Annotated in this window: 56 protein-coding genes, 2 pseudogenes and 1 riboswitch (1 of these 59 running past the window's edge); of the genes and pseudogenes, 52 read left to right on the forward strand and 6 right to left on the reverse strand. The window is 38.7% G+C overall.

What is annotated here, in order from left to right; genetic code table 11:
• The 20 genes and pseudogenes from WYK_RS24985 to WYK_RS16390 all read left to right on the forward strand — a co-directional run.
• Positions 1–1,137 (forward strand): annotated as a pseudogene (locus tag WYK_RS24985) (hypothetical protein); the annotation flags it as partial.
• A complete protein-coding gene (locus tag WYK_RS26370) occupies positions 1,077–1,295 on the forward strand; it encodes a helix-turn-helix domain-containing protein (protein ID WP_081704921.1) in 219 nt (72 codons plus the stop codon). The pseudogene WYK_RS24985 and the gene WYK_RS26370, both read left to right, overlap by 61 nt.
• Before the next feature lie 314 nt (positions 1,296–1,609).
• Positions 1,610–3,790: an acetate--CoA ligase family protein gene (locus WYK_RS16310; RefSeq protein WP_040375539.1), complete on the forward strand. Its 2,181-nt coding sequence runs from the start codon at positions 1,610–1,612 to the stop codon at positions 3,788–3,790.
• 10 nt (positions 3,791–3,800) lie between these two features.
• Entirely contained in the window at positions 3,801–4,268 is a 468-nt protein-coding gene (locus WYK_RS16315) for a MaoC family dehydratase N-terminal domain-containing protein (RefSeq protein ID WP_040375540.1), read from the forward strand.
• A gap of 65 nt (positions 4,269–4,333) precedes the next feature.
• Positions 4,334–4,750, forward strand: coding sequence for a MaoC/PaaZ C-terminal domain-containing protein (locus WYK_RS16320; protein ID WP_040375541.1), 417 nt, complete (start codon positions 4,334–4,336; stop codon positions 4,748–4,750).
• A 29-nt stretch (positions 4,751–4,779) separates the two neighbouring features.
• Positions 4,780–5,943 (forward strand): thiolase C-terminal domain-containing protein, encoded by a 1,164-nt coding sequence (locus WYK_RS16325; protein WP_040375542.1) that lies wholly within the window; start codon positions 4,780–4,782, stop codon positions 5,941–5,943.
• A gap of 11 nt (positions 5,944–5,954) precedes the next feature.
• The gene (locus tag WYK_RS16330; RefSeq protein WP_040375543.1) at positions 5,955–6,371 is read left to right on the forward strand and encodes a Zn-ribbon domain-containing OB-fold protein; all 417 of its coding nucleotides are present in this window, start codon (positions 5,955–5,957) and stop codon (positions 6,369–6,371) included.
• A gap of 41 nt (positions 6,372–6,412) precedes the next feature.
• Positions 6,413–7,609: an acyl-CoA dehydrogenase family protein gene (locus tag WYK_RS16335; RefSeq protein WP_040375544.1), complete on the forward strand. Its 1,197-nt coding sequence runs from the start codon at positions 6,413–6,415 to the stop codon at positions 7,607–7,609.
• Between the two features lie 20 nt (positions 7,610–7,629).
• Positions 7,630–8,796, forward strand: a complete 1,167-nt coding sequence (locus WYK_RS16340) for an acyl-CoA dehydrogenase family protein (protein WP_040375545.1) — start codon at positions 7,630–7,632, stop codon at positions 8,794–8,796.
• 33 nt (positions 8,797–8,829) lie between these two features.
• Positions 8,830–10,305 (forward strand): aldehyde dehydrogenase family protein, encoded by a 1,476-nt coding sequence (locus WYK_RS16345; RefSeq protein WP_040375546.1) that lies wholly within the window; start codon positions 8,830–8,832, stop codon positions 10,303–10,305.
• A 435-nt stretch (positions 10,306–10,740) separates the two neighbouring features.
• Complete coding sequence (gene map / locus WYK_RS16350) at positions 10,741–11,490, forward strand: type I methionyl aminopeptidase (RefSeq protein ID WP_040375547.1); 750 nt, start codon at positions 10,741–10,743, stop codon at positions 11,488–11,490.
• Positions 11,491–11,943: 453 nt separating this feature from the next.
• Positions 11,944–12,717, forward strand: coding sequence for a helix-turn-helix transcriptional regulator (locus tag WYK_RS16355; protein ID WP_040375548.1), 774 nt, complete (start codon positions 11,944–11,946; stop codon positions 12,715–12,717).
• Positions 12,718–12,720: 3 nt separating this feature from the next.
• The gene (locus WYK_RS16360; RefSeq protein ID WP_040375549.1) at positions 12,721–13,638 is read left to right on the forward strand and encodes an MBL fold metallo-hydrolase; all 918 of its coding nucleotides are present in this window, start codon (positions 12,721–12,723) and stop codon (positions 13,636–13,638) included.
• A 59-nt stretch (positions 13,639–13,697) separates the two neighbouring features.
• Positions 13,698–14,138 carry a GTPase gene (locus WYK_RS16365; protein WP_040375550.1) on the forward strand — a complete coding sequence of 147 codons (441 nt, stop codon included), beginning with the start codon at positions 13,698–13,700 and terminating at the stop codon, positions 14,136–14,138.
• A 107-nt stretch (positions 14,139–14,245) separates the two neighbouring features.
• Complete coding sequence (locus WYK_RS16370) at positions 14,246–14,959, forward strand: hypothetical protein (protein ID WP_040375551.1); 714 nt, start codon at positions 14,246–14,248, stop codon at positions 14,957–14,959.
• 118 nt (positions 14,960–15,077) lie between these two features.
• Positions 15,078–16,226 carry an acyl-CoA dehydrogenase family protein gene (locus WYK_RS16375; protein WP_040375603.1) on the forward strand — a complete coding sequence of 383 codons (1,149 nt, stop codon included), beginning with the start codon at positions 15,078–15,080 and terminating at the stop codon, positions 16,224–16,226.
• A 1,304-nt stretch (positions 16,227–17,530) separates the two neighbouring features.
• Positions 17,531–17,704, forward strand: coding sequence for a MarR family transcriptional regulator (locus tag WYK_RS24090; RefSeq protein WP_235782538.1), 174 nt, complete (start codon positions 17,531–17,533; stop codon positions 17,702–17,704).
• A 188-nt stretch (positions 17,705–17,892) separates the two neighbouring features.
• Positions 17,893–18,876, forward strand: coding sequence for a ring-cleaving dioxygenase (locus tag WYK_RS16380; protein ID WP_040375552.1), 984 nt, complete (start codon positions 17,893–17,895; stop codon positions 18,874–18,876).
• A gap of 16 nt (positions 18,877–18,892) precedes the next feature.
• Complete coding sequence (locus WYK_RS16385) at positions 18,893–19,498, forward strand: NADPH-dependent FMN reductase (RefSeq protein ID WP_040375553.1); 606 nt, start codon at positions 18,893–18,895, stop codon at positions 19,496–19,498.
• A 276-nt stretch (positions 19,499–19,774) separates the two neighbouring features.
• A complete protein-coding gene (locus tag WYK_RS16390) occupies positions 19,775–20,158 on the forward strand; it encodes a DoxX family protein (RefSeq protein ID WP_040375554.1) in 384 nt (127 codons plus the stop codon).
• Between the two features lie 159 nt (positions 20,159–20,317).
• Here WYK_RS16390 and WYK_RS24590 read toward each other — a convergent pair whose 3' ends face one another.
• Entirely contained in the window at positions 20,318–20,689 is a 372-nt protein-coding gene (locus tag WYK_RS24590) for a TetR-like C-terminal domain-containing protein (RefSeq protein ID WP_051387597.1), read from the reverse strand.
• Between WYK_RS24590 and WYK_RS24095 the strand changes: the two genes are divergently transcribed.
• Positions 20,594–20,938 (forward strand): CPBP family intramembrane glutamic endopeptidase, encoded by a 345-nt coding sequence (locus tag WYK_RS24095; protein WP_235782539.1) that lies wholly within the window; start codon positions 20,594–20,596, stop codon positions 20,936–20,938. The two genes, WYK_RS24590 and WYK_RS24095, sit on opposite strands and share 96 nt — an antisense overlap.
• Before the next feature lie 475 nt (positions 20,939–21,413).
• Here WYK_RS24095 and WYK_RS16405 read toward each other — a convergent pair whose 3' ends face one another.
• Positions 21,414–21,926, reverse strand: a complete 513-nt coding sequence (locus WYK_RS16405) for a DoxX family protein (protein WP_040375556.1) — start codon at positions 21,924–21,926, stop codon at positions 21,414–21,416.
• A 380-nt stretch (positions 21,927–22,306) separates the two neighbouring features.
• Between WYK_RS16405 and WYK_RS16410 the strand changes: the two genes are divergently transcribed.
• From WYK_RS16410 to WYK_RS16450, 11 genes are all read left to right on the forward strand, one after another.
• On the forward strand, positions 22,307–23,314 hold the full coding sequence (locus tag WYK_RS16410; RefSeq protein ID WP_040375557.1) for an LLM class flavin-dependent oxidoreductase: 1,008 nt from the start codon (positions 22,307–22,309) through the stop codon (positions 23,312–23,314).
• A gap of 146 nt (positions 23,315–23,460) precedes the next feature.
• Entirely contained in the window at positions 23,461–24,852 is a 1,392-nt protein-coding gene (locus tag WYK_RS16415) for a TldD/PmbA family protein (protein WP_040375558.1), read from the forward strand.
• A 1-nt stretch (position 24,853) separates the two neighbouring features.
• Positions 24,854–26,206 carry a TldD/PmbA family protein gene (locus WYK_RS16420; RefSeq protein ID WP_040375559.1) on the forward strand — a complete coding sequence of 451 codons (1,353 nt, stop codon included), beginning with the start codon at positions 24,854–24,856 and terminating at the stop codon, positions 26,204–26,206.
• 564 nt (positions 26,207–26,770) lie between these two features.
• Positions 26,771–27,445 carry a response regulator gene (locus WYK_RS16425; RefSeq protein WP_081704923.1) on the forward strand — a complete coding sequence of 225 codons (675 nt, stop codon included), beginning with the start codon at positions 26,771–26,773 and terminating at the stop codon, positions 27,443–27,445.
• The gene (locus tag WYK_RS16430; RefSeq protein WP_040375560.1) at positions 27,442–28,812 is read left to right on the forward strand and encodes a sensor histidine kinase; all 1,371 of its coding nucleotides are present in this window, start codon (positions 27,442–27,444) and stop codon (positions 28,810–28,812) included. Before WYK_RS16425 ends, WYK_RS16430 begins: the two co-directional genes overlap by 4 nt.
• A gap of 289 nt (positions 28,813–29,101) precedes the next feature.
• Complete coding sequence (locus WYK_RS16435) at positions 29,102–30,136, forward strand: ABC transporter permease (protein WP_040375561.1); 1,035 nt, start codon at positions 29,102–29,104, stop codon at positions 30,134–30,136.
• 1 nt (position 30,137) lies between these two features.
• Positions 30,138–30,812 carry an ABC transporter ATP-binding protein gene (locus WYK_RS16440; protein WP_040375562.1) on the forward strand — a complete coding sequence of 225 codons (675 nt, stop codon included), beginning with the start codon at positions 30,138–30,140 and terminating at the stop codon, positions 30,810–30,812.
• 986 nt (positions 30,813–31,798) lie between these two features.
• Positions 31,799–32,314, forward strand: coding sequence for a hypothetical protein (locus WYK_RS16445; RefSeq protein WP_152526488.1), 516 nt, complete (start codon positions 31,799–31,801; stop codon positions 32,312–32,314).
• A gap of 38 nt (positions 32,315–32,352) precedes the next feature.
• Positions 32,353–32,526, forward strand: a complete 174-nt coding sequence (locus WYK_RS24990) for a hypothetical protein (RefSeq protein ID WP_161629148.1) — start codon at positions 32,353–32,355, stop codon at positions 32,524–32,526.
• Between the two features lie 66 nt (positions 32,527–32,592).
• On the forward strand, positions 32,593–32,763 hold the full coding sequence (locus WYK_RS24995; protein ID WP_161629149.1) for a hypothetical protein: 171 nt from the start codon (positions 32,593–32,595) through the stop codon (positions 32,761–32,763).
• Positions 32,764–32,819: 56 nt separating this feature from the next.
• On the forward strand, positions 32,820–33,377 hold the full coding sequence (locus WYK_RS16450; protein ID WP_040375564.1) for an AAA family ATPase: 558 nt from the start codon (positions 32,820–32,822) through the stop codon (positions 33,375–33,377).
• Positions 33,378–33,457: 80 nt separating this feature from the next.
• Here the strand turns inward: WYK_RS16450 and pdxR are convergent, their stop codons facing one another.
• The gene (pdxR, locus tag WYK_RS16455; protein ID WP_040375565.1) at positions 33,458–34,864 is read right to left on the reverse strand and encodes a MocR-like pyridoxine biosynthesis transcription factor PdxR; all 1,407 of its coding nucleotides are present in this window, start codon (positions 34,862–34,864) and stop codon (positions 33,458–33,460) included.
• A 122-nt stretch (positions 34,865–34,986) separates the two neighbouring features.
• Between pdxR and pdxS the strand changes: the two genes are divergently transcribed.
• From pdxS to ssuE, 3 genes are all read left to right on the forward strand, one after another.
• Entirely contained in the window at positions 34,987–35,874 is an 888-nt protein-coding gene (gene pdxS / locus WYK_RS16460) for a pyridoxal 5'-phosphate synthase lyase subunit PdxS (RefSeq protein ID WP_040375566.1), read from the forward strand.
• A gap of 1 nt (position 35,875) precedes the next feature.
• Entirely contained in the window at positions 35,876–36,466 is a 591-nt protein-coding gene (gene pdxT, locus WYK_RS16465) for a pyridoxal 5'-phosphate synthase glutaminase subunit PdxT (RefSeq protein ID WP_040375567.1), read from the forward strand.
• 88 nt (positions 36,467–36,554) lie between these two features.
• A riboswitch (SAM riboswitch) is annotated at positions 36,555–36,660 on the forward strand.
• Positions 36,661–36,769: 109 nt separating this feature from the next.
• Positions 36,770–37,315, forward strand: coding sequence for an NADPH-dependent FMN reductase (ssuE, locus tag WYK_RS16470; protein WP_040375568.1), 546 nt, complete (start codon positions 36,770–36,772; stop codon positions 37,313–37,315).
• 37 nt (positions 37,316–37,352) lie between these two features.
• Here ssuE and WYK_RS16475 read toward each other — a convergent pair whose 3' ends face one another.
• On the reverse strand, positions 37,353–38,246 hold the full coding sequence (locus WYK_RS16475; protein WP_040375569.1) for a MerR family transcriptional regulator: 894 nt from the start codon (positions 38,244–38,246) through the stop codon (positions 37,353–37,355).
• A gap of 147 nt (positions 38,247–38,393) precedes the next feature.
• Here WYK_RS16475 and WYK_RS23410 point away from each other — a divergent pair.
• From WYK_RS23410 to glgA, 13 genes and pseudogenes are all read left to right on the forward strand, one after another.
• Positions 38,394–39,927 (forward strand): annotated as a pseudogene (locus tag WYK_RS23410) (phytoene desaturase family protein).
• Positions 39,924–41,372: a phytoene desaturase family protein gene (locus WYK_RS16490; protein ID WP_040375571.1), complete on the forward strand. Its 1,449-nt coding sequence runs from the start codon at positions 39,924–39,926 to the stop codon at positions 41,370–41,372. Before WYK_RS23410 ends, WYK_RS16490 begins: the two are co-directional and overlap by 4 nt.
• Positions 41,372–42,226, forward strand: coding sequence for a phytoene/squalene synthase family protein (locus tag WYK_RS16495; RefSeq protein ID WP_040375572.1), 855 nt, complete (start codon positions 41,372–41,374; stop codon positions 42,224–42,226). The genes WYK_RS16490 and WYK_RS16495 overlap by 1 nt, the downstream gene beginning before the upstream one ends.
• Positions 42,227–42,266: 40 nt before the next feature.
• Positions 42,267–42,941 carry a carotenoid biosynthesis protein gene (locus tag WYK_RS16500; protein ID WP_051387599.1) on the forward strand — a complete coding sequence of 225 codons (675 nt, stop codon included), beginning with the start codon at positions 42,267–42,269 and terminating at the stop codon, positions 42,939–42,941.
• Positions 42,910–43,644, forward strand: coding sequence for a lysophospholipid acyltransferase family protein (locus tag WYK_RS16505; protein ID WP_040375573.1), 735 nt, complete (start codon positions 42,910–42,912; stop codon positions 43,642–43,644). The genes WYK_RS16500 and WYK_RS16505 overlap by 32 nt, the downstream gene beginning before the upstream one ends.
• Positions 43,641–44,759: a glycosyltransferase family 2 protein gene (locus WYK_RS16510; RefSeq protein WP_040375574.1), complete on the forward strand. Its 1,119-nt coding sequence runs from the start codon at positions 43,641–43,643 to the stop codon at positions 44,757–44,759. Before WYK_RS16505 ends, WYK_RS16510 begins: the two co-directional genes overlap by 4 nt.
• The gene (locus WYK_RS16515; RefSeq protein WP_040375575.1) at positions 44,756–46,228 is read left to right on the forward strand and encodes a phytoene desaturase family protein; all 1,473 of its coding nucleotides are present in this window, start codon (positions 44,756–44,758) and stop codon (positions 46,226–46,228) included. The genes WYK_RS16510 and WYK_RS16515 overlap by 4 nt, the downstream gene beginning before the upstream one ends.
• 55 nt (positions 46,229–46,283) lie before the next feature.
• Complete coding sequence (locus WYK_RS16520) at positions 46,284–46,793, forward strand: mismatch-specific DNA-glycosylase (protein ID WP_040375576.1); 510 nt, start codon at positions 46,284–46,286, stop codon at positions 46,791–46,793.
• Between the two features lie 306 nt (positions 46,794–47,099).
• Entirely contained in the window at positions 47,100–48,119 is a 1,020-nt protein-coding gene (locus WYK_RS16525) for a glycoside hydrolase family 15 protein (protein WP_040375577.1), read from the forward strand.
• A gap of 182 nt (positions 48,120–48,301) precedes the next feature.
• A complete protein-coding gene (glgB, locus tag WYK_RS16530) occupies positions 48,302–50,251 on the forward strand; it encodes a 1,4-alpha-glucan branching protein GlgB (RefSeq protein ID WP_040375578.1) in 1,950 nt (649 codons plus the stop codon).
• Positions 50,241–51,389 (forward strand): glucose-1-phosphate adenylyltransferase, encoded by a 1,149-nt coding sequence (locus tag WYK_RS16535; protein WP_040375579.1) that lies wholly within the window; start codon positions 50,241–50,243, stop codon positions 51,387–51,389. The genes glgB and WYK_RS16535 overlap by 11 nt, the downstream gene beginning before the upstream one ends.
• A 27-nt stretch (positions 51,390–51,416) precedes the next feature.
• Positions 51,417–52,523 carry a glucose-1-phosphate adenylyltransferase subunit GlgD gene (gene glgD / locus WYK_RS16540; protein ID WP_040375580.1) on the forward strand — a complete coding sequence of 369 codons (1,107 nt, stop codon included), beginning with the start codon at positions 51,417–51,419 and terminating at the stop codon, positions 52,521–52,523.
• Between the two features lie 16 nt (positions 52,524–52,539).
• A complete protein-coding gene (gene glgA, locus WYK_RS16545) occupies positions 52,540–53,973 on the forward strand; it encodes a glycogen synthase GlgA (protein ID WP_040375581.1) in 1,434 nt (477 codons plus the stop codon).
• Here glgA and WYK_RS16550 read toward each other — a convergent pair.
• Positions 53,956–54,171, reverse strand: coding sequence for a hypothetical protein (locus WYK_RS16550; protein WP_040375582.1), 216 nt, complete (start codon positions 54,169–54,171; stop codon positions 53,956–53,958). The genes glgA and WYK_RS16550 overlap by 18 nt on opposite strands.
• 147 nt (positions 54,172–54,318) lie before the next feature.
• Here WYK_RS16550 and cls point away from each other — a divergent pair, with 147 nt between their 5' ends.
• The 4 genes from cls (at position 54,319) to WYK_RS16570 (ending at position 57,454) form a co-directional block, all read left to right on the forward strand.
• Positions 54,319–55,824, forward strand: a complete 1,506-nt coding sequence (cls, locus tag WYK_RS16555; protein WP_040375583.1) for a cardiolipin synthase — start codon at positions 54,319–54,321, stop codon at positions 55,822–55,824.
• A 106-nt stretch (positions 55,825–55,930) separates the two neighbouring features.
• A complete protein-coding gene (locus tag WYK_RS16560) occupies positions 55,931–56,740 on the forward strand; it encodes an exodeoxyribonuclease III (RefSeq protein ID WP_051387601.1) in 810 nt (269 codons plus the stop codon).
• A 19-nt stretch (positions 56,741–56,759) separates the two neighbouring features.
• The gene (locus WYK_RS16565; protein WP_040375584.1) at positions 56,760–57,155 is read left to right on the forward strand and encodes a hypothetical protein; all 396 of its coding nucleotides are present in this window, start codon (positions 56,760–56,762) and stop codon (positions 57,153–57,155) included.
• Between the two features lie 20 nt (positions 57,156–57,175).
• Entirely contained in the window at positions 57,176–57,454 is a 279-nt protein-coding gene (locus WYK_RS16570) for an HNH endonuclease (protein WP_040375585.1), read from the forward strand.
• Between the two features lie 25 nt (positions 57,455–57,479).
• Here the strand turns inward: WYK_RS16570 and WYK_RS16575 are convergent, their stop codons facing one another.
• Positions 57,480–57,671: the final stretch of a MerR family transcriptional regulator gene (locus WYK_RS16575; RefSeq protein WP_081704925.1), read on the reverse strand. It continues 741 nt past the right edge of the window; 192 of the gene's 933 nt are visible here — the last part of the coding sequence; the start codon falls outside the window, past its right edge — the gene reads right to left on this strand; it ends in the stop codon at positions 57,480–57,482.

Below are 57,671 nucleotides of genomic sequence, written 5' to 3' on the forward strand. Positions count from 1 at the left end.
AATCATGAATCTGATCAAACGACTGAGTTATTAATTTCTACAATAAGAGATTTCACCTTCAATCATACAATTCAAGATCATCTGCTAGTGATGAATAGCGCTCCGTATCATTCTGTTAGAGAAGCTATTTATATCAAGAATTTTAAAAAAATTACTGATACACCATGGCCCTCCACAGCTATTCAAAAAGGGAATACAGAAGGATTCATTCAGGTTATCCCTATAAGAGGAGAGAAGAGCGATCATGTAATGGTCGAAGAAGCGTGGAATCAAGTACAATTAATGTCCGATGTTGATGTTGATGTATTTGATGCGCTTTGTAGTTTTTTCTTATCCAAGGCTAGGAATAATGAAGAAATTATTGAAATTGATTTGAAGGATTTATTAGCCATAAGAGGGCTAAAATCAAAACTAGGGGGAAAGGGGCGTCGAGGAGGATATGAAGCTAGACAAAGCGAACAAATAATAAAATCGCTTAAAAATATTCAAAGCATTTGGATACATATCAATAAGGCTATCGTTTATGAAAAAGGGAAACCCGTACTGACAACTCTTCAAGGGCGTACATTTATCTTCAAAGATGAAAATGGAATAGAATATGGCATTTCGGAACAAAACTGCAGAAAAAAGATAACGTTCACAATTGATACCGTCTTTGCAAAATATTTAACCGGCTCTGGAAGGCAAGTTGCCCTTCTTTCCATAAAAGCCTTGCAATATAATCCATATCGACAACTCTGGGAGAAAAGACTTGCAAGGTATTTAAGTTGGCGGTGGAGGACTCAAGCTCGAAAAGGAGAGTTTTTACAGCCTAATAAAACCAGGACTCTTTTGGAATCAATCGGTGAAATATTGAATACACGTGTACCTTCTCGAACTAGAGAGCGTTTTGAAAAGGCGTTGGATACCTTACTTGAAGATGAGGTCATAGCATCCTGGCATTATGAAAAGTGGGATGAATCAATTGCAGATTATAAAGGATGGGCTACGGTATGGTTAAATTCAAAGATTATTATTGAGCCACCTGATATTATTAAAGACCAATATCGTACGATTGAAAAAAACAAAAAGTTCGAGTGGATGACCAGCGCGAATCTAAAAGCCATAATGAGAAAAATATCCTTGGTGAACAAATAAGAATCACGAGAAAAACTCAAAAGCTTTCCTTATATCAATTAGCAGAAGAACTAGAAATATCAGCTCCTTACGTGAGTAATATTGAAAGGGGAATAAAAACACCTTCAATTAAAATTCGTACGAAAATGAAAAAATGGCTAGAAAAGCATGAATCATAACCTTCACTCAACCTCTTTACCATATGGAAGAGGTTTTTTTATGATGCTGGAAGGTAAAATTATGCGTGTATCTCGTACCATTGTCGGGGCTATCGTTATGTAAAGTCGGGGTTATCGAGAACATATATTTTTTTAAGAATTTTTGAAAGCGCTTACTTATAGGCGCTTTATGGATTTTTTTAAAAAATTTACAGTCTAATAAGTATATAAGTTTAACAGTTAATTTATATCGGACCATAAAAATTCTCATAGTAAGATTACTGCACAGATGTATGTGTCTGTTAGTTATTAATCTAATTGTGAGGTGAAGATTTATGCTAGAGGAAAAGCAAACAAATCAATCTTACGAAACACTTGAACCATTATTCAATCCTAGATCTGTAGCAATCTTAGGGGCCTCTGGGAATAAAAACAAGCTAGGGAATTTACAAGTTAAAGCGCTATTGGATGGCCAGTTTACAGGTGAAATTTATCCTATAAACTCAAATTCAACAGAAATTGAAGGATTAACCTGTTACAAATCAATAGTAGATATTCCAAATGAGGTTGATTTAGCTATTTTTTGTATAGGATCTGCACAGGTACAAAAAGGTTTGGAAGAGTGTGCAAGAAAGAAGGTTAAGGCTGCGGTTATTTTTGCAGCTGGATTCTCTGAAACTGGTGATGAGGGTGTCAAACAAGAAAATGTACTAAGAGAAATTGCAAGAGAAAATGGGATACGCTTAATTGGACCTAACTGTGTGGGCTTGGTAAATTTGTCAAATGGTTTAATCGGTACATTCTCGCCAGCTATCTTATCCGTTCCCTTAAACGAACAAAAAGGAGTCGGGTATGTTTCCCAAAGTGGAGCATTTGGTGTATTAACATTCATGGCAGCGGCCCAGAATGGACTAAGTTTTAATTCTTTCGTTAGTGTTGGAAATGAAATGGAGACAGAATTCGCCGATATTATCGAATATATGATTCACGATCCGAAGATTAAGGTCATCAGTGGGTACTTAGAAGGCGCAAAAAAACCCGAAATATTGAGAGGCTTAGCGAAGGAAGCATTAGATAAAAAGAAGCCAATCATAGTTATGAAGACTGGTAGAAGTCTAGCTGGCAGTAAAGCTGCCGCCTCTCATACTGGATCACTAGCTGGATCAGATAAGATTTATGATGCCTTTTTTAAACAAACAGGCATTATCAGAGCGGATGATTATGAAGACATCATCTCTTTTTCTAAGCTATTTCTATCTAATAAGCTGCCTAATGGTAGGAATACAGTAATTATAACTAGCTCTGGTGGACGTGGGATTAATGAAGCCGATCGCTGTGAAAGTTATGGATTAAAGATTATTCAGCTAAGCAAGCAGACCATGACAGAAATTAAACGAACTATGCCTAATTTCGCAAGCGTTTCCAATCCTATCGATTTAACCGCGGCTGCCTCTGTTTCTAATCCTGAATTATTTATAGCTCCACTTAGAGCCTTAGTTGAAGACCCTGACGTAGATAATATTATTTTTACTGAATTTCCGCACAACTGGTCCGCAGAACATCCATTATTACTTGAGTTTATTGATATTTGTAGTCGTTCAAATAAGTTCATATTCATTACAACCTTTCCTTTGGAGGGTATGTCATTACCTCCTGGAACTACGGAGCTTGTCCAAAATGGTATTCCAGTCATACCAGGTCATTTAAATCCAATAAGGGGCTTTGCTAAATTAGTAGAGTACAGTGAATATTATAGGAAGACCCAGTTAGAAAAAACAGTAGAATCCTCTAGGAAAATACAGAAACAAAGCCTGCAAAACCTCCTTCAACCAGGTACTACATTAAGTGAATTACAAGCAAGTGAAATATTGGACCGCTATCACATACCAACAACAAAACGATTACTAGCTGTATCAGCAGTCGAGGCTATTCATCATGCTAATCATATCGGATATCCGGTGGTATTAAAAATTGATTCTTCAGATATCCCCCATAAAACAGAGGCTGGAGCAATTCGTTTGAATATAAAAAATGACCAAGAGGTAAGGGAAGCCTTTCTAGAAATAAACCGTAATGTATTAAATTATAAATCAGATGCTAAAGTAAATGGTATTTCTGTTCAGGAAATGCTGCCTGTGGGAGTAGAAGTTATTATTGGTGCGAATAATGATCCTGTTTTTGGACCAGTTATTATGTTTGGTTTAGGCGGAATTTTTGTTGAAATATATAAAGATATTTCATTCAGGGTAGCGCCTCTAACGAGAGAAGATGCAAAGAGCATGATTGAAGAAATTAAAGGGATTGAGATTTTAAAAGGATCCCGAGGAAAAGCCTCTGTAAATATTGAGTCCATCATTGATGTGTTAGTAAATGTTTCAGATCTTGTTACTGATCATAGCGATTCTATCGAAGAGTTAGATATCAACCCGCTAATCGTTTATGAGGATGGAATTAAGGCAGCAGATGCAATGCTTGTTGTAGCAAATAAAGTAAAAGAAAAAACAACGATTAGTTAGGGGGAGGAAAATGGAATTAACAAAAAAAATAATCGGTTTATCAGGTCCAGAATTTGTCTTTGAAGTAGAAAAGGGACATATACGCAAATTTGCGGAAGCGATTGGTGATTCTAACCCTTTGTATGTGGATGAAGAATATGCTATAAACACTGTTTATGGTGGGATTATTGCACCGCCAACCTTTCCCATAGTCATTGGACAAGATAGTGGTGACAGTATTGACCTCGGTCTCAATCAAAGAAGAATGTTGCACGGTGAGCAAGAGTTTATATATAGGCGTCCAATCCGTGCGGGAGATATATTATACTGCCAGATGAAAGTAACAGATGTCTATGAACGTGAGGGAAGAACAGGACAGATGCAGTTCTTAGTCCTTGATACAGAAATGAAAGATGAAGCAGGTAAGCTGGTTGTGATAAGCCGAACGAATATAGTCTATCGTCCTTTAAAGAATAGTGAAACGGGAGTAAAGCTTTAAAGACTAATAGGTTGCACAGGAAGAACGGAATTGACTTGAAGAATTTAATAGAGAGGAAGATAAAGATGCTAGTTTATAAAGAATTACAAGCTGGCCAAAGGCTTGAACCGCTAGTTAAAGATCCAGTATCAAAGGTGCAATTAGTAAAATATGCAGGTGCTTCAGGAGATTTTAACCCTCTTCATACAGATGATGCATTTGCTCAGAAAATAGGAATGCAAGGTGTTATTGCTCACGGAATGCTTGTAATGGGATTTTTAGGTGAATATGCTATGAAACTAGCCGGTGATTCGGCGATTCTAACTAACTTTAAAATGAGATTTGGAGCTGTAACTGTACCAAGAGATTCTATTACTTGCTCAGCGATAGTGAATAAACTATATGAAGACGATGGTCAACGATTTGTCAGTCTGGACCTTTTTGCTGAAAAGGGGCCAGAGCAAGTGGTAGGTTCAGGCCAAGTAGTCTTACAGTTTCAGTAATTCAATTCTAAGATAAGGGAGGTTTATTAATGAGTAACATTAAAGATCGCTATGCCATTGTTGGGGTTGGGGAAAGTGAGCGTTCCAAGAATTCGGGCACCACTCCGCTGCATTTGGCACTGGATGCTGCTCGTGCTGCATTAAATGATGCGGGACTTCAGGCAAAGGATATTGATGGATTTATGAGTTATTCAGAAAATGATTCTTGTACATCTCATCAGTTAGCAACGTATTTAGGGGTTCGGCCGAAATATGTAAAAGATATTATGGGCGGAGGCAGCAGTACAGAAATGCTGATTGCTGATGCCGTGGGATTAATTGAAACAGGACAAGTGAATACCGTGTTAATCTATCGTTCTATGAATGGGCGTTCTGGTGTCCGTATGGGCGGAGGAGGATGGGATGTGAATCTCCTTCAATCAGTCATTGAGGGAGGGAGTTTTATCATTCCTTATGGAGCTGCTAGCCCAAGTCAATGGTTCGGACTGTTTGCAACTCGTCATATGCATGAAACCGGGCTTACTCAAGAGCACCTTGGACATGTCTGCTTAAGCTTTTATGAACATGCTCAAAGAAACCCGAAAGCGTTCTTTTATGGGAAGCCATTAACGATGGAGGAGTATAAAAATACACCGTATTTAAGTTATCCGTTTAATAAACACGATTTCTGTTTGGAATCTGATGAAGCCAATGCGATTATCGTCACATCAGCAGAGCGGGCGAAAGGATGTAAATCAAGACAAGTTTATATTATGGGTTTATCCGCTAGACAGTGTGTATCACATGCTCATTATTGGAATGATTTATCTGAAGTTGCGGCCGATTACGTTGCGCCTGAAGTATATAAAATGGCCGGTGTAAAGCCTGAAGACATTCAAGTCGCATCGATTTATGACTGTTACAGTTGGGTTGTTCTTCGACAGCTTGAAGCTTATGGATTTGCTCCACGCGGTGAAGTAGGGCACTTCGTAGCGGAAGGCAATTTGCGTATGGGCGGTAAATTACCTTCCAATACAGCAGGAGGAATGCTGTCAGAAGGATATACGCATGGAATGAATAACGTTTTAGAAATTGTTCGACAGGTTCGGCATGAGTATAAAGGAACAGATCGTCAGGTGGAAAATTGTGAAATTGGCATTTGTACAGGCTGGGCTGGACCTGATATGGCTGGTGCTATGATTCTTAGAAATTAGGAGGGAATAAAATGGAAAATCAAAAACCAATTCCACTGAAAAACCAAGATAATAGCCCGTACTGGGAAGGGGCTGATCGTCATGAACTGATTCTCCAGAAATGTGATAGCTGTAAAGCGTATTCACATCCACCGGGCCCAAGTTGTGCAAAATGTGGCAGTACAGAGCTCAGCTGGGAAAGGCAAGGCAATGATATACACGGAAAAGTCTATTCGTATATCATTTCTTATCGTCCGTTTTTACCGGGATTTCAAGATGATTTACCACTTATCATAGCCATAGTGGAGTTAGAAAAAGTGAAAGAGGTCAAATTAATCGGAAATATTTTAAGTTGTTCTCCAGAAGATATAGCAATAGGTATGCCTGTTAAGATGATTTGGAAAAAAATGAATGAAGAACGATCTATACCACAGTGGATTAGCGAGTAAAGTGTGGTTTACTTTTTACTAAAAAGGGAGGAAAGAAAACAATGGATTTTTCATTTACACCGAAAGAAGAAGAATTTCGCCAAGAATTGAGGACATGGCTAGAAGAAAACTTACCTGAGGGTTGGATTGGGGGAACTAGAGAAGTCTATAAAGATGAATACGAGAAAGCTGCATTCTTAAGAAGCTGGCAAAGAAAATTATATGCTGGCGGATGGGCAGCAATTGCATGGCCAAAAAAGTATGGTGGACGTGAAGCAACCTTAATGGAAGAAATCGTTTATCAACAAGAAATGGTTAAAGTAAAGGCGCCAGCCCTTGTGAATTATGTAGGTATTCATATGGTCGGCCCAACACTCATGCAAATAGGAACAGAAGAACAAAAATTAAGGTATATTGAAAAAATTCTCTCAGGAGAAGAAGTATGGTGTCAAGGATATTCTGAGCCAAATGCAGGGTCTGATTTATCCGCAGTTCAAACAAGTGCTGTAAAAGATGGGGATCGATGGATCATCAATGGTCAGAAAGTTTGGACTAGTTTCGGGCATGTTGCCGATCGCTGCTTTTTAATAGCTCGTACCAATCATTTCGAAAAGAAACATAAAGGAATTACCGTCTTTCTTTTAGATATGGATCAACCAGGTGTAGAAACTAAACCCATCATTCAGATGGATGGTCAGCATGATTTTAACGAGGTTTATTTGAATAATGCAGTAGCCTATGACACTGAAATTGTGGGTGAAGTGGATGAAGGCTGGAGGGTTATGATGGCTTTACTAATGTTTGAGAGATCGGGTATAGGTGGGCAAGTCTTTACCTTAGAACAGCAATTTAATGAACTCGTAGCAATGACTAAAGATCTAAAAGAAGATAACGAACCATTACTGGATAACCCTTTAATTCGAAAAACAATGATCGATTTATATACTCGATCTCGTGGTTCCTTACTAAATTATTATCGGAATCTAACGAAAACATTGAAAAATGGTCGTCCGGGAGCGGAAGGGTCCATGGATAAATTAATGGTCAGTGAACTCACAAAAGAATTGCTTTCAAAATCAATATCTATCCAAGGCCATCAAGGGGTTTTATGGAAAGAAGATGCTATCTCGTCCAATTCGTATTGGCAAGATAACTTTCTTTATTCCTTCGGTCAGACAATTGGCGGAGGAACAAGTGAAATTCAAAAAAACACCATTGCCGAAAGAATACTAGGCTTACCAAAAGATATGGGGCGTTAATCTATTAGGGGGGATGAACAATGGATTTTTCTTTAAATCAAGAACAAGAGATGTTTCGTGGGTATGTCCGAAAATATCTAGATAGTGTTGGACAAACAAAAACGGCACGCGAATATATAAAGGGTGATAGAGAATCATTACAATCTCTTCAAACAGGATTAGCTGAATTAGGTTGCTGCAGCATTAATATCTCTGAAAATTACGGTGGGATGGGACTAGGTGCACTAGATTTGGTCCCTGTACTTGAAGAAACAGGACGGGCGCTATTGCCAGGCTTATATTTAGAAACGAATGCACTAGCTGTCCCATTACTCGAAAAATTCGGCACGGAAGAACAAAAAGAAAAATACTTACCGAACATTTCTAACGGGACTTCATTCTTTTCCATTGCTTGGTTAGAACCAGGAGGCAGTTATCATCCTGCAGGTATTACTTTTACAGCAGAAATAGAAAAGGATCAGTTGAATTTAAATGGTGTGAAAACATTAGTACCTGATGCAGAGTTGGCAGACCATTTTATCGTTTTAGTACGTACGAGTAATGGCAAAGATAAGGACGGAATTTCGCTCCTAATTATTGATCGATCAGAAGCTAATCTCACAATGAGAGCCCAAAAAAACATGGATGAAACCCGGCAGTTAGCACAGCTTACATGTACGAATACAGAAATATCAATGACACAAATCTTAGGACCGCTTCATCAAGGCTGGGATGCCCTCCAAGAAGGATTATTATCGTTTAATGCGGCCCTTTGCGCAGTAATTGTCGGGGCAATGGAAAAAGTGGTAGAAATGGCTACAGAATATGCAAAGATACGTGAACAGTTTGGTCAGCCAATCGGAAGGTTTCAAGCGATTAAGCACAGAATTGTAGATATGAAAATGGATCTTGAAACAGCACGTTCTTTAGCCTATTATGCAAACTGGGCCTTGGATAGTGATGCGGAAGATTGCATACAAGCAATTTCCTGCGCACGTCTATTTGCTACTGAAGCCTTTGCTAGAATTTCTGATCATAATATCCAAATTCATGGTGGAATTGGCTTTACTGAAGAAATGGACTGTCACCTTTATGTGAAGCGTGCCCGTTTTTATGAGAATTATTTAGGTACGACTGAGCAGTATTATAATCAAGCAGCTGCAGCACTTGGATGGCTGGACAATAAAGCTAGTAAAGTTCTTGTTTGAAGTACTAGTTTGGGTATATGAAAGGAGAGTACAATGATTATAGCAAAAGACTTAAAAAAATTCTTAAATATAATTAACGGAAATCTTGTACCGGCTTCCACAGGAGAATATATGGATAGCATTGATCCAGCAACAGGTCATGTTTGGGGAACTATACCTTGTAGTACCATTCAAGATGCGGAAGAGGCAGTAGAATCAGCAAAGGCTGCTTTTGAAAAATGGTCTACTATGCCCGCTAGTGAGCGTGCTGTTTACTTGAGAAAAATTGGTGATTTAATCACTCAACATGGAGAAGAGCTATCCGAGCTAGAAACGAGAGATAATGGATGGGTCGTTCGAGAAACAAAATATGGTCTTATTCCTAGTTTAGCAAGCTTTTGGTATGATGCAGCAGCGGGAGCAACAGAAGTTGGAAGTAAGGGAAATACCGTTCAATTAGGCCCATCAGGTGTTGGGTATACGCTGCGTGAACCATTAGGGGTGGTAGTCGGAATCCTTCCGTGGAATGCTCCTCTCTCAACTTTTACATTTAAGGCAGCGGTTGCGCTTGCTGCTGGTAATACAGTCATTATCAAGCCATCTGAATTAGGATCTGTCTCTTCCTTACGATTCGGGGAACTGATAAATGAGATTCTTCCTCCAGGTACCTTAAATGTGATCTCCGGTATTGGACGGGATGTAGGGGATATATTAGTAAGTCATCAAGACGTAAGCAAAATTAGTGTAACGGGCTCTGGACAAACTGCCAAAGCAATTGCGCAATCAACAGCAAGTAATCCAAAGCCAATGATATTAGAACTGGGTGGGAAATCACCTAATATTGTCTTTGCAGATGCAGATCTTGATAAAGCTGCGCAGGGAGTGACTAATGGGATTTTTAGCGGGAATGCAGGGCAATTATGTGCGGCAGGATCAAGGATTCTGATTCAAAAACCTATTTATGATGAGATGATCATTAAAATGAAGGAAGTAATCGCACAAACGATTAAACTAGGTGACCCATTGAATCCAGAAAGTTCAATGGGACCTATCGCTAATAGCACACAATATGAGAAGATATGCGCTTATATAGAATTAGGCAAAGATGAAGGTGGAGAAACGATCATCGGTGGTCGATACGGAGGATCTGTATTGCTGCCTGAACAACCTCAATTTTCAGATGGTTATTGGGTGGAGCCTACGTTAATACATGTAAATAGTAATACACTGCGAATCTGCCAAGAAGAAATCTTTGGTCCAGTAGCTACGGTTATACCATTTGATACGGAGGAAGAAGCCCTTGCCATAGCGAATGAAAGTTCTTTGGGGTTAGTAGCGGGGGTATGGACGACCAATTTAAGTAGAGCCCATAGAATGATGAGAAAATTAGAATCGGGAACTGTTTGGGTTAACACATACTTTAGAATTGGACCGGAACTCCCTTTTGGTGGAACAAAAGGAAGTGGGTTTGGTTCGGATTCAATTCTTGAATACACACGTGAAAAAACCTGCTACATAGATATAGGTTAAAAACCCCAGCCCTATAATCTAAGGAAACATTTATCCTAGTAAATAAACTGGCGGGCCATTAAAGACGTAGGGGATTAATACTGTTTCTTATATTATATTGCTTCATTGTTGCTTGCCATCTTCACTATTATAAATTCTTTTGATTCTGAATTACTGCAAGGTTTCCAACCATAGGTCACTTATCTGATGCAGAAAAAAGGAGTTACTTTCATATAGACTCCCTTCATCAGTGATTAATCGAAGTTTACTAATTATATGAAAATTTGGGTTTGTTAAATTATGTATGTCATCATCTCTAATCAGGGATATAAATTTGTAACCCAGTGATTTCACTGGGTTTTTGGGTTGCATTTTACTTGGTAAAAGGCATATGATAAGAAAGGATTATCCGGACTGCGGATAAAAAATCGATTTTATAATGAAAGAGGCTTACGTATGATTACCTTGAAAAGTGAACGTGAAATTGAACTAATGCATGAAGCGGGCAAGCTTCTCGCTGAAACTCATAGAAAAATTGCCAAAATGATTAAGCCAGGAATTACGACGCTTGAAATAGATGCTTTTGTAGAACGTTTTCTTGCTGAAAACGGCGCTACACCAGAGCAAAAAGGCTACCATGGTTTCCCGTTTGCTACTTGTGCATCAGTAAATGATGAAATTTGTCATGGCTTCCCATCGACCAAAGCTTTAAAAGAAGGCGATATCGTTACAATCGATATGGTTGTGAACTTGAACGGTGGTCTAGCTGATTCCGCATGGACGTACGCGGTTGGTGAAGTATCAGAGAAAACTGCACACATGCTTGAAGTAACTAAGAACGCTCTTTATAAAGGAATTGAGCAGGCGGTACCTGGTAACCGTCTTGGAGATATCGGCCATGCGATTCAATCCTATGTTGAAGGGGAGAAGTACTCAGTTGTTCGTGATTTCACTGGACACGGAATAGGTAAAACCATGCACGAGGATCCGACAGTTCTGCATTATGGCAAACCAGGTAAAGGCATGCGCTTAAAAGAGGGTATGGTCATTACGATTGAACCAATGGTTAACGAAGGAACTTGGCACATGAAAATGGACAGAAATGATTGGACCGCACGTACAACTGACGGTAAGTTGTCTGCTCAATATGAACACACGATTGTGATTAAAAAAGATGGAGCCTTTATTTTAACTGATCAAGACTAACATACAAAAGCAGTGCCTTTCCAAATGGAAGGTGCACTGCTTTTTTTTGTTCAAAAGGGTACTAGCTGTTCATTTCAACCCTCATCTATGCTCCTACTAAACATTCGCCCCCCCAGTTGTCATTATTGATATTATGTCTACTTCCATTCATCCATCTTATAGTCATCACCGCAATTTTTTTCTCCCTCATCAAACTAGAAAAACCGTCTGTAACCTTAATTTCTTCCTACTATTAAAGCCCGAAACTGAAAAAATATTTTAAGAATAACCTCGCTAGAATATATATAAAGCTGACCGCTCCTAAATAGTGAGAAACCTTGATATAACAGCCTGTCAAGAGGTTTTTGTCTGGCAATTTTTAATAAAAAGAGGGATAATATAGGTACGACTAGAACACATATTCTAATGACTTTCCATTGGACTACAGGAGAGAATGAAAGGAGTTGCCCCAAAATGGAGAAAGGGAAACAGCAAGAAACTTCATTTGAATCAATCGGCCTAAGCCAACGGGAATTTTTCACATTGTTCTTATTACAAACTTTATCCAAGGAGCCAAATTATCCGAGAGCCATTCATGATGAACTAAATGTATCATTTACTGGAAAGGTCCATAGCTATGATTATCTATGTAAAACGGCTCGACAGCTTGCAGCCTCAGGTCATCTGGAGCTATATGCTGAAAATGGCAAGAAATATTATAAAATTACGAATAAAGGCAAAGAATTATTTACATGGTACCGTAACAATTTTTCAGAGCGGTTTAAAGAGGTCAAAGCGGTCATTGATCGAGTCATGTATGATCTGACTGGAACTGGTCTAAATCCGCCAGTTGTTCGTGAACTTCCTGAAGAATATCGTTCCTATTTCTCAAAAATTATTTCTGTTAAGGATCTCGTACGATACGTGACCTTAAGGGCAGCATCTAAAAACAAACGAATTTATATGGGAGAAATTGCTGAATTATTAAAAACTAAATTTGGCTGGATTGCGAGTAATGGCTACTTATATGATTTATCGCATGAAATGGAAGAAGGCAGCCTGCTCACCGGTTATTGGGAAAGTGAAAAACGCACGAAGCGTTATTTACAAATTACTGATGAAGGACATCATCATTATAAGCAAATAGCCGACTCGGCTGCCTTTCAAGTAAGAGAAGTACAAAAGTACCTTGGGAATGTTCTGGTTTTTCTAGAAGGTAAAGAGCTTATTAGTCAGGAAGGAAACTAAACAATGAAATATGAAAATCTTGATGGCATCAATACATTGAAAACGGTAAAGGATATGCTGCGATGGAGTCAGGAAAGACGCAGTAAACATAAAGATCTTTCTGTTCAACTTCAACAATGTGAGTCAAAGGAAATCAGCAAACTTCATCGTAACGATAAAAAGCTTTCGATTACTTGGATCGGCCATTCGACTTTCTTAATTCAAATCAATGGTGTAAATATAATAACCGACCCAGTCTGGTCACAAAGAATGGGTACTCAAAAAAGGCTGACTGAACCTGGACTAAAAACGACTGAGCTGCCAACTATTGATGTCGTACTGATCTCACATGGACACTATGATCATCTTGATTTTGCTACCATTCGTCGTTTGCCGGGGAAACCAGTCTTTTTGGTTCCATCAGGCTTGAAGAAAGCATTTTTACTTCGAGGATATAAAAATGTGATTGAAGCAAATTGGTATGAGGGCTTTGTTGATTCAGGCCTAAAACTGACGTTCGTACCAGCTCAACACTGGACGAGGCGAACAATATCAGATACGAATACATCGCATTGGGGCGGCTGGATGATAGAGGACCTGCAGACAAAAACGACTATCTATTTCGTCGGGGATACCGGATATTTTAATGGTTTTAAAGAAATAGCCAAACAATTTACCATCGATTATGTATTGATGCCAATCGGAGCCTATGAGCCCGAATGGTTTATGAAGGATTCACATATTAATCCTGAAGAAAGCATTAAGGCGTTTCTAGAACTAAACGGATCATATTTTATCCCAATGCATTACGGAGCGTATCGACTAGCTGATGATACGGGTCCAGAGGCACTTGAACGATTAAGAAATGAGTGGAATCGTCTGGGTCTTGATGACAATCTACTTAAGGTTTTGAGGATTGGTGAAACGTTGTGGGAGGATTAGGCTTGATTTTTCCTTTAACGGGTACAGTTCTGTATAAAGCCTAAGAGGGGGATAAATTGATGGACAAAGATAAAAATGAAGAACTGCAAAAGGAAGAACTAGGCAGTTTATTTACATTAATCAGGGGTCAAATTGATAAGTTACCGATCTCGTCTAGTAAGAAACAGAAGATGACAGAACAAATTATGAAACTTAAATTACTAACTGTTGATTCTAGGGAACCGAGAATTGCCCTCGTTGGCAGGCGCGGGTCAGGAAAATCATCGTTAATTAATGCAATGTTCGGCGAGGAAAAGCAATATGTCAGTTCAGTCAAATCAGGGACCGGTAAGGGGAAATGGCTATGGTACCCGAACGATCTAAATAAAAAGATTCGTCTGCTTGATTCACGTGGATTAGGCGAAAGTGAAAACCCAACGGAGGGTTTTGATAGGAAGACACCGATGGAGGAATTGGCCCACGCTGTCAACACGGAGCAGCCGGATGTTTTTTATTTCTGATAAAAGCGAAGGAAGCTGACGCTCGTATTGAAGAAGACCTGAATGAACTTAAAAAACTTCGGAAAATCGTTAGAGATACCCATCAATACGATGTACCTGTAATCTGCGTGGTCACTCAAGTAGATGAACTAGATCCACCTCATTATAAGCGTTCTCCATTTGATGAACATCCTAAAAAGAAAAAGAATATTGACGAAGCAGCTTCCCTAATGGCGAAACGATTTGCTGAAGCAGAGATCCCACTTATAACGGTGATTCCAACCTGTTCGTATCTAGAGTTTGATGAGGAAGGAAACATTGAATACGATATGCGTTGGAATATTGATTTATTGGCAGAGTATTTGATAGAAGCCTTACCCAGTCAAGCGCAGCTAAAGACAGCGAAAGCAATGCAGAGTCAGCATGTGAAGAAGAAGTATGCAGTCACAATTGTTGGGACCTTTACTGCGATTGCCAGTTTAATTGGTGCAGAACCTATACCATTTGCAGACTTTCCATTTTTAACGGCATTACAAGGAATCATGATTATCGTCATTGGCTTTATTGCAGATAAAGAACTGAATACAAAATCAGCAGGAGAATTTATTGCGGCACTGGGTGTCAATGTCGGACTTGGTCTACTTGTTCGTGAAGGAGTTCGAGCAGCTGTTCGCTTTATCCCAGCAGCAGGAAGTGCTGTTTCGGCTGCTGTTGCCGGTGGTGTTACCTTTGGAATTGGGCAGGCAGCCATTGTCTACTTTATCGAAGGAAAAAATATTGACCAAGCACGGGATGCGTATAAACGAGGCAATAAACTTTTCAAGGATCCAAAGGAAGAATAATTTTCCCCTGAAAAGACAACTGATAAACACAATCAGTGTCTTTTCAGGCTTATTTGTTTTAGCAGACTTCATCAAGGTGATATGATAAAGGAAAAAATGGTTCGAATGAGAAAGGATGATACGGTTGTCATTTTATCAGACTAGTGAACAGAAAAAATACATCGAGGAGCTTGGAATAGCGATTAAAAACTTTGCTGCTCGAGAAGCAGAACTAGATGAAACAGGAGACTTTCCATTTGAAAATATAAAAGAGCTGAAAAACTTTGGTTATACGACTTTGACGCTTCCAAAACAGTATGGAGGAAGAGGCGGTTCTTTGTACGATTTTCTGTTAGGGCAGGAACGTATCGCTATGGAATCAGGGGCGACGGCGCTTTCGATTGGTTGGCATCTTGGTAGTTTATTAGAAATTAATAGTAAACAAAGCTGGGATAAGGAAGTACTTGAGGAATTTTATAAAGAGGTAGCAAACGGTGCGCTTACCAATCGGGCAGCAACTGAGCCTAAAACCGGTAGTCCAACAAGAGGCGGCAGACCAGAAACCATTGCAGTCAAAGAAGAAGGAGGCTGGCGGATTAATGGCCGAAAATCCTTTACAACGCTTTCGCCGATTCTCGATCTCTTTTTGGTAAGTGCATGGGTCCCAGAAACAGAAAACATAGGCTGGTTTATGATTCATCGGGACACTGCAGGTGTTCGTATTGAAGAAACGTGGAATATGATTGCGATGCAAGGAACGGGTAGTCATGATTTGGTACTTGAAGATGTCTGGATTGATAATAAATACTACATTGAAAAAATGAGAGCACCAGCCAAAACGGGTGCACCATGGTTACTTCACATTCCTGCCTGTTATATAGGAATTGCAGCTTCAGCGAGAAATGAAGCAATCGCCTTTGCTAAGGAATACAGCCCCAATAGTCTTCCGGGACCGATCGCAGAGCTCCCAAACATTCAAAGAACAATAGGCGAAATAGAGCTTGAGTTAAGCCAAGCCCGACATTATCTTTATTCAGTTGCGGAGAAATGGGAAACCAAACCGGAAGAACGAGAAGAAATAGCTAAAGAATTTGGTGCCGTTAAAATGGCGGTTACGAATGCTGCTCTTTCGATTGTTGATAAAGCAATGAGAGTTGTAGGAGCGAAAAGCCTTCAGCGCAGCAATCCACTGCAACGACATTATCGCAATGTACGTGCAGGACTACATAATCCCCCTATGGATGATGCAACGATTTCATTATTAGCAAAACGTGTACTGTTTGAATAAAAAGTAAAAAACCTTCAAAAAGATGAAGGTTTTTTTATATTTATGGACCTTAAGAAGCAATTGGCTTAATTTCAACTTTAGTGTTTTCTTAATGAAAGGAAGCACATAACGGTCTAAACCGCAACGAGAAGGAACATTTGCAAAAGAACCATTTGTGCATTTGTGCTGACTGTAGCAGTGAATAAGAAAGCGAAATTCATAGTAAGCCCCATAAGAACAGAGAAGGTAGTGAATACGCCAAGAATTAACCCAACACCGCCAAGGAATTTTCCCCATGAAACTAAAATATTTAATAAGTCAACATTAGGTAAGGCAGCCCGTTTCTAAAAATCCAGTCCATCTGCTTTTTAAGACAGGGTGATCTCCGCCATAAATGGCAATTGCACCTTGAATTAATCCTTCTAAATATCAAACCAACTGGGCTTAACATATCTAAAATCAACGCTTGGATCTCGTCGTGAGGATCGTTTAGAGGATTTACAACATGAAATTAAAAACAATGGTGCACAAGATATTTATAAAGTAACAGATGATACTTCTTGTCAACCAGTGGAAAAACTCGCTGCGAGTTTGGAAAAATTGGAGTGCTAGTCAACAATACTGGAATCATGCCACATACTCTTCTTGCTGAAAAAAAGTTGATGAATGCGAGAAGATGATAGATGTTTTATATGCTTTCGCTGCCATCGTTTCATCTATGAGAGAACGCAAATCAGGTCTCTTAATAAATCTTTCTTCCGTAGTTGGAAATAACATCTACCCTGGAGGATCAGTATATTTTGGTACTAAATTTACTAAAACACATAAATTTAAAAGAAAAGGTTACAACCTCTTTGCTTCTTTAACAAAACAACGTCATCTGCGTTAGAAGCTGATGATCGCTATTATGGTAAAAAAAATCCGTTTTTTACTTGGTCGAGCCTGCCAACGATTGCTGAAGAAACCTAAAACTTTTGATACTCTTAAAAAGTGAAGAAAAGGATTGTGAAAGAATATATGATGTTGTTTTTATCACAACAGATGGAAGTTTCTATAAGCGTGAATAGCTCTATCTTTTAAATTTACAGATACAAAATAATGTCTCCTAAATGGCAGGTTTCACTTCAATACAAAAAAGTGTTGACAGCTAATATGATTCCATGATAAATTTAGTTTGAATTAAAGATACTTTAATTAAAAGTATTGTAGTTAAACATATAGAGGAGTGATACGTGGGAATTAGCCATCAAAAATTGAATGCTGTTTCCGATATCCTACGTTTCTCCCAATCGATTTAAGAACTGATTAGAAAAGCTAGATATGAATTGAATCCTAAAGAGTTTGCTGTATTAGAATTACTCTATCAAAGAGGTAATCAGCCGATTCAAATGATTGGGAAAAAGGTTTTTATTTCAAGTAGTAGTCTTACTTATGTGGCAGATAGCTTGAACAGAAGAAATTTGTTGTTCGTAAAGAATGTCTGGATGATCATCGTGTGACTTATATGCGTCTATCAAATCTTGGTGAGGAACACGGAAAATCATGAAATGAAATTGGAACAAAGTGATATTGAGAAAATAATTGTTTTCCACAAATTGGACATCATGCAGAGAAAAATTATAAATTTTTTTAGATAAATATCTCGAATTAGAGATACTTTAATTAAATATAAAAAGGAGGAGTTATAATGAACCATTTAAAAGGAATGCATCACGTAACAGCGATTACGAGTAGTGCAGAAAAAAACTATGAATTTTTCACATATGTATTAGGAATGCGACTAGTAAAGAAAACAGTCAATCAGGATGATATTCAAACATATCACTTATTCTTCGCAGACGATAAAGGGTCAGCTGGTACAGATATGACATTCTTCGATTTCCCAGGTATTCCAAAAGGAACACATGGAACGAACGAGATTTATAAAACGGCTTTCCGTGTACCGACAGATGCGGCACTTGATTACTGGGAAAAACGCTTTGATAAGTACGAAGTAAAAAATAATGGTATTGAAGAAGTGTTTGGGAAGAAAACTATTTCATTTGTGGACTTTGATGATCAACAATATATGTTGGTATCTGATGAATTTAATGAGGGGATTGAATCAGGGACACCTTGGCAAAATGGTCCAGTTCCATTGGAATTTGGGATTACAGGTTTAGGACCCATTCATATTCGAATCGCACAATTTGATTATTTTAAAGAAGTGTTGGAAAAAGTTATGTTCATGCGTGAAATCGCACAAGAAGGTTCACTGCATTTATTTGAAGTTGGTGAGGGTGGCAATGGGGCGCAAGTAATGGTAGAACATAATACGATTTTGCCACCAGGTCGCCAAGGTTATGGTACAGTTCATCACGCAGCATTCCGCGTAGAAGACACTAAAGCACTTTATGAATGGATTGACCATATGCAAGCAGCTGGTTTTGGTACTTCCGGGTATGTGGATCGCTTCTTCTTTGAATCGTTATATGCTCGTGTAGTACCAGGCATCCTTTTTGAATGGGCAACAGATGGACCTGGATTTATGGGTGACGAGCCATATGAAACAGTAGGAGAAATCTTATCATTGCCGCCATTCCTTGAAGGAAAACGTGAAGAAATAGAGGCAGCCGTGCGACCAATCCATACTGTACGTAGCACGCTCATCATAGAAAAAGAGCACTTATAAGGAGGAAAAAGAAAAAATGGGATTTTTAAATAAATTATTTGGCAAACAAGAACAACAATTAGAGGAGGAAAAAACAATGACAAAATCAAACATAGGTATTATTTTAGGATCAACTCGTGAAGGACGCGTAAGTCCACAAGTAGGGGCATGGGTAAAAGAATTAGCTGATAAACGTGGAGATGCAAATTACACTATTATTGATATCGCAGATTTCAAATTACCGCTATTAGGTGAAGCAGGCGGCGACGCATCAGGTGCAGCAGCTTGGTCAGCAGCCGTTGCAAAACAAGACGGATTTGTATTCATCGTTCAAGAATACAATCATTCTATTACTGGTGCACTTAAAAATGCATTAGATTACTTACGTGAAGAGTGGAATAACAAAGCTGCTGGTATCGTATCATACGGTTCAGTAGGCGGAGCTCGCGCAACAGAACATTTACGTGGAATTTTAAGTGAATTGCTTGTAGCACATGTACGTGTACATCCAGCGTTATCATTATTTACAGACTTTGAAAATGGTACAGACTTCAAACCAGCTGCAGTTCAAGCTGAATCAGTCAACCAAATGTTAGACCAAGTTATCCCTTGGACAACTGCATTAAAAACAATACGCAAATAAATTAAATGATATAAATTTCTACATCTCACAAATTGTGCATAAGCACATTTTGTGATTCATTTATAGTCGAACGGTAGGGAACAAGATAAACAAAATATCAGGACATCATCATATTTCCATGATTATAAAACACCAGAAACAATGGGAACTCAGTTAAAGTTGGTGTTCAATGGGTAAATACTGGTCATAGTTTACAATGGCAGAGGTGGAAGCTGCTAACAATGGTAACAACAAGTTTATTAATAAAAAGAATAGAGAATAAGAGGAGATTAAAAAATGTTTAGAAATGAAGTAGGAGCACTTATCATACGTGTAGTATTGGGATTAATTTTTGCAGTACATGGTCTTGTTAAATTTCAAGATGGAATAGGAAGTACAGTAGCATGGTTTGAAAGTATCAACATACCAGGATTTTTAGCTTATGGTATTGCAAGTCTTGAATTAGTAGGTGGAATCTTGTTAATCATCGGTTTGGCAACCCGTATCGTTTCAGGTTTATTTGTTTTACTTATGGTGGGTGCAATTATTACAGTGAAATTTGCTGTTGGATTTTTAAATGGCGTCGAATTTGATTTAGCGTTAATGGCAATGGCGGCATTCTTAGCCATTGCAGGTAGTAAACTATATGCAGTTGATAATCGAGTATTCAATCATAAATAAGTATCAAATCTTCAAGTTTTAATAAAGTGTTCAGATATAAACAAAACCCTGACTTTTGATTAAAGTCAGGGTTTTGTCTAAACCTAAATAATTTAAGATGGACTCGGATTAATAATAGGTAGATTAGTTTTCATCTATTGTTTATGGAATGGAGTGAAGTTATAGATTCCTATCTAACAATATCCCCACTTGTTCTGCCATAACCTCCGGTGGCTTAGGCATTTCATTCTTAATCCACCATTCCACAATTTCTACATATGATGTCACAATAAATTGGAGCAAAATATCATCTTGCAATCCTTGATTTTTTTCATTTGTTATATCGATTTCATCCTTGAACTCAATAATTAGAAACTTTTGAAACTTACTTCGAAAAGAAGGAGCACCCTTCTGCCTATCATCACCACAGCACTCGGCGCTGCCTTGATAGAAGAATTGATCTTTCGTGGGCTTGTCTTTCAAGCAATTGAAAAAATGGGTGGAAGTTGGATTGCGTTGGCCTTGACATCCCTCTTCTTCGGAATTGCTCATCTTGGCAACCCTGGAGCTACAATTGTGGGGGCTTTCTCTATTGCCATTGAAGCTGGTGTATTGCTTGGGGTAGCTTTCCTTTGGGGCGTAATATTTGGTTTATCTGTGGCCTCCATTTCATTTGGAATACAACGGAAGGACTCTTGGGCATCCCCGTCTCAGGACATCCATCCACAGGTCTTTTTACTATCGAAATTAAGGGGCCGGCCCTTCTTACTGGGGGCGAATTTGGTCTTGAATCTTCCATAGTTCCCGTCATAATCAGTCTGTTAATCACCAGCCCTATGCTTATCTTTGCTCGCCGCAAAGAGCATTTCGTATCACATCGTCAAGATTCAAAATAACATTCGAACCCGTTGGAGGTAATTATGTAAAGTGTAAACTATTCTTCCGAAATGGTAGCTCGCTTCGTAATCGTTGTGTCGAATGTGTATTACGCTAAAAATTCCGCCTCATATCTGGTTTGGTTCTCCGCACTGCCTATAACAGCAAGTTTAGGGCCATCCTTTGACAGATGGTCCTTTCTGGCTATATAAAACAGATCAATTGCTCACAGAATTATTTTTTGGATTAATTTTAATTAACTCTGTTGATTTTGATATTCCTTAAAACCTTGTTAAATCAATTTTAGTTTACTAAAGAACAATACCCTATAGAGTAGACATTTTTCAAGCGTCTACTCTATAGGGTATTGTATAAAAAGGTTTATATTATTTATGAACTTTTAAGAAGCAATTGGCTTAATTTCAACTTTAGTGGTTTCTTTCTTCAGTGTTTTCTTAATGAAAGGTAGTACATAACGGTCTAGACCATATTGTGCTGCATTGTAGCCAGCAACGAGAAGGAACATTTGTAAAAGAACCAATTGTGCATTTGTACTGACTGTACCAGAGAACAAGAAAGCGAAATTCATGGTAAGTCCCATAAGAACAGTGAAGGTAGTGAATACTCCAAGAATTAATCCAAGACCGACAAGGAATTCTCCCCAAGGAACTAAGAAGTTAAAAAGTTCAACATTAGGCAAGGCAGCTTTTTCTAAAAATGCAGCCCACCATCCTTGAACGGCAGGATGATCTCCGCCAGAGTTGGCAATCGCACCTTGTATAAATCCAGATGCATCAAAGCCCCCGCTTTTTAATTTTTCATAACCATGTGTCATCCAATCATAGCCAATATACACGCGCAAGAGAGTTAAGAAAATAGCCGCATATTTATTTGTTCTTAAAAAGTTTAACATGAAAATCAACTTCCTTTCCGTATCTGAGTAAAGTATGAGTTCCTTTGTCTTGTAAAGATAGCGCTTATCTATGTCTTTATCTTACATCCATTATTTACTATAATCAATAACTTTGTGAAGTATTTCACAAATAAAAGGGGGTGCTGTCACATATTTTACACATTCTAAATAGAAGGGTGAAAAAAGGATAATTCGTGACTAATTTGTGCATATTTTGAAAGATTTGATGAATAGAATAACTGTTTGTGCAAGATGGACCTGCCATGTGAAGCATCTTTAGTGCATAATTTCTAGCTTTCAGCTATCATTGGCTTCGAGTGTCCTTGTTTTATTAAACATCCTTATTATTTGTAACTACTTAATAGAAAGAAGTGAAATGTATGGCTGCTAAACAATTGCATGAAATCAAGTATTCAGTCTTAGACTTAGCAAGTATCACAGAAGGCAGTACAGCTTCTGACGCCTTTAAAAATTCACTTACCCTTGTACAGCATGTTGAAAAGCTCGGGTATCATCGATATTGGGTTGCGGAACATCATAGCATGCCTGGAATCGCCAGCTCTGCCACTTCCGTCGTTATTGGATATCTGGCGGCTGGAACATCAAAAATCCGTATTGGTTCTGGAGGTATCATGTTACCGAATCATGCTTCATTGGTAATTGCTGAGCAGTTTGGAACATTGGAAGCTATGTATCCCGGACGAATTGATCTTGGACTTGGGCGTGCTCCAGGCAGTGATCAGCGAACTGCGATGGCTTTACGAGGCGATATTCGCAATCAAGGCCAAGATTTTCCACATCAATTAGAAGAATTGCGCAGTTATTTCGATCCAGCTTCAAAGCATAATGCAGTCCGGGCCATACCAGGTGAAGGGCAGAAGGTGCCAATCTGGCTTCTTGGTTCTAGCGGATTTAGTGCACGACTAGCGGCAAATTTAGGGCTTCCATTTGCGTTTGCCAGCCATTTTTCACCGGAAAATACACTTCCAGCACTCGCTATTTACCGCGATCACTTTAAGCCTTCAGACGTTCTTTCAGAACCGTATGCAATGGTCGGCATGAATGTGTTTGCTGCCGAAACCACAGAAGAAGCAAAAAAACTGGCTACTTCTCATCAGCAGCAATTTCTCAGCTTGATTCGAAACACACCAGGTCAGCTACCACCGCCAGTCGATACAATGGAAGGACGATGGAATCCTTACGAAGAAGCGGCAGTTGAAAAGAATCTTAAATCTTCGATCATTGGTAATCCTAAAGAAGTCAAAGAACAGCTTCAAAAGTTCCTTGACGATACACAGGCAGATGAAATGATGATTAATAGTTCCATATATGATCAGGCAGCAAGACTCCGTTCATATGAAATCGTTACTGAAGCAACGCGTAAATAATTTTCTAAAACCTGCGGGCATAACCTGCAGGTTTTTTTCCGTCTAGAGGAGGATAAGACATAACACTTGGGTTGGTATTAAATGAATGAAAAAGGATATATAATTAGAATGTTCAGTTTTTTATAAAATGGAAACGAGGGAATAAGATGCTTGCAAAATCGGTAATTGATGATGTACTTGAAGCAGCACTGTCTACTGGTGGAGACTTTTCTGAGGTATTTGTAGAAAACCGTTATAGTAATCAATTAATTCTGCAAGGAGGGCAAGTGGAAAAAAGTCTGTCTGGAAGAGAATTTGGGATTGGTATCCGAATTTTCAAGGATTTTCAAAGTGTGTATACGTATACAACGGATGATAGCAGAGAGGGATTGATTAAGGCCGCAAAAAAGGCAGCACAGGCCATTAAAGGTGAACATATTCTTCAGCCAACTTCTCTTGAACGACAAGCTATTGAATCTCTTCATCCAATTCTTCTTCATCCCAGAGAAGTTGAAAAAAAACGGAAGGTAGACGTGATGAAGAAAGCATATGAATCGGCTAAGAACTACCATTCTAGCATTGAGCAAGCAACAATTAAATTGTTCGACGAAGAACAAATGGTTCTAATTGCTAATTCAGAGGGTACATTTGCCGAGGATCAGCGTACCCGCAGCCTGCTATCTATCAAGTCCATTGCCTCGGATGGGATTCAAATGCAGACGGGCGGGCACAGCACAGGTGCTTTTAAAGGGTTTGAATTCTTTGAGAATTTAAATCTGGAACATTATGCTTTTGAAGCATCACGTATGGCAGTGACTATGCTTGGGGCTGAGAACTGTCCGAGTGGAAAATACCCTGTGATTCTTGATAATGAGTTCGGCGGTGTTATTTTTCACGAAGCATGTGGACATGGACTAGAAGCAACATCTGTTGCTAAAAATAATTCAGTCTTTGCTAACCGTATTGGTGAAAAGGTAGCCTCCGATCTTGTTACGTATATAGATGATGGCACATTGAAGAATGAATGGGGATCAATCACAATTGATGATGAAGGTGAACGTGCTCGGAAAAATGTTCTCATTGAAAATGGGATTCTTACAGGCTATTTAATTGATAAATTTAACAGTAGAAGAATGGGAATGGCATCGACAGGTTCAGGAAGGCGTCAGTCCTATCGTTTTGCACCGACTTCCCGAATGACAAATACCTACATTGCTTCTGGAAAATCTACTAATGAAGAAATTATTAGCAATACTGAACGTGGTATCTTTGCAAAGTATATGGGTGGAGGTCAGGTTAACCCTGCTACTGGAGATTATAATTTTTCAGTAATGGAAGCTTACTTAGTTGAAAACGGAAAAATCAGTAAACCATTGCGTGGTGCTACATTAATTGGAAATGGACCGGAAACGATTCAATTGGTCGATATGGTTGGTAAAAATCTTGGCCATGGTCCTGGAATGTGTGGATCTGAAAGCGGCAGTATTCCAGTTAATGTCGGACAGCCAATGGTACGTGTGAGCGAAATGACGGTTGGCGGAAGAATGGGGGAAGAATAAGATGAATCTAGAAAACTTTAAAGATCAATTATTTGCCTATGGTACTGGCCAAGGATTTACTGACATGGAGTTAGCGTACGTACGAGAGGAGAAGTTTGCCTGCAGTCTCTTTGAAACAGAAATTGATTCCTATGATACTTCGGAAACATACGGTATCTCATTCCGTGGACTATTCAAAGGGAAAATGGGGTCAGCATTTACAGAGAAGTTAGATGAAGATTCGGTTACATACCTTATAGAAGAGGCTAAGGATAACGCGGATGTGAGTGAACCTGAAGAACTGGAAGAAATTTTTTCTGGGAGCCATTTTTACAAGCAGCCTGACTTTTTTTCTGAAAAACTGAAACAAGTTTCGATTTCAGATAAAATTGCGCTGTTAAAATCAACGGAACCGTATATTTTTGAAGCTGATGAACGGGTTACAGCAATTGAAAGCTTCACTCTTCAAAGTAGTGAAGTGGAAAGAGGATTACTAAACAGCAAAGGACTTTCACTAAACGAACGAAAAAATGACTTTCTAATTGGTCTATCGGTTGTAGTGAAAGACAATAATCAAATTAAGAATGGATTTATTGTTAAAAATACACAGGATTTTTCAAAAATCGTTCCCCAAGATATAGCCCATGCTGCAGTTGAGGAAGCAATCTCACAACTTCATGCAAAGCCAGTAAAAAGTGGTGATTATCCAGTTGTCATACGTCATGATGCAGCCGCTATGTTATTAACCGTTTACTCAAGTATTTTTTCTGCTGAAAATGTTCAGAAAGGTCTGTCACTATTAAAAGATAAAGAAGGGAAAAATATTGCCAGCCCATTTGTGAGCATAATTGATAATCCATTTGAAAAGCAAGGACTCGCTCGTAGAAGCTTTGATGATGAGGGAGTTGCCACCTCATACAGAGAGATTGTGTCATCGGGTACACTCGAAACACTGCTTTATGATCTAAAAACAGCCAAAAAAGCAGACAGGGAATCAACAGGTCACGCGTATAAATCCTCCTATAACAGCAGCCTTGAAATTGCACCTACTAATTTCTTTATTGTCCCTGCTGAAGGAGAAGGAGATTTAGTCGGCAAAGTTGAAGAAGGCATTCTAATTACTAGTCTATCAGGCTTACATTCTGGTGCAAATACGATATCTGGAGATTTTTCCTTGGCTGCAACTGGTCTGTATATAGAAGGTGGAGTCATTAAGCATGCAGTCAAACAGATGACAATTGCAGGGAATTTCTTCGAATTATTAAAGAATATTGAAGCTGTCGGATCAGACCTCGAATTTTGTTACATCCAAATGGGCGGGAATTGTGGATCACCCTCATTATTAATAAAAGAACTTGCCGTCACAATAGAATAATAGATAGCTTGGTTTTACGTAAGTTAGTAAAGAATAGCAGTCAACTTTCTCTGACTGCTATTCTTTTTATATAAATCAGCCTAAAAACCTGTTCCTAATATACGTAACAGTTATCAGGGATGAGGTGAACATATACGATGGTTAACAAAACGAACTTATAGTTGGCTGATTTTAAGTGGTCTTGTTATTTATATTGTGAAATTGTAAAGGGGGTCTTTATTGCAAGATTCTTTTTTTGTGGGCCATATTATCGTAACCACTATAGCAAAGAGAAGGAGCATTTCAACCATTTGTAATAAGTATATGCGGCGGCGGGAACATATCTGCTTGGTTCTCATTAGAGCATCCCTTCGATTTAAATGGATAATTATTGAACCATTATTAATAATCAGCAATTATAAAATCTAACCCACTACTCTATTTTGCTTTTAGATAGTAAATTAGATAAAGTGGATAGTGATAATCTGCCTCTTTGTGGATTGTAAACTACTACTATTTATGTAGCTGCATATATATTGCGTACTGATTTTCTACTTTCATATCATAAAGTAAAGGATGACTAAAGTGATTAGAATATTAGCGGTAGATGATGATGTACATATGTTGAATTTTGTTGCAGCTGAACTTCGACAAGCGGGGTATGAAGTAGTGCAAGTGACTTCTGGTGAGGAAGCATTATTGCGTATCGAGTCCGAAACTATGAATTTAGCAGTGGTTGATGTTATGATGCCCGGCATCGATGGGTTTGAACTAACGCAAATACTGCGTACAGAGTACGACCTTCCGGTTATTCTGCTTACAGCACGGCATCATATTGAAGATAAAGAACGCGGGTTCTTGGCCGGATCTGACGATTATTTGGTCAAGCCTTTTGAATCGAAGGAGTTATTGTACCGCGTTAAAGCCATTTTACGGAGATATAATCATCCAGAGAACGACCTGCTGACTATCGGTTCACTCACAATCGACCTCAAAAGCTATGAAGCACGATCAACCAACGGTACCTTGCTCACTCCTTTAAAGGAATTCGAATTACTCTCACTCCTTGCGTCACAGCCCAATCAAGTGTTGAGTAGGGATTTGATGATAGAACGGATTTGGGGAATCGATTTTCAAGGGGATGAACAGACGGTTAATGTTCATATTAATCGCCTGCGGCAACGCTTAGAACGATTTGCTCCAGATGTTCAGATTATAACTGTACGGGGTGTGGGGTATAAAATTGAGGTGGTCAGATGAGTCTTTATGTTAAATTTATTTGGTTTACCTTCACTACGATGCTTGTCAGCAGCCTGATTGCCTTTTTCGCGATGAATATCTATTATCACCAATATTTAAAAGGCGAAAATAACGATAAAAATATGACCATTGCCAGTTCCATAGCTGATTTCTTAAATGAAACAACATCTGCTCGTGCTGAAGAAACCCTAGCTTTGTTGGGTGAAGCTGGTTATCAGCTTTATATGACGGATGGAGAGACGGTCAGGCGTTTTGGTGGTCACTATCGGGATGAAACGATGGATGACGCCGTTATTCGACAAGTGCTTGATGGAAAAGTCTACAATGGCATTCGTGATTTTCCAAGGGAAACCTTTGTGACTGGTTTTTTTGCAAATGAATTAAAAAATACTGTCGGTGTATCGATAGTCATTGATGGTGAACGCCATGCGCTGTTTTTGCGTCCGAACATTAAACTTCTTCTTCAAGAGCTCCACCTATTATTCGGGGGACTGGCAGTGGGGATTATTTTGTTAAGTTTTATCGGAATGCTGATTGTTGCACGACTGTTGATTCTACCCATCATAAAATTGACCGAAGCAACAGAGAAAATGGGTTCCGAATCCTTCAATGTGCCGCTTTCTATTGATCGTAAAGATGAAATAGGCCGTCTAGCCGATCAATTTCTAACTATGCGTGCTCGTATTGAAAGATCTATTTTAAAGCGGAAAGAATTTGTGCACAATGTTTCCCATGATATTCAATCCCCCCTTCATACTATACAAAGCTATTTGACTTTGCTTCAAAAAGAAGGAGTGAGTGAGAACGAAAAAGAGCAGTACTCAGCCATTATCCAAGAAGAAATAACACGCATGTCTCTCTTGACTAATCAATTATTGACCTTAGCATCATTTGATGCAGAAGCGACGGATCCAGTGGAGGAAGTCTATGTCGATCAACAAGTGCGCGAAACGCTTTCTCATCTACGCTTTGCATTTGAAGAAAAAGAGCTTGGGATTTCCTTTATATCGGAATCCATCAAAGTGAGAGGTAATGCACCACTTCTTCAAACTGTTTGGGAGAACTTGCTGACTAATGCCATTAAATATAGTGAACCAGGCTGTTCCATTGAAATTCAGATGACATCTACTCCTGATTCTATGATTTTAAACATTCAAGATGAAGGTGTTGGTATGTCTCCTCATGAGGTCAAACACGCATTCGACCGATTTTACCGGGCTGATCAAGCTCGTACACGTTCATTAAAAGGTTCAGGTTTAGGTCTGGCCATTGTAAAAGAAATTATCGAACTACATAAGGGTACCATCGAAATTACCAGTACTCCCGCTATAGGTACGACAGTTCAAGTAAAACTTCCTCTTCTGTAACCAGTCGTTCACCTTCTATACAAGTTCACAGCTTTCTAGAGCTGTGAACTTTTTTAAGCTGGTTCGTTCTGCCTCAACCTCCTAATTCCCTCTTAGAGCTATGGATTCTATGATTTTAAAATCTATTCCATTTTTCTAAAATGTATTCTTTCTTTACTAACCTTAATCGAACTAACCTTAAATTAATTATTGGAAAACGGTGAAGGAGCTTCAAATGTTATCACCTGTTAATCTTCCGTTCACCTTAGACGTTTAAACTGAAGATATTAAGTGAAATGGAGGAGTTAACATGAACATTGCATGGAAAGAAATTAAGAAAAGCAAAATAAGATTTCTGATTCTTGGTTCAATCGTTTTTCTAGTTAGTTTTTTAACACTTATCATTTCTGGATTATCGAATGGTTTATCCCAAGATAATGCGGCTTTAATAAAAGATTTACCAGATGGTCAATTTTATATGAATGAGCATGCGAATGAAACCTATAATCTTTCGAGAATAGATGAAAGCACACAAGAAACATTAGTGAATGAGCAGAAGGATGCTGCGGCACTGTCTATTCAAATGGGTTTTGTTAATGACGCAGATGATAAACAACATAGTGTTGCCTTTGTCACTTCGACTGATTCAAATTTATTTGAGAAAGTTGAAATAGGAGAAATTGTATTAGATCAATCAATAGAGGAAGACGGTATTAAAGTTGGAGATGCCGTTACGAACAATCAGTTCGGCGGAGAATTCATAGTGAAAGGCTTTGTAGATCAAAAGAAGTATAGCCACGCACCTGTTGCATATATCAATATGGAAAACTACCAAGAAATTTACGGTGTAAAAGAAATGCAACTGGTATTTGTACCTGGACAAGATAATGCACAAGCTATTGACGGATTACAATCATTTTCAAATAAAGAGTTTCTTAGTACAATTCCAAGTTATAGTGCGGAACAGATGTCACTCAATATGATCATTTGGTTTTTAGTTGTCATCAGTGGAATGTTGTTCGCGATTTTCTTCTATATGATGAATGTTCAAAAGATTGGTTTGTACGGGATTTTGAGAGCGCTCGGTGTTAAGACTAGTCGATTATTTGGGATGATGTGGTACCAAATGTTCTTTATTACCGCGATTGCACTCACTTTGTCAGTTGCATTGAGTCAGGGTTTTACAATGATTGCTCCTGAAGGAATGCCTTTCATTTTAACACTAGAGATAACTATTCAACTATCAATCATATTCTTGATAATCGGATTTATCGGTGCTACGCTCTCAGGCTTCCAAATTAGAAAAGTCGAACCATTACATGCGATTCAACAAGGAGAGATTTAATATGGCAATATTCATGATTGATAAAGTTAAAAAATCGTTTGCAAATGGAGACGTGGAAGAACAAGTTTTAAAAGGAATCAACCTTTCCCTCGATGAAGGAGAAATTACGGCATTAGTTGGTCCATCGGGATCCGGTAAAAGTACGCTTCTTACAATAGCGGCTGGTCTTCAACGTGCATCGGATGGTCATGTATATTTCAATGGAAAAAATATGACTAACATGAGTCAGGAGCAAATCCGTCAAATCCGGGCAAGCGAGTTCGGATTCGTCTTTCAATCCTCTCATCTCGTTCCTTTTCTTACTGTAGAAGAACAACTGATGCTAATGCTTACCATTTCAGATACAAAAATAAAAAAACAGGAACAAAAAGTGGAAGTCACAAAAATACTCAAATTGGTCGAAATGGATCATCGCAGAGACTCCTATCCTTCTTCGTTGTCAGGTGGGGAAAAACAGCGGGTGGCAATTGCAAGGGCAATCATTCACCAACCTAAAATGCTTTTTGCGGATGAACCCACAGCGAGTTTAGACTCAAAAAGATCGAAAGACGTAATGAAGTTAATCCAAGACTTGACTAAAAGGTTGAACATTACAACGTTGATGGTAACCCATGATGAAGAAATGCTAACATATTCGGACCGGGTTATCACAATGAAAGACGGATTGATAGTGTAAAAGACAGATTTAAACTTAAAAACAGCCAATAAATAATTTAAAACAGACCAGAATATATAATATCTATGTAAGGGATTTTTTCTCCTTTTGACTTCTTTATCTTAAAAGCTTGCTAGGCTTGACTTGTAGGGAAGGGAATCTGTTCTTCGTGGCAGCCGTAATGAACCCCCTTTAAATCTCCATGTAATTGTATCATTAATTTAAAAACAATGAAAAGACTTCTCCTCTAGATATAAGTTACATTTTCCTTATGTGGATTTACTTCCCTATGGTTATATACAGTGTCTTTTCATTCAACGATACCTAAAAAAGGGGAAAAGTTAATGAAATGAAGGGTTATTAGTCAAACATTCATTTAACAAGAGGTTTTGCTAATTCAGCATCTTTTATTAAAATTTTTGTGGTAATATATAGTAATTAATTCTCTTGGGGGATGGGTATGCAAAGGATACTTAGTTTTTATAAAAACATAGCTTTAGATCTATTTTCAATGATGAAAGGATTTACATACGGATTTTTTATCTTTGGACTGTTTATGGTGATTTTGGCTGGTTTATTGTACGGTATACTCTTTCTAAAAAATATAATCCTATAACTCTGAATGGATGATAAGGAGGCTGCCCTCTGATACTGGGACAGAATAATCGTACAGAATAAAAATGAATACATCAGAAAAGAGGTACTATTATCGACAAGATTGAGGTTATAAACTTAGTTCCTAAGTTCTTAAATTTTTTCAGAAAAGCAATCAAGTTGGAATAAATAAGGAAGACCGATGGGCTTTATGGGAAGAACATTATAATTTCGCTGCCATTCCTCCTGGGGAAGAGGGGCGGAAATTAGCTAAGTCATTATTCGAGAAAGCTTGGGATACGTATCAAAAGCATCTAGAATATATACAAAAGTGGAAACCTAATCATACAGAGCTAGAAAGTCGTCTTGAAGAAGTGAAAGCGCTCTTATAATTTGGGAGCAGCTTGGATTTTGTGGGTACTTTTGACAACAATCCTTTTGTGGCTCCTTTTGATCAAGATCGGATTGCATTATGTTTACCCATTGAAAGCGGTAGCTCTGAAATCTTATTGGTACATGAACTAACACATATTGTCCATGCAAAAACAGCCAGTCTTACTTCACACTGGCAGCGTACTATTGCACTTACCATCTTGGAAGAAGGTTTAGCCACTCGTGTTAGTAAATTCTTAGTACCAGGAGAAGCGGATGAACGGTATATTGAACATAAAGAGAATTGGTTAACATCGTGTATAGGAAAGAAAGAAGAAATTTTCAAAGGGATTTTACCTTATCTGGAGGATGACTCATCAGAAACTGTTTATAAATTTACGATTGGCAAGGGAGCAACTAATCATGAAAGAGAAGCTTACTATGCAGGCTGGGAAATGGTGGATACTCTCTTGGAGCAAGGCGTATCATTTAACGACCTCGCGAGGATAAAAGAAAAAGACATTCCTATTTTATTTAAAAACTTATTGATTTCCTAAGCATTAGTGAGGTCTTTCGATCGATTGGGAGGGAAAAAATGAAAATTGCCTGGTATTTAAATTTGATTGGGTTAATTTTTTCAATAATTGGTTTTACTAAACTAGGACATAGTAATTCTCAGAATCTATTTTTAATTAGTGGTTTAACGATCCAAACCATTGCAGTGGTGATGTATTACATAAGTAAGTTTAAAGATAACCGCGCTAAATAGGTTATTTTTAGGATTGCTCTTCACTGAACTTTTCGTTTTGTAACTGAGATAGGAGAGGTTTTTTAAATGAAAATGAAGTCACCTATGTTTTTTGTCTGGATAATTGGTATTGCTATGATCGCCTTTTTTACAGGGGAAATAGCGACAGTCATGATGTTGTTTTTAATATTACTTACGCTAAATACCATTCTTTCAGTTATTCAAGATTTTTATCATGATTGGAAGAACAGGTCTTAAAGTGAGAAATCAGAATGGGAAAGTCTCTACTCGAAGTAATTAGCAGGAGGGAAATTATGAAACTTGTTCTTTTGTTTGGACCTCAAGCAGTGGGTAAAATGACAGTCGGACAAGAACTAGAAAAGATAACTGATTTGAAACTGTTTCATAACCACATGACCATTGAATTACTTGAACCACTTTTCAAGTTTAGTCCTGAAATGTGGAGATTATCGAATTTATTTAGGACAGAAATATTTAAAGCCGTTTCTGTGAGTGAGCTGAAAGGCTTGATATTTACCTATGTGTGGGCATTCGACCAACCAGAGGATTGGAAGTATGTGGACGATCTCTGTGAAATTTTTCAATCAAAAGGGGCAACGATTTATTTCGTTGAGCTAGAATCCGAAATGAATGTGAGACTAGAACGAAATAAAAGTTCACATAGACTTGAGCACAAACCTACCAAAAGGAACATAGATTGGTCAGAAAATGAATTAAAGGAGTCAATGAAAAAACACAGATTAAACTCCTTCAACGGTGAATTAACAAAAGAACATTACATAAAAATAAATAATACTAAATTAAGTGCGATAGAAGCAGCTAACCTAATTTCAGCAAGATTTAATTTATAATCATGTAAGCTTGGAAGTATATTTCAAGCTCTTTTTTTTATTCAAAGAGTCGAAAGAGTACTTTTGCTTCATCGGTTCGCTCATTTCCTGTTAAAACCCCAGCTTCCTAATAATACATTCAGTGACTCTGTTAGTTTAGTCTCTGGGATGCCGGCAAAGCCAAGAATGATTTGTGGATGTGGAAGGTTCTGTTCAGCCATCGAGTAGAGTGATACTGGATAGATTTTAACCCCAGCCGCTGCAGCTTTTGTGACTAGTGTGTCTTCAGTCATTCCATTGTTAACCGCTAATACAACATGAAGCCCCGATTGCTCACCAATGATTGTGATCGTAGAAGAATGGGGTTTTATTGAGGCTAAAACCATTTCTAACTTACGACGGTAAAGCTTACGCATACGATTCAAATGTTTCTCAAAGTCTCCCATTCTCATGAATTCGGTTAAGATATGTTGATCTATTCTTGAAACAGTAGAGTGGTAGAAAGAGAGTTCTTGCTGATGCCTAGTGAGCAGTTGTTTTGGCAGGACCATGTAGCTAATTCGAATGGATGGCATTAGTGATTTTGAAAATGACCCTAAGTAGATGACTTTCTCTGTCTGATCTAAGCTCTGTAGGGAGGGAATTGCTTTACCAGTATATCGAAATTCACTATCATAATCGTCTTCAATAATAAAGCGATCTGTATGACCGTTGGCCCAATTTAGTAATTGCGTTCGTCGGTTAACAGACAAAACGGTGCCGTAGGGAAAGTGGTGGGAAGGGGTTACATAGACGATATTAATCGGTGAGTTCTCGACATTTTTCACGATAAGGCCTTCTTCATCTACTGCGAGTGGATACACTTGATGATTATAGCAAGTTAAAATTTGCTGAATCAGATGATATCCGGGATCTTCGACACCATAAATCGTAGTTGGGTTTAATAGTAAAACGAGCTGCTGTAATAGAATTTCAATCCCAGCGCCCACAATAATTTGATCCGGGCTGCATTTTACACCTCGAGCATGATAAAGGTATACTGCGATTTCATGACGCAACTCTATTTCTCCTTGTGAGTCTCCAAGTAGAAGCCATTCATGATGTTCTTCTTGCATACTGTTTTTGGCATATTTACGCCATTGTTGAAAAGGAAAGTTTTCTGTATCAATTTGACTGGGATGAAAATCAATAGTAATTGAATTTGTTTGCTGATTCGTTTGTAAGGGAAGTGTACTTTTTGCTCCGATATATTCCAAATCTTCCGATGCCATCACGAAATAGCCTTTACGTGGAATAACCTCGAGGTAGCCTTCAGCGGTCAGCTGTTCGTAAGCTGTTTCAACTGTATTTAAACTTATATGTAAGGCATCTGCTAACTTACGTTTTGATGGCAGCTTTGTTTGGAAAAGCAGCCTGCCTTCCGTAATTTCAGCTTTAATATGTGCATATAACTGTTCGTACATTGGAATGGAACTGTCTCTATTTAATTCAACTGCTAACCTATCCATCTATTCTCCTTCTTTCTCTGAACCCATTGTTTTTTGCAAAACTGACACTTTTAATACATTCACTTGGTTTATATACTAAAGAACATATAGCAAAAAATCAATATAAATTGGGAGATGAAGAGATGAATAAATTAATAGCAACGGATGCGGTTAAACGAGGGATGGCTCATATGCAAAAGGGCGGAGTCATCATGGATGTTGTCAATGCCGAGCAAGCTAAGATTGCGGAAGCAGCAGGCGCAGTAGCTGTAATGGCACTTGAAAGAGTGCCTTCTGATATTCGTGCAGCTGGAGGGGTCGCAAGAATGGCTGATCCAAGAATAACTGAAGCTGTACTGAATGCTGTCTCGATTCCTGTAATGGCAAAAGCAAGAATTGGTCATATCATTGAAGCAAGAGTGCTAGAAGCCATGGGGGTAGATTATATTGATGAAAGTGAAGTATTGACCCCCGCTGATGACGAATTTCATATCCTGAAAAGCCAGTTTACCGTTCCGTTTGTATGCGGCTGTCGCGATTTAGGTGAAGCTGCTCGAAGAATTGGTGAAGGAGCGTCAATGCTTCGTACAAAAGGGGAACCAGGTACGGGAAATATTGTGGAAGCTGTTCGTCATATGCGTAAAGTTCAGGCTCAAATTAGGAAAATAATCTTGATGAATGACGACGAATTAATGGTGGAAGCGAAAAATTTAGGAGCTCCATATGAAATTCTTAAACAAATTAAAAAAGAAGGGAAATTACCTGTCGTAAACTTTGCTGCAGGTGGAGTCGCTACTCCATCGGACGCTGCATTGATGATGGAACTTGGTGCAGATGGGGTATTCGTAGGTTCTGGGGTATTTAAATCGGAAAATCCAGAGAAGTTTGCCAACGCTATTGTTCAGGCAACGACGTTTTATAATGATTACGAATTAATTGGTGCGCTTTCTAAGGAACTTGGATCTCCAATGACAGGTATCGATATTTCTAAGCTTGCTGCGGCAGACCGTATGCAGGAGCGAGGATTGTAACATGGCAGTAATTGGTGTAGTGGCCTTACAAGGTGCTGTAGAGGAACATCTTAAACAAATAATCAATACAGGGTCTGAAGCCATAATGGTCAAACACCCTCGGCAGTTGAAGGAACTAGATGGGCTGATTATCCCTGGTGGTGAAAGTACAGCAATTGGGAAGTTAATGGCTCATTATGGATTCATCGAAGCGATTAAAGATTTTTCTAATCAACAAAAACCTATTTTCGGTACCTGTGCGGGCATGGTCCTCGTTGCCAAAGAGCTTGAAGGATCTGAGTCTGCTCATTTAAAAATCATGGACATCGTCGTTAAACGCAATGGTTTTGGGAGACAAATTGATAGTTTTGAAGCAAATATTGAAATAGAAGGAATGAAGGCTCCTTTTCAAGCGGTATTTATACGTGCACCGTATATTATATCAGCAGGTGATCAGGTTGAAATTCTAGCACGAGTGGATGAAAAAATAGTCGCCGCCCGCTGTGATCATCTGCTAGTCAGCGCGTTTCATCCAGAACTGACCGATGATAACCGTTTTTATAAAATGTTCAGTGAAATGGTTGAATCGTCAATGGTAAGCCATTCATCTTAACCAGGAACGATTATAGTAAATGAGTATGGTTTTTATATATAACCTTGACATAGACTATTCAAACAATTATGATAATTACAACTTAATATTCTTATCAAGAGAAGCTGAGGGACTGGCCCTATGAAGCTTCAGCAACCTATGCTCTCGAGCAAGCAGGTGCTAAATCCAGCAAGCAGTGTCTTGAGAGATAAGAGTAGATTCAAAATGTCCTCTTTCTCTATGATTGGGGATATTTTTGTGTGTAAGAAAAATTATTTCAAGCAGCAAGACGATAAAACATGAACCAAGAAAGGATCCTACACTATGAGTGAAATTGTAATTTTATCTGGGAGTCCGTCCGCCCCCTCACGAACAGATTTAGCGCTAGACTTTATAAAAGGAATCATTGAACAGCACGGATTTAAGGCAACTACTGTAAGCGTACGTGATTTCCCTGAAGGTGACTTAATTCATGCTCGGTACAATAGCCCTGAAATTAAAAAATTTTCTGAGCTGATTGAAAAAGCGGATGGAGTGATTATTGGTTCTCCAGTATACAAGGCTTCTTATACGGGTGTATTAAAAACGGTTATTGATTTACTGCCAGAGGGTGCGTTAAAGAATAAACCTGTTTTACCAATCATGGTTGGTGGAAGTCCGGCACATTTATTGGCAATTGATTATGCATTGAAACCATTAATTGCCGTCTTGAAAGGACAGCCGCTTCAAGGAATCTATATAATAGACAAGAAAATTAACAAAGAAAATTTGTCAGCGCCAATAGAGGATGAAGACCTATTACAACGAATCAGGATTCAAGCAGAAGAGTTTAGGGAAGCGATTCAAAAGGTGCAGGTCATACCCGTTTAAAAAATAACAGCACTTCGGATAGCCCGAAGTGCTGTTTTCATTTCAGGTTAAACTCGTTAAACCAGTGTTTCCACTCCTCAAGACCCCCTTTTATTTGATAAAACGTTAACTCTTCAGGTAAGAAAGCCGCCCCTTCACCACCAATGACAAACGTGATGTCTTTAAAGGAATGTGATAATTTTGTAATCATTTCTTGGATGCTTTCACTGTTCTGTTTAATGGTCATGGAAATGCACACCAATCGGATTTGATTAACCGCAATCATTTTTTCTAAATAGTCTACAGGTGTATTTTGTCCAAGGAAATAGACCTGAACTCCACGTTTATTAAGAAATAGGGAAAACAATAACAGACCTATTTTATGCTGCTCAAGTTCTGGACAAAGAGCGATTGCCCGCACTGCCATCGGCTGCTCCGGTACCTCGATAAGAAAGGATTGAATCCTCCGTTCAAGAAAACTGCTGATTAAGTGTTCCTCCGCAACACTTAGTTTGCCGTCAGCCCATTCGTTCCCAACTTTATGTAGAATAGGGATAAAAATATAATGACAAACTTCTTCAAAATTATACATAGCGAGACTGATGTTAATTAGTTTATCAGCAAGCTTCATTTCGTAATTAATGAGCGCATCAAATAATTCTGTGGAAAAATCCTCAAAACTTCCTCCCTTAATTTGTGGAAGGATTTTTTGTTGATTTTTGGATTCAATTCCCCTCCTTTTTTTTAGAAGCTCCATCGTCTGCCTTAATGAAATCCCTTTTTCTTCCTTTTGTTTTTTGACCCAAATAATATCGTCAATATCTTCAGCAGAATAGAGACGATGCCCTCCATCTGCTCGTTTTGGCTGGATAATTCCGTATCGCGTTTCCCATGCTCGTAATGTGATGGAAGAGATTCCAGTCATTTCAGAGACTTTTTGAATTCCAAACATAATTACTCACTCACTTCCTGTATAACGAATGTATAAGTTTTTACATAAATTGAAGAAAACGATTGTACATATGTTATGCATTCATTATAATAACATTATACAAGACGTGTACATGATTTTTTTAATTTAGGAGGAATAAATGTGAAAATAAATAAAAAGGTTAGTATTATCGGTGCTGGACCAGGAGGGTTGGCATCCGCTATGTTGTTGAGTTCAAAGGGGTTTGACGTCACTGTATTTGAAAAACAACCCTATATCGGAGGGCGCACATCTAGAATTACATTAGGTGATTATTCGTTTGATATGGGGCCGACTTTTTTTATGATGCCTCAATTGTTAGAAGAGTTATTCGAGTCTGTTGATAGAAATTTACATGATTACGTAGAAGTTCAAGAAGTTGATCCGTTATATACCTTGAAATTTGAAGATGGCGTTTCATTTTCTCCCACACGTAAAAGGGAAGAAATGGTCGCGTTACTGAAACAAACCTTTCCAGGTAATGAAAAAGGGTATGAACGCTTTATGACCAGGGAAGCAGAGAAGTTTGATTCCGTCATGAAACTTTTGCAACAGCCGTTTTCAAAGCTGACAGATTATTTGTCTCTTAATATGCTGACTGCTTTACCTAAAATCAATGCTCTCGATACTGTTTACGGACAGCTATCAACCTACTTTACTGATGAACGATTAAAATGGGCCTTTTCTTTTCAAACGAAGTATTTAGGGATGTCTGCCTGGAATTGTCCCGGAACGTTTACGATTCTCTCCTATTTAGAGCATGGATTTGGATTGTTCCACCCAAAGGGAGGGTTGAACCAGTTATGTAAGGCAATGGCAGATGTGACTCTTGAAAATGGCGGCACGATTAAAACCGGTACTGGCGTCAAAAAGGTTATAGTTAAAAATGGTGTGGCTGTTGGGTTACATTTAGAAAATGGGAAATAGTTGAAACAGATGATGTCATTATCAATGCAGATTTTGGTCATGCAGCTACCCATCTTTTTGAACAAAAAGATTTGAAGAAATACCGTAAAGAAAAAATTGAAAGAAAAAACTATCGTGCTCAACGTTTATGCTTTATTTAGGCATTGATGCAGAGGTAGATCTACCACATCATATGATTTTGTTTGCGAAGGATTATAAAAAAAATGTCGATGAAATGACAAAAGAAATGGTGTTATCTGCTGATCCATCTATCTATGTACATAATCCTTCTCGTATAGATCCTACACTTGCTCCGCAAGGTAAATCTGCCTTAATGGTTCTAATGCCGGTTCCCAACCTTCAGGCCGACATTAATTGGGAAACAGAAAAAGAGACGATTAAAGAAGCTATGCTCAAGCGGCTGGAACAGGAGCCAGGGTTGCATGATATTCGTAATCTTATTGAAACAGAACGAATCATTACTCCGCTAGATTGGCAGAATGATATTTACGTGTATAAAGGGGCTACCTTCAGTTTTGCACACAGCCTTGATCAGATGATGTATTTGCGTCCGCATAATCAATTTGAAGATGTTCAACATTGTTTTTTAGTAGGGGGAGGTACACATCCAGGAAGCGGACTGCCCACTATATTTGAATCCGCAAAAATCAGCAGTGATTTATTAATCAAGCAGTATCAACACAAAGAGCGAATTCAAAAAACTCTCAATACTGAAAAGGGAGTGAAGATGGTATGAAGATCGCTGTCATTGGAGCTGGCGTTGGGGGGATGACCTCCGCTTTATTATTAGCGAAACAAGGCAAACAAGTTACCATCTATGAAAAAGAAGCGGTGGTTGGAGGCCGACTTGCTTACCAAGGAAACGGTCGTTATCAAATTGACCAGGGGCCGACGATTATTCTCCTGCCTGAGATGCTAAAAGAAATCCTTTCAGAAGCAGGCATACCGAGTAGTGCATTAGAGTTAATTTCGTGTGAACCGCTTTATGATTTGCATTATTCGGATGGAAGTACGTATACAAAATACCGAGATTTACCTCGTCAGCTTGAAGAAATTGAAAAGGTATTTCCTGGTGAAGGGGCTCATTACTTACGTTATCTTTCCGATATGTCAGAGATTTTTACAATTGGGGTGGATAGTTTTTTAAGCAAGTCGTTTAAAACAAAGCGAGATTTTTTAACGCCTGAAAACATCAAACTGTTGTTGCAATCACGAGCCTATAAATCTATGAAACAATTTTTAGCTTCTTATTTTGACCATTCAAAACTGCAAGATGCCTATGCATTACAATCTCTCTATATTGGAGGATCACCACTAGAAGCCCCTGCACTATATGGATTAGTTTCGTATAGTGAACATGCCCATGGAATTTGGTATTTGAAAGGAGGCTATGCCGGCCTTGCAGCAATTCTTGAAAAAGCATGTCTTGAACAAGGAGTGACTATTCATCGTGAAGCAAAGGTTGAGGAGATATTGGTCGAACAAAATGTTTGTAAGGGTGTGAAAGTCAATCAAACTACCAATTTATATGATGCAGTGGTATTTAACGGAGATTTCCCAAACCTTCCTGGATTAATTCCAGACAACAAACATGTTAAGAAAAAAGACTACACGCCATCTTCAGGGTGTGTGCTCATTTATTTAGGTGTTACAAAGAGATTCCCTTCGGCAAAAACCCATCAATTTTTCATGGCCGATTCATTCGATGACCATATGGAACAGGTTTTTAAGACAAAACAGGTGCCGGAGGATCCTTCCTTTTATGTCTTCAATCCAGTGAGTATTGATGAAGAGGCAGCACCTGCTAACGAAAGCGTCCTCTACTTTCTCATCCCTGTACCATCTGGTCAGGAAATTGACTGGGATCAAATAAAGGATGAATTGGTTAGAAAAGTAATCGACAAAGCGGAAACAGCCCTCTTTAAAGGTTTACGAGAACATATTGTCTGGCAGGATATTCGTACGCCAGCTGATTCAATTAAAGATGGACTTTATCAAGGCGGCAGCTTTGGCATTGCCCCAATCCTCATGCAATCCGGTGGATTTAGGCCCCAGGTTAAGCCTTACAAAATTGACCGCTTATATAGTGTCGGTGCATCTGTTCATCCAGGGGGCGGCGTTCCGATTGTGATGCAGGGCTCACGTCTATTAAGTCAACAAATTAAAAAGGAGCTGGGCTAATGAAAAACTCTGCCGTAATGCGTGCATGTGAAGAAATGATGAAGAAAGGATCTGCCAGCTTTTACAGTGCCTTTCAACATTTAGACTATCCTAAACGCGAGGGGGTCTTTGTTATCTATGCTTTTTGTAGAATGATTGATGATTCAGTTGATGAACCCGAACAATCGCCTTACACATTAATCGAATTAAAAGAAAAATTTACCCACTTGGAGTTTGCCAGTGGACATTTTATCTGGCCTTCACTAAGGTGGCTTTTCAAAGAGCCATTTTATAAACAAATGCAAGGTCAAGCATCTGATTTGAACTTTATGAAGTACACCAGCATGAAGGAATTAGAAGTTTATTGTGAACAGGTGGCAGGATCGGTCGGACAAATGCTGCTGCCGGTCCTTCATGACCAGCCAACTAAAGAAATTGAGGAAGCGGGAATCTATCTGGGGAAAGCGATGCAAATTGTCAATATTATACGTGATGTTGGCGAAGATCAGGAAAGAAGCAGAAGATATATCCCAAAACAGTTAATGGATAAGCATGGCTATTCAGATTCAGACTTTTCGCATCGTTTGATCGATGACAACTTTACATCGATGATAAACGAGTTAATGAATCTTGCGGACCGCTGGTTTATTAAAGGAATGACAAAGCTGGAAACGTACCCCGAAAAAAGTGCTTTTTGTGTCCAACTAGCGTCAGGATACTATGCCGCAATTATGGAACAGGTCGTCGTAAACAATTATCAGGTGTACAAAAAACGAGCCATTGTGACTGATAGGAAAAAACAGGAGATTTTTTTGAAAGCTCTCACCAGTTCAGTTAAGGAAGCTTCATGTAGTGTGGTATCACGTGAAGCTTAGGTATCTATTTCTTTGCTGGTATACAGTGGGGTTAGTATTGATGGTGTTTTTTGAGGTGCCGCCTTGGCTTGAATTTTCAAATGGGCTGTTTTTAGTTTTTTATACACTCAGCTTGGTCGAAACGAGTTTATCCGTCTTCGAATCTCGTCGCTTTTTCCTAAGTAAAGCGGTCATAATCGCTAGTATAACCTTTACCATTGAATACATCGGAATTAATACAGGCTTTCCATTTGGTGAGTATTATTATTATCCGACACTTGGTCCATTAGTTTTAGGCGTTCCATTTACGATTGCACTTGCCTGGGTAGGCGTGATTTTAAACAGTTTGCTGCTTTCCAATCAACGCTCAAAGACCATACGGGCCCTGGAAACAGGATTTTGGGTGATCTTGCTCGATTTAATTCTAGATCCAGTGGCATATGTACGAAACTTTTGGCATTGGGAAGCTGAAGGCGGGTTCTTTGGCGTTCCTTTTGTGAATTTTCTAAGCTGGGGAATAATCGCTGCTTGTTTTTCCTTTTTATTTCCCCTACAAAAGATTCCTGCAAGCAACCGTATATGGGCAATACGAATCTATCAATTAATGATACTCTTATTTGGTTTGCTCGCTTGGAAAGAAGAATTACCTATAATTGCAGCTTTAGCGCTATTCATCATTCTTCTTTGTGAAGGGAGGCATCAGCTTGATTACCGCCAAGAAAAGCAGACTCTTTAGCAGCATATTTTATCGTTATCAATCTTGCTATTTACTAAAAAGACATTTTTCAAAGCTATTAATCAAAGGGGAATTCGATTATCATTCATCACTTCCCGTACTATACATTGCTAATCATTGTTCATGGTGGGATGGATTACTCATATTCCAGCTTGCCCAACAGTACTCAGTAAACGAGCAATATATGATGATGGATGAAGAGGGGCTTAAAACTTATCCGTTTTTTCGTAAGCTTGGTGCATTTTCGGTTGATCGGAAGAATGGCAGTCAATTACGACAAAGCATGAAATATGCAGAAAACCTCTTAAAAGATAAGCATAATGTGTGGTTATTTCCTCAAGGAGAAATTGTTCACCAAGAGCAAAGACCACTTATTTTTGAGAGCGGGGCAGGCTTTCTCATTAATCGCTTTGATGATGTGGCCGTTAAGCCTGTTAGTATATATTATTCCTTTAGTCAGCTTCAAAAACCAACAGCATCACTTGTATTTGGTGAGGCCATTCATATCAAAGGAAAGCAAACTGAACGTGGCGCCTTGACGATGCAGCTTGCAAGTATTCTTGCAGAACAGCTGAATACTCATCGAGAGACTGCTATAGCGGATATCGACTATTCACAACATGAAGCCTTTGTGCCGGCGTTTAAACAGGGAAAATCAACGAGTGATTTATATAATGGTTGGAAAAGAGGAGGGAAGAAATGACACTGTTTCTCATAATAATTGGCGGCACCTTACTTCTTCAATTCCTTTTTGTTTGGTGGAATTTACGACAATTTCCTCGCTTAGCCCATGTAGAAAAAAATAGAACTAATCCTTCTTTATCGATCTTAATTCCAGCCCGCGATGAAGCCGACAGAATTGAGGCTTGCTTACTATCTATTCTCAATCAAACGATGCTTCCATCAGAAATTTTGGTGCTGAATGATAATTCAAGTGATGAGACAGCTTTCATTGTTAAGGAATTAGCAAAACGTTATCCCATCATTACTTTACTAGAAGGGAAACCGCTTGAACAAGGTTGGCTTGGAAAGTCCTATGCTTGTCATCAACTCGCATTGGCAGCAAAATCAAACTGGTATTTATTTTTAGATGCAGATGTCAGATTGGAACAAAATGCGATGGAAGCAATCTCTATTTTAACCAAACAAGAAAAGGGGATGATTTCAGGCTTTCCAAAGCAACAAGTTGATAGCTGGCTGGAAAAAATCGTTGTCCCAATGATGATGTTTTTGGTGGCATGTCATCTGCCAGTCAAGCTGGTTCGTGCATCATCGGACCCTCGGTTTGCTGCTGCTCATGGCGGATTTATTCTAATTGAACAAAGGGTGTACATGCAAATTGGCGGTCATTCCGCTATCCGGTCTACGCTCATTGATGATATTGAACTAGCAAGGTTGGTAAAAAAACACGGCTTATCTTTTACTCTCGCACAAATCAGTGAATATGTATCAATGAAAATGTACCAAAACGCTGCAGAGGTGTGGAGCGGATACCGCAAGAATATTTTTCAAGGCGTTAATCGCAATTTCATTCTCCTTTTTCTTGTTTTTGGCTACTACAGTCTGTTGTATCTTGTCCCGCCAATCCTCGTGATAATTGGGATAATGTCTAATTCTGCACTTATTTATCCTGGAATCATTTTTATGATAGTTGGGGCTGCTATTAAAGCAATAATCGATTGCGCTAACCGATTACCTTGGTATTATGGCTTCTTAATTCCACTCAGCATTTGTATGGTAATCGTAATCGGTTTAGATAGTGTGCGCATCGCTTGGTCGAAAAAAGGATACCTATGGAAAGGGCGGAGCTATACATGAAGAAAGTTATAATCATTGGGGGAGGTCTTGGCGGGCTTTCATGTGCGATTTCGCTTGCTGCAAATGGGTACCAGGTAACAATAGTTGAAAAAGAAGCGACGCTTGGTGGGAAGTTGAAGCGAATAGAAGAAGACGGCTATACGTTTGATTTAGGTCCTAGTACGATTACGATGCTTTCGGCCTTCGAAGAAGTATTTCAACAAGCTGGAAGAAAGATTGACGATTATTTGCACTTCTATCGAATTAACAACATGACCCGACATTTTTTTAGTGATGGTCATTTACTTGATCTTACCGATAAAACGGAAGAAATGGAACAGCAAATCTCTGAATATAGTATAAGTGATGCCAAACAGTACCGAGCCTTTCTAGAACACTCTCAGAAGCTGTACCGAATCTCTGAAAAACGTTTTTTAAATACACTATTACTGCGTTGGCAGGATCGTATAAATCTACATTTGCTAAAAAGCTTTGTGCAAATAAAACCGTTCACGTCGATGACTCAAAGTCTATCCTCCTTTTTTAGTCACGGTAATTCACAGGCTCTTTTTGGCAGGTATGCAACTTATGTAGGTTCAGCGCCGAATCAAGCTCCGCAGATTTTTACGATGATGGCTTTTCTAGAGGGTAAATTGGGAATTTTCGGTGTGACAGGTGGAACCTACTCGATTGTTTCAGCTTTCGAAAAACTAGCTGTGGAACTTGGAGTTACGATTAAAAAGAGTTGCGAAGTACATAAGATTCATGTTGAATCAGCTACGGTGAAGGGAGTAGAAACGGCAGAGGGCCTATTTGAAACAGATCTTGTGGTTGCTAATGGAGATGCCTTGACCATTTACCAACAGTTAATTGATGAAGCCCACCGGCCATCCATGACTAATCGTAAACTAGCAAGCTATGAGCCTTCCCTGTCAGGGTTTGTCCTTTTATTAGGAGTGAGTAAACAGTATCCACAGCTTGAACATCATAACGTGTTTTTTCCTGAAAACTACCAAGAGGAGTTTAAGGATATCTTCACAAAGAAACAACTCCCAGACAACCCTGCTATATATATTTGTTATTCAGGTAAGTCTGAAGAGAGTCTAGCCCCAACGGGTCATAGTAATCTATTTATTCTCATCAATGCACCATATTTAACCGAGCAATATGCTTTCGATCAAGTTAAAAACGATTATGCTGACAAAATCATTCAAACGTTAGAAAAAAAGGGGTTGAGTAACTTAAGGCAAAACATCATGTATCAAAAAATCATCACACCAGGTGATCTAGCTGCGTATTCCGGCGCTCATAGGGGAGCTATTTATGGCATGTCCTCTAATACGTTTACACAAGCTTTTTCCAAAATTAAAAATAAGTCTAAAGATATCAAAAACCTATGGTTTGTTGGAGGCAGTACTCATCCTGGCGGGGGCACCCCGATTGTGACAAAATCAGGTCAGCTTGTTGCTAAAGAGATTATGAGGGAATAGATACTTTAGTCAGCTTGTATTATACTAGAGGGACTTATAGTCAAAGGAGTAGAATATGGATTATATTCCAGATCATCTTGATAACAACTTACTCATCCTTTTTATCGGTTTTAACCCAAGTATACGTTCAGGAGAAGAGGGACATCACTATGCAAATCCCGCCAATCGATTTTGGAAGATTCTCCATGATTCAGGCTTAACATCAAGCAGGTATTTACCTGAAGAAGATGCATCCCTGCTGGAGCTTGGGTATGGGTTCACGAATATTGTATCGAGACCCACAGTGGGAGCAGCGGATATTACGAAAGAAGAATACATGATTGGACGGCAGCAATTGAAAGAAAAAATCGAGCTATTTAAGCCTAAATACGCTTGCTTCGTAGGCAAGGGTGTTTATCAGGAATATTCAGGAAAGAAAAAGGTGGACTGGGGTTTTCAACACCCGTCAATCGTGCCTGGCACCATCGACTTTGTCGCGCCTTCATCAAGTGGATTGGTACGAATGAAAGTAGCGGAGGTAACAGATATATACCGAAAACTCGCCGATGCATTGAAACTAAAGTGAGGAAACCAGTTAGCTTTCGGGCCGACTGGTTTTTATTTTTAAAAAGTATTAAATTGTTTTAGGTATGACCGATACAATATATATAAGGACCATATACCTAGTTCACTGTCCGTATAGACCATCGATTCTTAGCCAAAGGTGTAGGCAAGTGTTCATTTTAGTGGAATATCCTTTCCTTGATTATCAAATGAACATGTATCTACATAAACTATTACATGTAAATCAACATGTTCGGACTTTTTTTATTCACTAATTGAAAGCGCTTTAATAAGCGGTAAAAGCTGATAATAAATGGGGGTGTCTAGCATGAAATTAAATGATGCGCTTGATGTATTAGATCGAATGCGTCTTCCCAATGGTGCATATACAGCGAGTATCTCACAAGATTATAATTATGTTTGGATACGTGATGTGGTCTATACGGTACTGCCTTTTTTACAAAGTCCTTCTGAACGGTATGAAAAAGCTTATCATGCTTTGTTTGATCTTTTTAAAACGTATGAATGGAAAATTGATATACATCGTGAAAAGAAACCTATGTATCTCTTTGAACACATTCATTCCCGGTACTCGACTGAATTAAAGGAAATCAGTCAAGAGTGGGGGCATGCGCAGAATGATGCGTTAGGAGCCTTCTTATGGGGTGTTGGGGAGGGCATACGGCAAGGGCAAAAAATTATTCGAGATGAGAAAGATCTCTTGATGGTTCAAAAATTAGTAGACTATCTAGAGTGTTTACAGTACTGGGAAGCACATGATAATGGAATGTGGGAAGAAAATATTGAATTGCATGCTTCAAGTGTGGGAGCCTGTGTAGCGGGTCTACACTCGGTGAAAATGCTGGTTAATGTCAACGAAGAATTAATTCAAAAGGGTGAAGAAACATTGCGTTTTCTCTTACCACGAGAAAGCATAACCAAAGAGACAGACCTTGCTCTCTTGTCACTTGTTTATCCTTATAGAATTGTTGATCGGAAAACAGCACTAAAAATTGTGGAAATGGTTTCTCAAAAGCTGGAGCGGACAAATGGCGTTATTCGGTATGCCCATGATCAATATTATAATGAAGGCAGCGAAGCAGAATGGTGTTTTGGTCTTCCTTGGCTGGGCTTATGTTATTTTGAATTAGGCATGTATGAGAAAGCCTATGAATATGTCATGAAAACAGAACGAATTATTCCTGATAATTGGGAGATCCCGGAACTATATATTGGTGGAATTAATGTGCCAAACGGAAATACACCCCTTGCTTGGTCTGTTTCTCTTTCTTATCTGTTTTTAAATCGAATGAGTATGTCTTCGAATCAATTAATGGGGAATAATTAATATTGATTTATTTAACCAAAAATCCTTCAGAAATGGAGGTTTTTTTGTTTTTCTACTATGTAAGCGTTTAAATATAAAGTTATATCTTTAATTAAAGGATTTTATTTATCGAAGGGCGAATATTTTAGAAGAGAGTAGGGTAAAGAGTAAGAATTACCATTAAATTGGAGGAGGTGTAGGAAATGGAAAAAATGTTCGAGGTACCTAAACAACTTTTTCCGAGTGATTTCGATGTTTATCTTTTTCATGAAGGAACATTGTTCGAGAGTTATAAGATGCTTGGTGCGCATCTGGTTTCAGAGGAAAATCTCCATGGAGTTCGCTTTGCAGTATGGGCACCTCATGCGAAAAATGTGTCTGTAGTGGGGAATTTTAATGCTTGGAATGGCGGTCAAAACCGAATGCAGCGACTAGCCTCTTCGGGGATATGGGTAGGGTTTATTCCAGACCTAAAAAAAGGAGAGATATATAAGTACGAAGTGACTGGTCCAGGCGGACAGAAAGAATTAAAGGCGGATCCATATGCTTTTTATTCAGAGCTTCGGCCGGCAACCGCTTCGGTAGTCTATCCTTTGGATACATATAAATGGAATGACCAAAAATGGATGACAAAACGCAAGAAGACGGATATATACCATAAACCAATGGCCATTTATGAAGTTCACCTTGCCTCATGGAAGCAAAAAGCAAATGGTGATTTTTATACATATCAGGAGCTTGCTGATGAGTTAGTGGAGTATGCAGTTGAGAATGGCTTCACACATATTGAATTAATGCCTGTAATGGAGCACCCGTTTGATGGTTCATGGGGCTATCAGATAACTGGATTTTATTCAGCAACAAGCAGGTATGGTACGCCTGAACAACTAATGTACTTTATTGATCGCTGCCATCAAAGAGATATAGGGGTTATTCTCGACTGGGTGCCGGCACATTTTTGTAAAGATATCCAAGGCCTTGGACGTTTTGATGGTACCCCCCTTTATGAATCGGCGGATCCCCTGCGAGCTGAGAGACCGATTTGGGGGACCTATAGTTTTGATTATAGTAAACCTGAAGTTGTCAGTTTCCTCATTTCAAATGCGATGTTTTGGATGGACGTCTATCATGTTGACGGATTCCGCATCGATGCTGTATCCTCTATTGTTTACTTAAATCATGATAATCCATTACCTGTTAAATTATCCAATCAGTATGGCGGAGATAAGAATTTAGAAGCCATTGCCTTCTTAAAGAAATTGAATGAAACCATATTTCAGAGGTATCCTGGTGTACTGATGATGGCTGAGGAAGCAACCGAATATCCACTCGTAACTGGTCCAACCTCTGCAGGCGGGCTTGGTTTCAATTACAAATGGAATATGGGATGGGCGAATGACATACTTAAATATATGAAGCTTTCTGTAAATGAACGTCCAAAGCATCATCATCTCTTAACTTTTTCCTTTTTTTACGCATTTTCTGAAAATTATGTCCTTCCGTTTTCACATGATGAAATGGTTCATGGAAAACGATCATTAGTCAACAAAATGCCTGGTGACTATTGGCAAAAATTCGCTAATTTACGTCTTTTATTCGGATATTTATTCACACATCCAGGAAAAAAACTTTTATTTATGGGCAGTGAGTTTGGGCAGTTTGACGAATGGAAATATCGGGAAGAAATGGATTGGATGCTTTTGGATTATGAGTCACATTCCAAATTTTTTAACTATTATAAAGAATTAAATAGTTTTTACAGAGAAACGCATTCGTTATGGCGTCTAGATCATGAATCAGAAGGGTTTGAATGGATTGATGCTGATAATGCCGGCCAGAGTGTCATCACCTTTATGCGTCGAGGAAAACGGAAAGGCGATTATTGTTTGGTCGTTTGTAATTTCTCTGATTCTGTATACCGGGACTATAAAATAGGGGTTCCCTCGAGCGGTCAGTATTATGAAGCCTTTACTAGTGATGCAGAATCGTATGGAGGTTCAGGAACGTTCAATGCAGATTTCATTCAGGCGGAGAAGATTCCACACCATAATCAACCATGCAGTATGGAAATAACAGTCCCACCGCTTGGAATGGCCATATTTAGGAAGCAAACAAAAAAACGGCAGAAGGGAGTCAATTTAAATGGCATCTAAAAAATGGGTAGCAATGCTTCTAGCAGGTGGTCAGGGATCGAGACTCGGAGAATTGACAAGTGATTTAGCGAAACCAGCCGTTCCATTCGGCGGTAAATACCGGATTATTGATTTCACATTAAGTAATTGTACACATTCCGGGATTGATACAGTAGGGGTACTGACACAATACCAGCCGCATATCTTAAATTCCTATGTAGGGAATGGTCGTCCTTGGGATCTTGATCGAAATTACGGTGGAGTTGCACTCCTGCCGCCATATAAGGATAAAGATGGTGGTGAATGGTACAAAGGCACAGCAAATGCCGTCTATCAAAATTTTCATTATATTGATACGTATGACCCTGAATATGTACTCGTTATTTCAGGCGACCATATTTATAAAATGGACTATAACAAAATGCTTGCCGCTCATATTGCGAAAGGTGCACATGCAACGGTAGCTGTCATTGAGGTACCGTGGGATGAAGCACACCGCTTTGGGATTATGAATACGGACGATACAGATCAAATTATTGAATTCGACGAAAAACCAAAAAATCCTAAAAATAACCTTGCATCAATGGGGGTTTATCTATTTAACTGGAAACATCTCAAAAAATATTTGACCGAAGATGAAAAAGATATTGGTTCCAGCAACGATTTTGGTAAGGACATTATGCCTAAAATGCTCAATGACGGGGCTAATTTGCAGGCTTATCGATTTAACGATTATTGGAAAGATGTAGGGACGGTTGAAAGCCTATGGGAAGCTCATATGGATATGCTTGAAGAACCGACTGTCTTTGAACTGGAAGATCCAAACTGGCAAATCTACGCAGGAAATGCCAATCATCCACCGCAATATATCTCTGAAGAGGCTGATGTAACACAGTCATTAGTCAATGAGGGATGCATGGTATCGGGCACGGTTGTTCATTCTGTTTTATCTTATAATGTGCAGGTTGGAAGCGGCTCAATCATTAAAGACTCAGTGATCATGCCTAACGTGAAGATTGGCAAAAATGTCACGATTGAGAAGGCAATTATCGGTAGTGATACCGTTATTGAAGATGGAGCTGTTATTGGTGCACATAAAACGGGAATCACACTGATTGGTGAAAATCAAATCATTTCATCAACGTATGCCAAGTCGTAAGTTCATTAAATTAAGGGGGTAGCTTATATGAGTAATGTACTGGGTGTAATTAATCTCGTCAATGAACGACCAATATTAAAAGAGCTGACCCATCATCGTTGTCTTGCTTCTGTACCATTTGGAGGCCGGTACCGGATGATTGATTTTACCATGTCGAACTTTATGAATGTCTGTGTCAGTAAAGTCGCTATTTTTACAAAGGATAAGTACCGGTCAGTAATGGATCATCTCGGTTCTGGAAAGGAATGGGATCTTGATCATCGTTCCCAGGGGTTGTTCATTTTGCCGCCTATTCATCCCGATGAACAAATCAAGGGAGATATTCAACAATTTTTTGATCATCTAGAGTTTTTCAAACGTGCTACGGCTGATACAGTGATTATCGCGCCCGGTCATCATATTAGTAAAATCGATTTTAATGAAGTGGTCCAAGAACACGAAAATTCCGGAGCAGATATCACGGTCCTTTATAAGAATTATGATGGAGAAGCTGTTCAAAAACCAATTTATCATCAGTGTACGCTTGATTCTAGAGGAGAAGTACTTGATATTGAGTTGTATACTTCCCCTGCCACTGGTGATCATGTATGCCTCGAAACGTATGTGATACGGAAACAATTATTAATCGATTTAATAAAGAAATGTGTGGAGAATGAGGAATACGATTTTCTGAAAGATGCAGTAAAAGCTAATCTAAAATCCCTTCAAGTTCAAGGCTATGAATTTGCTGGACATATGCCGTTCATACATTCACTTTCAACGTATCACAAAAGCAATATGGAGTTTCTTAACCCCGATATCATTAACGACTACTTCTACAATTCTTGGGATGTTTTCACAAAGGTAAAGCATGAAGCACCAGCTAAATATGCAATATCTTCAAAAGTGTCTAATTCACTAATCGCAAATGGGTGTTTCATTGAGGGTACGGTTGAAAATAGTATCATTTTTCGCGGTGTAAAAGTGAAAAAGGGTGCGGTCGTTAGAAATAGTATTATTATGCAAAAGGGCGATATTGAAGAAGGTGTTCATATTGACCATGTTATTACCGATAAACAAGTAATTATTACGAAAGAACAAACGATTACGGCCAGGCAGCAGCCCACTGTAATCAAAAAAGGTGAAGTCGTTTAATGGAGGGTCTACGAGCATGAATATCTTATTTGCAGCATCAGAGTGTGCCCCTTTTGTAAAGACAGGGGGACTCGGAGATGTTATTGGCGCTCTCCCTCTATCACTTACCGAAGAAGGAGCAAACGTCAGTGTTGTTTTACCTAAATATGGTGATCTTTCACAGCATTATAAAGATCAAATGGAATGGATAAAGAGTATTGAAGTACCAGTAGGCTGGAGATCAAAATTTTGTGGGATAGAAAAATATGATTATCAGGGGATTACCGTATATTTTCTTGATAATGAATATTATTTTAAACGTCACGGCAGTTATGGGTTTGGGGATGACGGCGAACGTTTCGCTTTCTTCTCTCGAGCTGTACTGGAGGCTTTACCGTATTTTGAGAATCAGCCTGATCTCATTCATTGCCATGATTGGCAGACAGGTCTGATTCCCGTTCTTTTGAAAGCCCATTATGAAAAGCATCCTTTTTATGAAAACATCAAAACGGTCTTTACCATTCATAATTTGCGTTATCAGGGTGTGTACTCAAAATCGGTTTTATCAGACTTATTAGACTTAAGTGAACTTTATTATCATATGGATGGGTTAGAGTTTTATGGAAATGTCAGCTACCTTAAAGCTGGACTAGCTTATGCAGATTGCCTAACGACCGTAAGCAAAACCTATGCAGCTGAAATCCAAACTCCTTATTATGGTGAAAATTTAGACGGTTTCCTTCGTAAAAGAGGAACTGAGTTATCTGGAATTGTTAATGGAATAGATGATTTTTCCTATAATCCTGAGCGTGATGAACAGATTTTTATGCCTTATACGGATAGTGAGGGGAAGATGGCCAATAAAAAGCATCTTCAAGAAATACTTGGGCTTCCGGTACGAGATGACGTTCCCATTATATCAATCGTTACCCGTCTGGTAGATCAAAAGGGAATAGACCTTATTCTCCATATCTTTCATGAAATGATGGGCCAGAATGTACAGTTTGTCGTCTTAGGGACAGGAGAGCAGCGTTATGAGGACTCTTTCAGGTATTTTATGGATGTATATCCTGAGAAAGTGTCCGCTCAACTGTACTTTGATGAAACAATGGCTAGAAAGATTTATGCGGGTTCTGACATGTTCCTAATGCCTTCTGCCTTTGAACCTTGTGGAATCGGACAATTACTGGCATTTCGCTACGGAACATTGCCTATTGTTCGTGAAACAGGGGGATTAAAGGATACGGTTATTCCGTATAATCGATTTACAGGAGAAGGAAATGGCTTTAGCTTTGCTAATTATAATGCTCATGAACTGCTGTATACCATTGAACAGGCAGTTGCCCTATATCGTTTTGAACCTAAAAAGTGGAAAGACCTTGTCGCGCGAGTTATGGCTCTTGATTTTAGCTGGACAGCCTCTTCGCAGCAGTATCTTACGTTATATAAAGATTTAATGGACGGAATATAAAAAAGGACCGTTTTCGGATTGTTCCTGAAAACGGTTCTTTTTATGTTTTCTTTCAAGTTTTTGTAGGGTGTCTTTCTTAGTTTTCGTTTTTCGAACAATTGGAACTAGTTCACCCCAAGTTCCCCGGCTGTTTGTCACATCATACAATCCTTGATTCATGTTTTTCTTTCTTATTTTTGCTGCTCTTGATTTGGTCATTTGCCTCACACTCCCAAGTAATTTTAACTTCTTATTTACTATATAACTATTTTTCTCATATTGTACAGAGTATGTTGGTTTCTATATAGAGGTACAATGGGTATATAATCGTATAGCAATAACTACATAATTTTGAGGGATGATGACATGAGAAGACGCCGCAGTGAGTTTATTTACTTATTAATTTTAGTATTATCTATGTACATGATGGTGTTTAGTACAGCAGGTTTTCTGGTCAAATTGTTTTTTGGGTCATTATATATAATCGCCCTCTTTATCACTTTGTTTTCTTTAATGTTGGAGAATAGATCCTCACATCATACGCTTTTATGGATGGGGATTCTCGTTTTCTTACCCATTGGAGGATACATTTTTTATCTATTTTCTGGTCAGTTATATTTAAAGGGACATCTATTTAAAACGAAACGAAGAAAGGACCGGGCAGAATGGAAGGATCTTGTCAATGATATCACGGACCCCGATTTGTCTTTTTTGAATGACCATCAAAGATGCTTTTCTACTTTTGCCAAAAACACTTCACAAACTTCCTTTAGTACAGGGACGAATACGAAGGTATTAAAAAACGGCAAGGAAACATTTGCAGAAATCATCACGGAATTAGAAAAAGCTCAGGACTATATACATATCGAATACTATATTTTTCGGTCGGATCGAATCGGAAAAAAAGTCATGGAAATATTAAGTGACAAGGCAAGAGCCGGTGTAGAAGTGTTATTTACCTTCGACGCGGCTGGAAGTATGAAGTTAGATAAAAAAGCAATCCAAGATTTGAAAGATGCAGGGGTAAATGTTCAGCCTTTTCTTCCGCTAAAGTATGGTTTCTTTAATCAAAAATTAAATTTCCGAAACCACCGAAAAATTATTATCATTGATGGGAAGGTTGGTTTTGTCGGAGGACTAAATGTTGGGGATGAGTATTTAGGGAAAAATAAAGAAATTGGATTTTGGCGTGATACCCATTTGAAAGTGGAAGGGGAAGCAGTCTACACGCTACATACTGTATTTCTGTTGGACTGGGAATATGTAAGCGGTGAAGATGTACTTACTGAACGTCCACAGCTCAAGCAGACTGATAAAAAGGGGGATGGAGCGGTTCAGGTAGTTGCCAGCGGACCAGACACCCAGCAGGGAATTATGAGTGATTTCTATTATGGGCTATTCTCTTGTGCTACAAAATCCATATGGATTGCTACACCTTATTTTGTACCGAATGAAGCGATACGGGCTGCCTTGAAAGTGGCGGCAAAAAAAGGTGTTCAAGTACGATTAATGATTCCGAAGATTAATGATGGATTTCTTACTCAGTATGCCAGCCGTTCATTTTTTGCGGAACTTCTTAATGAGGGTGTCGAGGTTTATTCCTACACAAAGGGGTTCCTTCATCAAAAGGTCATAATTGTTGATGGGGACATGGCCTCTATTGGTACGGCAAATATGGATATGAGAAGTTTTCATTTAAACTTTGAGGTAAATGTATTCATGTTAGAAAACTCATCGATTGCTGATCTTGTCTCACATTATGAATCAGATATCGCCGACAGTGAACTTGTAGAGTTAAGTGAGTATAAACAACGCAGCTTAGCGGAACGGTCAAAGGAGTCGTTTGCACGGTTATTTTCCGATGTATTATAGGCTCAACGAATAGATTAATGCTTGGATATAGGAAACGGGAGAAATTAATAGTATAGTAGTGTAGTGTCAGAAAAATAATTAGGCAACAAGGAGTTTTTAAGAGGATATGAAGCTGATTTCTTGGAATGTAAATGGAATTCGTGCGTGTGTAGGGAAAGGCTTTCTTGATTATTTCAACACTGTCGATGCGGATATCTTCTGCTTGCAGGAAATAAAAGTACAAGAAGGACAAATTGAGCTGGATTTACCAGGTTATCATCAATATTGGAACTATGCCTTAAAAAAAGGGTATTCTGGTACAGCTATTTTTACTAAAGAAAAACCATTGTCTGTTCGTTACGGAATTGGCATCCGTACGGAAGAACCAGAGGGACGAATTATTACGCTGGAATTCGAGACTTTTTATATGGTTAATGTATATGTTCCAAACGCAAAGCGTGATTTAACTCGTCTGGATTACCGTCTTGAATGGGAAGATGAAATTCGTGACTATCTTCAAGAGCTGGATCAATTGAAACCGGTTGTTTTCTGCGGGGACTTAAATGTTGCCAAGGAAGAGATTGATTTACGAAATGCGAAATCAAACAAAGGTAATTCAGGATTTACAGAAGAAGAACGAGGCAAGCTGACTGATTTATTAGCTTGTGGGTTTGTGGACACCTTCCGTTATTTCTATCCTGAACGGGAAGGCAGTTATTCTTGGTGGTCGTATATGAGTAAAGTTCGTGAACGTAATATTGGCTGGCGAATTGATTATTTCATCGTTTCAACTTCATTAATACCTGTATTAAAGGATGCATCGATCCATTCCGAGGTGCTGGGAAGCGATCATTGTCCAATCTGTCTTGAAATGGATATTCCTGAAAAAACAGCGATAATGAACCTGAAAAGTGGACAGATTATAGAAGTAGAGTGAAAAGAGGAGGATTTAACTTATGAAAACCTTTAATGTGAGCTTCCATCAAGAAGATAATGTGGATGTTATGCAGATTCAAAAATTAACCGAGCAGGAATTTACCACTTCAACTACACGCGGAACACGGCGTTTGTTTGAATTGGACACAAACGTGGGCTATTTCGTGTTCTTTGATGCAGAAGATGATGGAGGAAATATTTCATATCTTGTTCTTCAATATGAAGAAGATAATGAAGAACCGAATGGCTGTTACTCTTTTGAAATGAAAGATTTTTATGAGTTTCTGGCGTTATATACATTAGGTATGAACATGGATGATGAAGAGGATGAAAGTGAAGAAGCAGACCCAATTCATCATTTAGCCCATTTGCTTTATCATATAGTTGAAGAAGGGAATGCGGTCATTCCAGACTAAAGGTAATGAGGGATTGATTGATGGGTACTTGTGAACTTTGCGAGAGGGAAGGTATTGAACTAACCATTCACCACCTCACACCAAGAGAAGAAGGAGGCAGTCACATGCCGACTGCCATGCTTTGTAAAGCCTGTCATAAACAAATTCATGCACTCTATTCAAATCGAGTTCTAGGAATAAGACTTTATACAATCAAGCTTCTCCAAGATGACGAAGAGTTAAAAAAATACCTAAAATGGGTTAAAAAACAACCAGCATCGACAGCTGTGCGAACAAGAAAATCAAAACATAAATACTGAAACGGCTTTCCATCGGAAAGTCGTTTTATTTTTTCAACGGTTTTGTACCGAAAAGTTTCCACCATGATTTCTTATCCTTCCCTGCAGCAGCTTTTCTAAAAGAAGAAACCATATCCTGAAAAGCATCCTCACGATCGCGTATGGCCAACGTTAATTCTTTTAGATTCTGTGTCATGGTTTCCACAAAATGCTCTTGTTCATCATGAAAGACATTGGA

Source organism: Peribacillus psychrosaccharolyticus ATCC 23296, assembly GCF_000305495.1.
Lineage (GTDB): Bacteria > Bacillota > Bacilli > Bacillales > DSM-1321 > Peribacillus > Peribacillus psychrosaccharolyticus.

Bases quoted from the DNA above. Each gene is read 5' to 3' on its own strand.
- pdxT (WP_040375567.1), top strand. From the start codon at position 35,876: ATGGCAGTAATTGGTGTAGTGGCCTTACAAGGTGCTGTAGAGGAACAT.
- WYK_RS16410 (WP_040375557.1), top strand. From the start codon at position 22,307: ATGGCTGCTAAACAATTGCATGAAATCAAGTATTCAGTCTTAGACTTA.
- WYK_RS16355 (WP_040375548.1), top strand. From the start codon at position 11,944: ATGGAGAAAGGGAAACAGCAAGAAACTTCATTTGAATCAATCGGCCTA.
- WYK_RS16535 (WP_040375579.1), top strand. From the start codon at position 50,241: ATGGCATCTAAAAAATGGGTAGCAATGCTTCTAGCAGGTGGTCAGGGA.
- WYK_RS16560 (WP_051387601.1), top strand. From the start codon at position 55,931: ATGAAGCTGATTTCTTGGAATGTAAATGGAATTCGTGCGTGTGTAGGG.
- WYK_RS16380 (WP_040375552.1), top strand. From the start codon at position 17,893: ATGAACCATTTAAAAGGAATGCATCACGTAACAGCGATTACGAGTAGT.
- WYK_RS16310 (WP_040375539.1), top strand. From the start codon at position 1,610: ATGCTAGAGGAAAAGCAAACAAATCAATCTTACGAAACACTTGAACCA.
- WYK_RS16365 (WP_040375550.1), top strand. From the start codon at position 13,698: ATGGACAAAGATAAAAATGAAGAACTGCAAAAGGAAGAACTAGGCAGT.
- WYK_RS16320 (WP_040375541.1), top strand. From the start codon at position 4,334: ATGCTAGTTTATAAAGAATTACAAGCTGGCCAAAGGCTTGAACCGCTA.
- ssuE (WP_040375568.1), top strand. From the start codon at position 36,770: ATGAGTGAAATTGTAATTTTATCTGGGAGTCCGTCCGCCCCCTCACGA.
- WYK_RS16390 (WP_040375554.1), top strand. From the start codon at position 19,775: ATGTTTAGAAATGAAGTAGGAGCACTTATCATACGTGTAGTATTGGGA.
- WYK_RS16550 (WP_040375582.1), bottom strand. From the start codon at position 54,171: ATGACCAAATCAAGAGCAGCAAAAATAAGAAAGAAAAACATGAATCAA.
- WYK_RS16335 (WP_040375544.1), top strand. From the start codon at position 6,413: ATGGATTTTTCATTTACACCGAAAGAAGAAGAATTTCGCCAAGAATTG.
- WYK_RS16420 (WP_040375559.1), top strand. From the start codon at position 24,854: ATGAATCTAGAAAACTTTAAAGATCAATTATTTGCCTATGGTACTGGC.
- glgB (WP_040375578.1), top strand. From the start codon at position 48,302: ATGGAAAAAATGTTCGAGGTACCTAAACAACTTTTTCCGAGTGATTTC.
- WYK_RS16495 (WP_040375572.1), top strand. From the start codon at position 41,372: ATGAAAAACTCTGCCGTAATGCGTGCATGTGAAGAAATGATGAAGAAA.
- WYK_RS16405 (WP_040375556.1), bottom strand. From the start codon at position 21,926: ATGTTAAACTTTTTAAGAACAAATAAATATGCGGCTATTTTCTTAACT.
- WYK_RS16360 (WP_040375549.1), top strand. From the start codon at position 12,721: ATGAAATATGAAAATCTTGATGGCATCAATACATTGAAAACGGTAAAG.
- WYK_RS16490 (WP_040375571.1), top strand. From the start codon at position 39,924: ATGAAGATCGCTGTCATTGGAGCTGGCGTTGGGGGGATGACCTCCGCT.
- glgA (WP_040375581.1), top strand. From the start codon at position 52,540: ATGAATATCTTATTTGCAGCATCAGAGTGTGCCCCTTTTGTAAAGACA.
- WYK_RS16315 (WP_040375540.1), top strand. From the start codon at position 3,801: ATGGAATTAACAAAAAAAATAATCGGTTTATCAGGTCCAGAATTTGTC.
- pdxS (WP_040375566.1), top strand. From the start codon at position 34,987: ATGAATAAATTAATAGCAACGGATGCGGTTAAACGAGGGATGGCTCAT.
- WYK_RS16570 (WP_040375585.1), top strand. From the start codon at position 57,176: ATGGGTACTTGTGAACTTTGCGAGAGGGAAGGTATTGAACTAACCATT.
- WYK_RS16520 (WP_040375576.1), top strand. From the start codon at position 46,284: ATGGATTATATTCCAGATCATCTTGATAACAACTTACTCATCCTTTTT.
- WYK_RS16515 (WP_040375575.1), top strand. From the start codon at position 44,756: ATGAAGAAAGTTATAATCATTGGGGGAGGTCTTGGCGGGCTTTCATGT.
- WYK_RS24990 (WP_161629148.1), top strand. From the start codon at position 32,353: ATGAAAATTGCCTGGTATTTAAATTTGATTGGGTTAATTTTTTCAATA.
- WYK_RS16340 (WP_040375545.1), top strand. From the start codon at position 7,630: ATGGATTTTTCTTTAAATCAAGAACAAGAGATGTTTCGTGGGTATGTC.
- WYK_RS16450 (WP_040375564.1), top strand. From the start codon at position 32,820: ATGAAACTTGTTCTTTTGTTTGGACCTCAAGCAGTGGGTAAAATGACA.
- WYK_RS16475 (WP_040375569.1), bottom strand. From the start codon at position 38,246: ATGTTTGGAATTCAAAAAGTCTCTGAAATGACTGGAATCTCTTCCATC.
- WYK_RS16325 (WP_040375542.1), top strand. From the start codon at position 4,780: ATGAGTAACATTAAAGATCGCTATGCCATTGTTGGGGTTGGGGAAAGT.
- WYK_RS24995 (WP_161629149.1), top strand. From the start codon at position 32,593: ATGAAAATGAAGTCACCTATGTTTTTTGTCTGGATAATTGGTATTGCT.
- WYK_RS16330 (WP_040375543.1), top strand. From the start codon at position 5,955: ATGGAAAATCAAAAACCAATTCCACTGAAAAACCAAGATAATAGCCCG.
- WYK_RS16385 (WP_040375553.1), top strand. From the start codon at position 18,893: ATGGGATTTTTAAATAAATTATTTGGCAAACAAGAACAACAATTAGAG.
- WYK_RS16345 (WP_040375546.1), top strand. From the start codon at position 8,830: ATGATTATAGCAAAAGACTTAAAAAAATTCTTAAATATAATTAACGGA.
- WYK_RS16440 (WP_040375562.1), top strand. From the start codon at position 30,138: ATGGCAATATTCATGATTGATAAAGTTAAAAAATCGTTTGCAAATGGA.
- glgD (WP_040375580.1), top strand. From the start codon at position 51,417: ATGAGTAATGTACTGGGTGTAATTAATCTCGTCAATGAACGACCAATA.
- map (WP_040375547.1), top strand. From the start codon at position 10,741: ATGATTACCTTGAAAAGTGAACGTGAAATTGAACTAATGCATGAAGCG.
- WYK_RS16525 (WP_040375577.1), top strand. From the start codon at position 47,100: ATGAAATTAAATGATGCGCTTGATGTATTAGATCGAATGCGTCTTCCC.
- WYK_RS16510 (WP_040375574.1), top strand. From the start codon at position 43,641: ATGACACTGTTTCTCATAATAATTGGCGGCACCTTACTTCTTCAATTC.
- WYK_RS16435 (WP_040375561.1), top strand. From the start codon at position 29,102: ATGAACATTGCATGGAAAGAAATTAAGAAAAGCAAAATAAGATTTCTG.
- pdxR (WP_040375565.1), bottom strand. From the start codon at position 34,864: ATGGATAGGTTAGCAGTTGAATTAAATAGAGACAGTTCCATTCCAATG.
- WYK_RS24590 (WP_051387597.1), bottom strand. From the start codon at position 20,689: ATGAGCAATTCCGAAGAAGAGGGATGTCAAGGCCAACGCAATCCAACT.
- WYK_RS16565 (WP_040375584.1), top strand. From the start codon at position 56,760: ATGAAAACCTTTAATGTGAGCTTCCATCAAGAAGATAATGTGGATGTT.
- cls (WP_040375583.1), top strand. From the start codon at position 54,319: ATGAGAAGACGCCGCAGTGAGTTTATTTACTTATTAATTTTAGTATTA.
- WYK_RS16415 (WP_040375558.1), top strand. From the start codon at position 23,461: ATGCTTGCAAAATCGGTAATTGATGATGTACTTGAAGCAGCACTGTCT.
- WYK_RS16500 (WP_051387599.1), top strand. From the start codon at position 42,267: ATGGTGTTTTTTGAGGTGCCGCCTTGGCTTGAATTTTCAAATGGGCTG.
- WYK_RS16430 (WP_040375560.1), top strand. From the start codon at position 27,442: ATGAGTCTTTATGTTAAATTTATTTGGTTTACCTTCACTACGATGCTT.